Below are 57,671 nucleotides of genomic sequence, written 5' to 3'. Positions count from 1 at the left end.
TAAGCTGAAAACGCTTTCCAATCTTTTGCGTTGTACTCACCTTTACCTAAAAAGTCTTGTAACGCTTTATGTGCTGTTTCGATGTATTCTTTACGTTTGCTTTCTTCACGTACCGTAGGAAGGATACGAGAACCTTGAGGAAGGTTGCCCTCTTGATAAGCGCGATACATTGCAGGAAGTAACTTACGTAACGCAAGATCACCGCCGCCCCCAAAAATTACGATATCAAATGGATTTAACATATATCACTCTCTACATTGGCAATGCCATGTTCATCCAATTCATGCAATATGGCAGTGCGTGTTGTTATCTGGTTGATGTGGCCTGTTAGACAATATCCTTTAACAAAGCCTGTTGAATTTGTTTGTAAGTAGCTTACTCATTCTTTTTATGTTGGCTGAAGTAAATGAGTCTTAGGGGCTCTGTAAATCCTCTCACAAAAATACAGGCCCTAAGAACTCCAGCGCTACCCGTTCAAAGGTATTCGGTTTGCAGCTAATACTGCGAATCTTTTACTGCTTACGATGTGTCTTATAGTAAGCGATCAGTCCATTGGTTGAACTATCATGTGGATGACTGACTGCATCATCAAATAATTCAGCTTCAATTTTAGAGGCAAGTCCCTTACCTAGCTCTACACCCCATTGGTCAAATGAACAGATTTCTAAAATAATGCCTTGGCAGAAGATCTTGTGCTCATAAAGCGCAATTAATCGTCCTACCGTTTTCGCATCAACTTTATCTAATAACATTGACGTTGTTGGGCGATTGCCTTGGTGAATCTTGTGATTCAATAATTCTGAGATTTCTGCTTCAGATTTACCTTTCGCGGTTAAATCTGCAGTTACTTGCTCTGCATCAACACCGGCCATCATCGCTTCGGTTTGTGCAAAGAAGTTTGATAATAAAATATCATGATGCTTGCCTACATTGACTTGCGGCTCAATTGAAGCAATAAAGTCAGCAGGTACAATTACATTACCTTGGTGTAGACATTGGTAAAAAGCATGTTGACCATTGATACCTGTCATACCCCAAATAATTGGAACCGTCGTGTAAGGAACCGTTTCACCTGCAAAAGTAACATGCTTACCGTTACTTTCCATCTCACCTTGCTGTAAATACGCGGGTAACATGTGTAGTGCTTGATCATACGGTAAAATAGCTTGCGCTGTATAACCTAAAAAGCTAGTGTTCCAAACACTTAAAAGCGCCATTAATAATGGTACGTTATTTTCAAATTCAGCATTTTTAAAATGCTCATCAATTTCAAACGCACCTTCTAGGATCTCTTCGAACGCGTCGAAGCCTAGGTACAGGGCGATTGGTAATCCTATCGCACTCCATAAAGAAAAGCGACCGCCTACCCAATCCCACATTGTGAATACGTTTTCATCAGCGATACCAAAGGCCGCTGTTTTTTCTAAATTGGTGCTTACAGCTACAAAGTGCTTAGCTATGTGCTCTTGCGCTTGTGCCGTTTGTAAAAACCACTCAACAGCCGATTTAGCGTTAGTCATGGTTTCTGAGGTGGTAAACGTTTTTGACGAGATAACAAATAACGTTGTCTCAACGTCTAAACCTTGTAAAACAGATGCAATCTGAACACCATCAACATTTGATACATAGTGAACATTTAATGTGCCATCAGCATAAGCAGCAAGCGCTTCTGTTGCCATTTGTGGGCCTAGATTTGAACCACCGACACCAATTGCAACCACATCTTTTACTGCTTTTCCTGTGTAGCCTAACCACTCACCACTGCGTACCTTACCAACAAAGGCTTTCATTTTAGCAAGCTCAGCGTTAACAGCATCTGTTACGTTTTCGCCATCAACCATTACAGCTGTGTTAGCGCGGTTCCGTAAAGCAGTGTGAAGTACAGCACGGTCTTCAGTAATGTTAATTTTCTCACCACTGAACATTTTTTCGCGCCATGCGCTAATATCACACTCTTTCGCTAAAGCAATTAATTGTTCAAAAACAGTTTTATCAATTTGTTGTTTCGAGTAATCGAATAATACACCCGGGATCTGAGCAGAGAATTGCTCGAAACGCGTGCTATTTTTGGCAAATAAATCTTTAAGATGAATTTGTTTCATCTTCTTGGCACTTTCAGATAGTGCTTGCCAACTAGCTAATTGCGAACGGCTGCTCATATATTTAATCCCCTTCAAAACTTGCAACAAACTGATTCTTAACTATCTTTTTATTATATTGAATAAAGACAGCAATTAAAAACACGGTGTGAAATCAACACTAAGTTAAAATGACAACGCTGTCAATGTTCTACTTTTACATTTTATAGTCGAGATAATAGCGCAATTTTTCTCTTTTGACACCGGTATCATAAAAATTATCTCAATTATTTTACTGCTAATTTGGTAGAACATTAGATACACTAACTAACTTATATTAAATATAGATGTACATATAAGAAAAAGCGTCTGGTGAATACCCGACCGATAATATTATAATACAAATATAACCAACTATAAAGCAACAGTATGAAAGTAACCATTAATGATGTAGCCAAGCTCGCAGGTGTTTCAATGAAAACCGTTTCACGAGTGATTAATAAAGAGCCATCGGTCAGAAAAAAAACGTACGATATAGTGATGGACGCTGTTAACACGTTAAACTATCAACCAAACCTTGCTGCTCGTAACCTAGCAGGCACATCGTCTTTTACTGTTGGTTTAGTTTATGACAACCCGAATGCTTATTATGTCATCGACATGCAAAACGGTGTGTTGTCGCGTTGTAAAGAAGAAGGCTATGAGCTGGTTATTCATCCATGTAACTATCTGGATGGCAACATGGAAGAAGACTTTAAAACCATGATCAAGCGCTCTCGCTTAGCTGGCCTTGTATTAACGCCACCGCTGTCAGAGCAAAATAGCATTATTGATATGCTAGATGAGATGGGCATTCATTATGTTCGCGTACTCTCTGGCCGCCCTACTGAAGAAGACCAAGACACTTGTATCTATGTGAACGATTACGCAGCTGCGTACGAAATCACCGCTCACCTACTGTCGCTTGGCCATAAAAATATTGGTTTTTTATGCGGTGACAAAGAGCATAAATCAACAACTGAACGTTTAGAGGGTTATCAGGCCGCGTTAAAAGATCACAGCATTCCATTGCATGACGCGCTCATCTACGAAGGCCAGTATTCTTTTGAATCAGGTGTAGAAGGCGCAAAAGCATTGTTAGGTGAGAATAACCCGAAAAACATCACAGCCCTACTTGGCGGTAACGATGAAATGGCAGCGGGCGCGTTATTCGCCTCACGCTTAATGGGTATCGAAATTCCACAGCAGCTATCAATTACGGGCTTCGAAGATTCACCGTTCTCGCGTCAGACTTGGCCTAAACTAACCACAGCACATCAGGCGAATGATGTAATTTCGCAGCATGCAGCCCGTTTACTGTTTAGAAAAACCCGTGGTGCACGTAATCAAGATAAAGACATCATCACGACCTTTACCCCTTCATTAGTAGTACGGGAAAGCTCAGGCCCTACAACGGCCTAATTTATACAAGTTACGAAAAAGCCGCTCTATAGCGGCTTTTTTTAATTAAGCGAATTGGTATTGCTTGTTAAAGTAATGCTAAACCACCTTTTAAGTTATAAACATTTTCAAACCCTAACTGCGACAAGTTGTTTGCCGCTTGCTTAGAACGATTACCACTTCGGCAAACCAAAATATAACTATGGTCTTTCTCAAGCTGTCCTTGCACGATAGCGTTTGCCATACGACTGAGTGGAATGTTAATCACTTTGCTCTCAGCAACAGTGAATAACTCTGCTAAATTATTCGCTCCATGCTCATACGGTTCACGTGTATCAATTAGGTAAGTTGCCTTATCATCTAACATTGATTTCGCATCGGTTGCGACTAGCTGTTTCATCGGCGCACTTTCAAGTGTTTCAACATAGCCACATAGAGAATGACTTACAGTATGCTTTTGCTCATCAGCTTGTTGCTTTAATTCAACAAACTCATCATCTGATACTAGCTCACTTAATAGTTGCGCAAGTAACGGCGTCGTTGCTTTTTGCGCATGCCAATCCATAGCAAAACACTGCTGATAATCATGACCAGAACAAATCACCGTTGAATCTTGTATTATCATAGCAAGCTGCTTTAAAGACTGAGCCATTTTCACAGCATCACCACCGCTAATTGCAGTGTTACCTAAGCCGCCTGGTAAGATTAAATCACCACAGAAGCAATAGCTGATGTCACCGCTTTGCGTATCTGATAATAAATAGCTAACACTATCGTCACTGTGACCTGGTGTTGCTACTTTAGTTAAGCGCGCATCGCTTAATTCGATGGTTGCTGAATCTTTTGGCCAGCCAAGTTCGTCTATCTCATTAGCAACATAACGTTCTGCGAGCTCTTTTGATAATAAACAACGGGCCGATAAACGTTCTTGGTGGTTATGGGTATCGATAATCGCTTTTACTGTTAGGCCTTGTGTCGCGACAATTTTCGCCATACGTGGAATAAGCTCAATGATAGGATCAATCACCACAGCGCTTTTATCACTGTCGACATAAAGCCAGCAGCACGCTGCTTGATGGCGAAGTTGTGTTAAGCCAATCGCACACACTTCGTGTTGCGGCGATGTACTATCAGATACCACTAAGCAGTTTGCTTCTAGAATCGGTTTTAAAGAACGTATTTTGTCGCAAGCAAAATCAATCTCTTGTTGGTTAACAGCTGGGCCAAACGACATACGTATCGCGTTTTCACTTTGCCAATCACTGGCTCCCATCGCGTCTAAAACAAAACTACGATTTGCACCTGAGCTGCATGCCGAGCCGCCACTTACACGGATACCCGCAGCATCAAATAAGTCCATCACTTCTTTACTGGTTAATTCGTTCACCGCAAAGTTCAACGTTGTTGGCACCGAATGCTCAAAACTGTGATTGAACGTAATGCTACCAAAGGTGTCTGTTAATGCAGCTAATAATTGCTCGCGAAAAGCATGTAGCTGCTCAATTGGCTTAAAAGTCTGGTTTTGTTTATCAAGCAATAACGAGAACAGCTTATTCAAACCGGCAATGCCCGGTAAATTTTCGGTACCAGATCGCATACCGCTTTCTTGGCCGCCACCAGCAATAAATGGCGTATATGCACTGCCTTTACGAATATAAAGTACACCAATGCCTTTAGGCGCATACAATTTATGGCCAGAAAATGGGGCGTAATCAATGGTTGTTTGGCTTAGTGCTAAGTTGGTTTTGCCTAATGCTTGTACACAGTCAACCATCCAAGCCACATTATTGTTTTCACTACGAATAACTTGCTCAATAGCGCTTAAATCTTGGAATATACCGGTTTCGTTGTTTACTGCCATAGTACAAATCATCAGTGCATTCGCAGCATGTTTACGAATAAACTCATGATCTAAAATACCGTTTTTATCTACTGGAATAGCTAATACCTGCGCGTTGATATCAAGTACACTGTTCCAATGTTTTAGGGTATTTGGCACCGCTTTATGCTCTGTTGCCCCATAAAGTAATACCGGATTCTCGATTTGATGATTTTTTGCAGCAATAAGCGTTGAAACAACCGCCGTTTGAATACCTTCTGTTGCACCCGAGGTAAATAAAATATCGCCGTCGGTAGCGCCAATGACTTCACGTGCTTTGTTACGTGTTTGTTCTAATAAGTGTTTTGCTTGAATACCCGTAATATGAGAGCTTGATGGATTACCAAAACAGACTTGCATCGTGTGCGAAACCACATCGGCAATTTCAGGAAGTACAGGAGTCGTTGCATTCGCATCTAAATAAATTTGCTGATTAGCATCGTCAGGAAGGTAAAAATTTGCCATGAAAAACGCACCATATTACTAAAAGATATATCTTATAACCTATTTTACATTTTTCACGGCTAAATTATAATAATCAATTAGTCAGTAAAGTGCGTTTTCTATACTTTTTAAGACTAAGCTAATTTTCTATTAGCTCAACCTGCTTAGAAGACCAGGCATTGATAAGCGCTTTTACTAAAGAAGCCAGCGGTATTGCGAAAAACACGCCCCAAAAGCCCCATAAACCGCCAAAAAACAATACTGCAACGATGATGAACACTGGGTTTAAATCTACCGCTTCAGAGAACAATAACGGCACTAACACATTGCCATCAAGTGCTTGGATCACGCCATAGATGATTAAAATAGTCCAAAATTGTGTTTCTAAACCAAACTGGAATAACGCCACTGCAGCGACAGGAATGGTTACCAATGCCGCCCCTACAAATGGAATAAGCACAGACAAGCCAACTAATACGCCGAGTAAAGCCGCATAGCGAAGGTCAAGCACTGCAAAAGCGATAAAAGATGCAGTACCAACAATTAAAATTTCAAATACCTTACCGCGAATATAATTCATGATTTGTTGATTCATTTCTTGCCAAACTTGAATGATCAAGCGACGTTGCTTAGGCAATAAACGCTCAGCACTTTGCGTGAGCTCTAATTTATCTTTAAGCATAAAGAATACTAAGAGCGGCACTAAAATAAGATAAATCAGCCAAGCTGCAACGTCTTTTATCGAAGTTAATGACACCGATAGCACCAACTGACCAAACTCAATAGCTTTGGTCTCAACACTGGTAACAATTGATTTAACCTGATCTTCAGTAATCAAACTTGGGTAATCTTCAGGAAGATGTAACAGCAGTGCTTTACCTTTTTCGATCATATAAGGCGTTTCTTGAACTAGATTGCTGGTTTGCTGCCAAAGCACATATCCCATGCCGACAATAATCATAATCATCAAACCACTGAATACCAGCATAACTAGAATCGTTGCGGTAAACCGTTTCAAACCCAGCTTTTCTAAGTGAGCAACAGGCCAATCTAGTAAATAGGCAATCACCAAGGCAACTAAAACTGGAACGATTAACGAACCAAAAAAGTAGAAAAATGCAAAGGTTGCAATAAGCAATAACAACAAGGTTACTGAATGGGGATCAGAAAATTTATTTTCGTACCAGGCTTTTACATACTCAAACACGAATGGGCTCCACTGTTAGCATACCTAATTCTAGGTCAATTTTAAAATGGTAATGATGTTTTTCTAAAAATCGCTGCATATCGTCCGTTGCCTCAGCAGCATTAAATGTAAAAGTCACGGCTTGTTGAGCCGATACTGCCTTATTCAACCCTAATTTAAACTGAATAAATTGTTGAGGGCACTTATAGTCCCTTAAATCAACCGTTAACATAGCGAATCAACTGCGTTATTAATATGAATAATAAGTATAAGATGTAGGCACCTTGCTAAAATAAGTCTTTATAATGAGAAACAACTCATTTTTTTCTTAAAACACGCAAAACAATAGTTTATCCTTATTCAATAACTGGTAGTAAAGGAAACCTGATGCCTGGCTCGCATAATAAAGCGCAATTACCTGCGAATCCAACTCTTAAAGAGATAAACTGGTATAAAAAACAAATAAACTGGGGCGAGCTGCCGCCTTTTTATCATATGGTCGCATCATCGGTTAGCGAATCTGAAGGGATTTTAGACCACGGTTTTGATAATGCCGTTAAACAATTAATTGACCCACGCAACTGGAACCTTGATTTATTAGGTGACCATGAAACCGACATGGGCGAAATTGTCTGTGAGCAAAAACCGCGCATTGCTTTGCATCAAAGCTTTACGGACCGAGGTTTCGAATTATGGGCCTACCCTTATGCAAAAGATGTGACGGTAGACCAATACATCAAAGACAACCGCTTTATGGAATTTAAGGTGTGGGATCCGCACACCATGAAAAACCTTATTCGTTTTAACCAGCTTCATAAATTCATCGCTTTTTACTTTGAAAGAGGTGACAAAGCTGACAAAGCCTTAATTCTGCATGCTCATAAAGTAGCGCATAAAATCATAACTTTTTTACAACGGGAGTTGAACGTTGTTAAGCTAGATGGAGTCACAATAAAAGATTTCTATCAATTGTGCGAAAAAGACAGCCGAGCATGCAGCGACGAAATAGATTTAGCAAAAGTCATGTTAGGTGAGCAAATCAACAAGGAATAAGATGCGACTAAAATTAGCCTTTATTACACTGTGTAGTGCATTACTGACATTTTCGATATTGCACAGTGAGCCGTTGAAGGCACAAACTAACTTTAAGCTGCCCGATTTAGGGACCTCGGCATTACAAGCCTTACCGATTGAAAAAGAACAAGCAATCGGTGAAGTGATGATGATGCAAATTCGTGGCTCATCACCCGTTGTCAATGACCCTGTTCTTGATGAGTATCTGACCACTTTGGGCCGCCGTTTAGTCGCAAACGCCAACGATGTTCGTTTTCCATTTTCTTTTTTCTGGGTTAATAACCCTGAAATCAACGCTTTTGCGTTCTATGGTGGTCATGTAGGTGTGCATACAGGGCTCATGGCACAAGCCGATAACGAAAGTCAATTTGCCTCAGTACTTGGGCACGAAATTGCCCACGTAACACAGCGCCATTTAGCGCGTCGTATTCAACAACAGCAAGATAACAGCGCGTTAACCATCGCTGGTATGATTGCTGGTATTTTAGCTACCGTTGTTGCACCTGATGCTGGTATTGCAATTATCTCAGCAAACCAGACACAAGCGGCGTTTAGTCAATTAACTCATAGTCGTGCTGCTGAACAAGAGGCAGACCGTATTGGTATGCAGACCTTAAATAATGCTGGGTTTGATCCTCGCCAATCGAGCGAGTTTTTAACTAAACTTGCTGCACAAATTCGCTACAAATATAAGCCGCCCGCATTTTTGCTGACTCACCCATTGCCAGAAAGCCGTGTCTCTGATGTGCGCTTACGTGCCGAGCAGTATCCAAAAAGGCACTACTCCGATAGCCTAGAGTTTAACTTAGCTAAGAGCCGTGTTATTGCTCGTTATCATCAAAAAGCCAAAGCAGCTGAAGATTTGTTTCGTAAATTAATGCGTGAAAATACCGTTCATAACGACACTGCACTTAAATATGGTTTGGGTATTAGCTTGTTGGATCAAAAAAAGCTTGATGAAGCAGCCAGCATTTTGAACCCATTACTAGAGCAAGATCCAAAGAACTTATTTTATATAGACACACACACCGACTTACTCATTGCGCAAGGTAAAGCGAATGAAGCGGTGGAATTTTTAGCTAAATTAGATATCGATAGACCTAACAATCAGGTAATTGCCTTAAACTATGCAAATGCTGCGATGGAAGCAAAACAATTTGACCTTGCTGAACGTATTTTAAAATCTTACTTGTTAGCAAAACCTGAGAACAACCTTGCCAAAGAGCTGATTGCTGATGTCTACAAAAAGCAAGAGAATATGGCTTCTTATCATGAAGCGCATGCCAATGTACTGGCCCAATATGGTGCTTATTTAAAGGCAGCTGATGAAATTCAAAAAGCACTAAACTTTGTTGAGCCTGAAGAATTAGTTAAACAACAACGTTTAAAAGCCCTACTCACGCAATACCGTCAATTACAAAAAGAGCTTGCGAGACTTTAAGTCTCGCGGCGCTTGCCCTAAAATAAGCCAAATTATTAAATGTGAGAACACACCATGTCTGTGACTATTTATCATAATCCACGTTGTTCAAAATCGCGTGAAACACTTGCCCTACTAGAAAACAATAACGTACAACCAAGTGTTGTTGAATACCTAAAAACACCACTTAATGAGCAGCAAATTGCGACCTTAATTAGCCAATTGGGCTTTACTTCAGCGCGTGAATTAATGCGTACTAAAGAAGACATCTACAAAGAGCTTGAGCTTAAAAACGAGCAAAACGAAGACAAATTAATTGCTGCAATGGCTGCCAATCCAAAGCTAATCGAGCGCCCAATTGTTGAAAATAATGGCAAAGCTGCTCTAGGTCGTCCACCAGAAAACGTATTAAGCGTACTTTAATGACTATAAACATTGTTGTGCTTTACCACTCAAGCCATGGCTCTGTAGAAGCAATGGCACATGAGATAGCCGAGTCGATTGAGCAACAAGGAGCAACTGCTTTATTGCGCACGTTTGTAAAGCGTCAGCCACACGATATTGTGATCAGCAAAGATGATCTAATTAATTGTGATGGCTTGGCCTTTGGCACCCCTACTCGATTTGGCATGATGGCCTCACAAGCAAAAAGCTTTTGGGAAACCACCAGTGATCTATGGCTTAAAGGTCAGCTAATAGATAAACCTGCTTGTGTATTTTCGTCATCGAGCAGTATGCACGGTGGTAACGAAGCTACCTTGTTGAATCTATCACTGCCGTTGTTACATCACGGTATGATGTTACTCGGTGTGCCTTATGAGGTACCTGAATTATTAGCAACAGAAACTGGTGGTACGCCATACGGTGCGACTCATGTGGCCGGTAGCAATAACAGCAATGTGTTAAGTAAAGACGAAATTAAAATTTGCCAAAGTGTTGGAAAACGCTTGGCACTGATTACGAGTAAATTACAATGAGCTTGGAACCAAAGCTAAATCAGCCTGTTGCCAAAAAGCCAATTACTAAACGATTCCAACGTTTTGCACTGATTGGTTATATCGGCTTATTAATTTTAATGCCAGTTTGGTTGTTTTTAATTGCCCCAAGAGAAGGCCACAGTAACGGCTTTATCTTTGTTGTTTATATACTCCCTCTTCTATTACCACTAAAAGGGATTATTCAAGATAAGCCTTATACCTACGCGTGGGCAAACTTTATCGTGATGTTCTATTTTATCCATGGTTTTACATTACTATGGGTCGCACAAGAACAGCTGATTTGGGTATTACTTGAGTTAATCTTTGCCAGTCTGATGTTTATTGGTTGCACTTATTATGCTCGCCATCGCGGACAAGAGCTTGGCCTTAAGATACGTAAATTAAAAGAAGAGCTGGCCGAAGAAAAAGCGGCACATGAGCACGATAAATAAGCACTTTCGTTTAGCTTAAGTAAAACAAAAAACGGCAACCAAGGTTGCCGTTTTTTTATGTCACTTTATTTAGTTTTTATGCGTTCACACCAACTCTGCTAAGGTGGCTAGCGCGACAATACTTGCCAGACCCACTTGGCCAATTAAGCTAAATAGTGAAAACAGTCTTAAAATAAACAGCCCCCATGGATGACGAATATGCGGGTACAGCGCACAGCGTTTTAAACTTGTAGCAAAGAAAAAGCATAAGATAGAAACTAATGTAAAGCCCAGCGTTAACTCACTTTTAATAGCAATGCTATTGTCAAAAAAGAAGAACAACTGCACAGGTAGTAACACAGTTACAATCGCGTGGAGTAAGTGCACTTTTTTAACGCGATCAAACTGCCCTTCTGGCGAAAGCTCTTTAATACCAAAGTCATGCTCAAGGCATTTAACTAAGTTATCTGCTTTAATGCTTACAGCTAATCGGTAGCAACTTAGACCATCGTTGTTACGAACTCTAAAGTCATAGCCCGCTTTTAAAAGCAACACCAGTAAAGGTCCATTCTCGGCTAATACGGCGTAATGTAATGCTGTATTCCCTTTGTTGTCTTGAATTTTCTTATCTTGATGTTCAAGTATTGTCTCAACCACATTCACATAGCCTTTTTCGGTTGCCCACATAAAGGCTGTTTTACCGTTTTCGTCAGCTAATGCACCTGTTGCGCCTTGCTCAATAAAACGCTTTGCCATGGTTTGTTTTGCATTTTCGTGGCTTAAATGAGCAAGTAAAGCTTGTTCAAGTAACGATGCGGAATCAACATCAGGTGATACAAGTTTTAGTAAGGTGAAGTAATCTTCACCGTGAGCAACTTTTTCAGCTGCAAGCGCCGTTAATGATTCAAGATCAGCCACTGAATCAGGGATAAAACCACTAAAGCGCTCTCTAAAGTCAACTTCGGTCCACAGTTCTAATACATCGTCCGCAGACATTTTTGCACCGTGATTAAGCACATGTTCTATCACAGTGAAATAGCGCCGATTAAATAACTGGTGAATCAAAGTTATAGGTGTTTTAACAGCCGATTGAGCAAATGCGCTAGCGTATTTCTCTAAGCGCTGGCATAACATTAAAACAAGACTCTCAGGGGTGTAGTCGTTTTCTAAAAAGTGCGCTTTCATAGCATTAATGTAATGCAGCGCAGCTTCATCAAATTCAGAGATGTGTTGGAAATAACACTCTTCAAACGGTTCAAGAGGAGTCAACCAAGTAAGGTAATAAATAGGCGGAAGAACCGTCGTACACACACCGTCATCTTCATTAGTAGAACGACATGCCGGCCAAGCTTCTAAAGCGTCTAAAATATAAGCCCCGTTTTGCTCAGCTAATCCTTTGATCAGTAACGGGTATTCCTTTGGCCAAATCAGTACATTTTCCATTAAAAAAACACAACTCCGCTGCACATTATTCGATGTCTTATTAAGCAATTAGTTATAGCAAAATTTAACTGACAGTTTGCTTAATATTGCGACCAATAACACAGTATCTGATAGATACTTTGGTAAACAAGAAAAGTAGTATGATTCTACCACAGAGGGTTACAGGTGCTAGCGCAAAGTAGGTGATTTTTAAAGAAAATAGAAAAGCAGCGGCACATGGACGGTACTCACTGCTTGGTTGGAGACTGAAAGTAACTAAAAAGCCCGATGAGGTGAAGGTAATCGCGCTTTTTAGCTGACTTACTTACTTGCTAATTCGTGTGTCACTTCATCAATGCCAACTTGGCTAATGCGCTGCAGCACTTCTTTTTGCTTTGCGCTTAACAGTGAGATACCTTCAGCAACAATATCGTATACTTTCCACTGCTTGTCTTTGCCTTGGCGTAATTTAAAGTGCAAATCTATAGCTGGCGCATTGTCATCAACAATTTGTGTCTTAACAGTTGCATAACCATCGTCGATTAGTTGTGATTGATCAAAAATTACTTTTTGGTTTGTGTATTTCATTAGCGCGCCAGCATAAGTCACTGTTAAGTAATGCTCAACCGCAGCAATAAAATCAACGGCTTGTTCACGGCGCAGACCTTTAATGTGCTTACCTAAAAGCTTATACGATACAAACTTAATATCCATATGTGGTAATAAGCGTTTTTCAACAATATTCGCCATTGCTTCTGAGCTTGCATCACCTTTCGCATTTACATTTGCGATATCAACAAATAAATCAGCAGTGACTGATTCTAATAATTGCTTAGGCGAGCGGTCTTCACTGGCAAAAGCAGATGCAGCAAAAAATGCTGCAATTAGCAAAAATGAGTTAACTAGTTTGGTCATCGTGTTCACCTCTAAACGAAAATTTTCGCTAATATACCGATATTAAATCCACAAAAAAAGAAACAATCTGACATTGTTTTAATGCCAATTAAGCACCAATCGATTTTTTCCATAGTTTTCAGCTAATTGCTAAAAAATATGAGAATGTGCACAGCTTCTGTGTTTTTTTGCACATTGAAAAGCCCCTAACACCGCCTTATTTACTTGCTCATCGACATAATGAGAAGTACCGAAATGAAATTTAAAAAGCCATTAAAAGCACTTATTTTGAGTGCAGCTGCTCTTTTAGCAGCACCAAGTTATTCAGCTTCAAATCATGGTTATGCCATTGATTACATTCAAGGTGAAGGTGATGTAAAAGGTCTAAAGCTGGCCTATCAGTACCATGTACCCAATGAAAAGTTGCCCTTACAACACGCCCGCTTGTACTTCGAATCTAGTTTTAATATTTGGCAGTATGGCAAAGACAACAAACATCAAACTAATATCGTGTTAGCTATGTCTCCGGTGATCCAATACCCTGTGTTTAATGTGAAAAACATGCCTGTTTATGTGGAGTTTGGGATTGGCGTTTCACTGTTGGACGACACCCGTTTTGCAGGCAAAAACGTTAGTACTCACTATCAGTTTGAAGATAGATTGGGTCTAGTTGCAGATTTAGGTGACGACTCAACCTTAGCACTTAGATATTTACATTACTCAAATGCGGGTTTCAAGAGCCCTAACCCTGGCCTTGATTTTATTTCACTGTCTTATGCAAGACGATTTTAAGTGCTACTATATCGCTGTGTATATCGGCAGGATTTCAAGATGGAAACTTGGCAAATTATAGCCATTGTTGTTGCTGTGTTTGGTGTAGTAATTGGTAACCTTATGTTGCTAAAACATGCAGCAAAAATGGACTTCAAAGTGCCTAAAAGCGATGATAATGAAGATAAGAAAAGCCCTGATGAATAATCAGGGCTTTTCTATTTAATGCTTTAGCTAAGATTAAACTAACCAATGTGCCATTAAGACAATCACCGGTAATGTCACTAAAGTTCTTAAAATAAAGATGAAGAACAATTCGATAATATTAACCGGAATTTTACTACCTAAAAGCAGTGCTCCCACTTCCGACATATAAATCAATTGCGTCACACTCATTGCTGCGATAATAAACCGTGTTACATCACTTTCAATACTACCCGCTGCAAGAATTGACGGAATAAACATATCAGCAAATCCAACCATAATTGTTTGTGCTGCGATTATCAGCTTCAGGTACTTGTAATAGCTCTAAAAATGGCACAAACGGCTTGCCCATATATTCAAAAATTGGCGTATATTCAGCAATAATCAAGGCAAATGTGCCCACAGCCATAACGACAGGTAACACAGCGAATACCATATCAAAGGCGTTATGTAGACCTTCTTTCACTGTACCAGCAAAACCCGGTGCAGTGCGCGCTTTAGCAAGCGCCACATCAAGTGAATGAGAGACTAATGTTTTACCTTCAGGCACTGATTCTGCGTCTTTATCAGGCTCTGAGCCATCAAAATAAAGGTCTTTTTTGAAGCGTAATGGTGGTAAGCGAGGCACAATTAATGCCGCAACAAAACCCGCCAAACACACTGTTAAATAAAACGGTGCAAACAAGTGTTCAAGCTTTACTTGGCCAATAACAACTAAACAAAAGGTAATTGATACTGCAGAGAAAGTAGTACCAATAATGGCAGCTTCGCGTTGTGTATAGTGTTTATCTTCATACTGTCGAGCGGTCATCAAAATACCCACACTACCATCACCTAACCAAGATGCTACACAGTTAACCGCACTGCGACCTGGCACACCAAAAAGTGGACGCATCACTTTAGTTAATAAGGTACCGACTAGCTCTAACAAGCCGAAGTTTAATAATAACGGTAATAGTAAGCCCGCTAAAACAAACACAGAAAACAACACTGGCAACAAGTCGTTTAAAACCAGTGCACCGGTATTACCGGAAATAATCATTTCTGGCCCTTGTTTTGTGTAGGTCAAAACGATAAAAACCATGCCTAATAAACGAACACTCAACCACAACCAACTAACATCAAATAAATGTTTAATTATAAAGAACTTAAGTAATGGCTGGGGTTTAAACAACTTTATCACTAAAGATAAAATACCGGTAATGCAAACAATGCTCGTAATTAAACCAAGCGCGAAAGGAGCTATCCACGCCTGCACAGCTTTTGCCATAACAGCAATCGGAATGGTCATTGCCTCACCTATGGGTACCGGCGTCATAAACAAGAAGACACCTATAAGTGAGGGAACGAAAAAGGTAAACAAGGTTCGCAAGTCACTGCGATGGGCTGTGTTTAAGTTAGACATATTTTCAACCTGTAAAAACCACAAAAAGAGCGGCTAAGCTCTTTTTGTGGTGGTTTTAACTATTATAATTATTAAATATTAATACCGCGCTGACGTAGTGCATTCTCTAATGCTTGCTGGAGATCATTCATTGTTCCTGGCTCAAGAATTGTGCCTGCAGAATCCATCCACGTTAAGCTTGTGCCACCTTCTTTAGTGCGACTAACAAGAATTTGATATTGGTCATCTTCAATTGGTAGCTCAGCTAACTCTTCACCCCAAATTGAGTCCCATACGCTTGATTCTGGCTTTTTATAATCAGCCGTGATCAAACCACGATCTTGGTCAATTTCTACAATAGTGAAAGATAAGCGCTCTAAGAAACCTGAAAAACGCTCAAACACAGCAAAGTAGTCCTGCTCAGTCACTAAAGCTGCATTCCCTTTGTCATCAAACCCCATCTCTAACGAGATAACACCTTGCTTTTTGCGCATTTCAACTTCAAGTTGACGATAGCGATAATCAAATTCAGCGACAACTTGGTTTAACGCACGCACTTCTAACTGTTGCTGTAAAAGCGGTGTAAGTGGTTGACTATCGCTTTTATAATCTACTAACTTAGCATTTAATGACGCAGTACGTTGGTGCGATTTTTCTTCAATAGTAAATAAGAAACGTTGTTGTGATACTTCGGTTTCGCTTTCCCAAAACCAACCATCTTCTGGTTTTATAATTGTGTACCAATCTGTTTCAACACTTCCTAAAAGCTTATCTTCTTTTATTGCAGAAGTATTTTTTTCGTTCAACACGGCGTGGATCGAGTCCCAAATGAACTCGTCTAAATCAACAATACCGTCGTTTTTATCAAAATAAACACGCGCATCTTTGTCACCCTCTTCTACCCAACTACCTTGAGCAATGGTAATAACCTGTGCTGGCGGACGGTAGTTTTTCGCTTCAGGGTTATTGTCGTATTGCGCAACGTCCATTTTATATGTCGGATCTTGAGCCGGTTGCGCTAAACCTTCAGGTGCTTTGACTGGTTGATTAGCACGATAATTGCGTTTGTGGTGCGCTTCGTCGGTAAATACACCGCACCCAGTTAAACTTACCACTACGCTTACAGCAAGCGCCTTTGAGATCCAATACTGCACAGATATTTCTCCTTAGCAAACCCTTAATTCTTTTAACAAATATATGAGTGGGTAATACCGATTTGGTTCACTGTAAAATCACTTTTAACTTTACATTTCTTGTTTTTATGCAAAAAACCCGAATAGATTGGGCTAGCGTAACGTGTTTGAATGCTTATCGCCTTGCAAAATTTTAACTATGGTACTTTCTGATGCCCCTAAAAACAAGAAAGAGCGCACTTTATTCACGGCTTAATTAATCGTCGCTATCGTTAACTAAGCAAATTATGTTAAACTTCGCCGCCGTGCGGTATTAAACTCACGTGAAATTAAAGCTTAATCAAGCTTATATCCATTGGTATTGTTAATTACTAGGTATTTAAAATTCCATGACTGCATTTACAAATCATCAGATAGTACTCACTGCGATTGGCGAAGATAGACCCGGTATCGTCAGCGAATTAACTCAGTTAGTGAGTGATTGCCATTGCAATATAATTGACAGTCGCATTGCTATTTTGGGCAACGAGTTCACCTTTATCATGCTACTAGCAGGTGATATGTCGGCAATTAGCCGCATTGAACATACTTTGCCAACTAAAGGAATGGAACTAGGCCTTTTAACCATGATGAAACGCACTGCAAGTCATGTTGCATGTGAATTTTGTGCCGGTTACACCCTCGAATACACAGGTATTGATACACCAGGAACATTAAGTAAAGTTACGCGCTTTTTTGCTGATAACAACATCAGCATTTGTTCTCTTAAATCAGACACTTATAATGAAGATAACGAGCTTAAAATGCGCTGTGAACTTGAGTTTAATATTCCTGTTGAAGTCGATATTGATAACTTTAAAGTGAGCTTTGAAGATCTTTCTCGTAGTTTGAACGTAGATTATATTTTCAGACGCATTCGCTAAGGAGCAAAGCATGAAAACAATTAATCCATTACAAGCAGGCGACACAGCCCCAGCTTTTAGTTTACAAAATCAAAATGACGAAACTATCGTACTCGCTGATTCTTTTAAAAGAGCAGCAAGTACTGGTTTATTTCTACCCTAAAGCATCAACACCAGGTTGCACTGTACAAGCAGAGAACTTACGTGATGAAAAAGCTGAGCTAGCTAAATTAAATACACGTGTTGTAGGTATCAGCCCTGATCCAATCAAGCGTTTAAAGAATTTTGAAACCAAAAAAGAGCTTAACTTTGATTTATTAGCCGACGAAGATCACGCGATTGCTGATGCCTTTGGTATTTGGGGTTACAAGAAGTTTATGGGTAAAGAATACGAAGGAATTCATCGTATTAGCTTCCTTGTAAACCAAGACGGTAAAATCAAACATGTGTTTGATAAGTTCAAAACCAAAGACCATCATCAGGTGGTGTTGGACTATTTAGCGCAGAATTGATAGTTACAAGAACATAGTATAAAAGCGTTGCCATGGTGCAACGCTTTTTTGTTTTTAACTGGAAATATTAAACCCCGTGTCTACTTTATCGGGGTCAGATCAGACGGCTAACGGCTAAACCCTAACTAATTCCTAAATACTTATGTACTTGAACCGATAAACGCCAGTTCTTTGCAATACAGGTTTCAATAGCAAGTTTAGTTGCTGAGATCTTTTGGCTAATTGGTTGTAGATACACTAAACGTGGATTCACACCTGTTTTTAAGAATAAGTCTTCGAGCTCTTCCACATGCTTTTGCATTGCCACTGGGTGTTTAATCTCATCAGCGCGCTGCATTGCACTGCGTAGTACTTTATAGCCACCACGCATATTAATTTTTGGGGATACAGTCACCCATGTCTGCTCAGGGACTAAAATTTCAAATGTACCGCTGGTTTCAATTTGAGTCGAATAGCCATTTGCGTGTAATAATTCACACACTGGATTTAGGTCGTACATGCAAGGCTCACCACCGGTGATCACCACATGTTTTGCGTTGTAGCCACGTTCTTTAAATAGCGCTAACACTTGCTCCGCTGTTGCTTCTGCCCAATGATCTGAGTCTGCTTTTTTCTCAACGGTGTCATCAAGTGACACTTTATACACATTATCAACGTCCCATGTTTGTTTTGTATCACACCAAGCACAACCCACAGGGCAGCCTTGTAAACGTAAAAAGATTGAAGGTGTACCCGTAAAACTCGCTTCACCTTGAATTGTTTCAAACACTTCGTTAATTTTGTACAAAAGACATCTCACTTACGACGCAAGGGTATAAAATACATACCATCAAAAAAACCAAAAACACGCGCAAAAATTGTTATTTAGGCCCGAGCCGTGTAGTATATCGCGCCCTGAAGTAAACCTCTATCAAAAGTAAGAGCAAAACAGATATGACGCAAAAAGTAGTTGTGATTTATTCCGGCGGTATGGACTCATTTACCGTATTAAATAAAGCCCTGCAACAAGGCCACGAAGTGTATGCCCTGTCTTTCGACTACGGCCAGCGTCATGTTAAAGAGCTTAAAGTAGCTGCTCAAGTATGTGAAAAGTTAAGTGTTTCTCACAAGATTGTTGATATTTCAGCGATCAACCAATTAATTGGTGGCTCATCACTAACTGATGATATCGAAGTACCAGAAGGTCACTACGAAGAAGAAAGCATGAAGAGCACAATTGTGCCTAACCGCAACATGATTTTACTCTCACTGGCTGTGGGTTATGCGGTGTCTTTAAAAGCTAGTAAAGTTTATTACGGTGCCCATTCAGGCGATCATGCAATTTATCCAGACTGTCGCCCTGAGTTCGTACAAAAAATGGATGATGTTTGCCGTATTGCCAACTACGACGCTGTTGAAATTTTCAGCCCATACTTAAACAATACCAAAATCGACATTTTGACAGACGGTTTAAAAATGGGTCTTGACTACAGCCAAACGTGGACCTGTTACAACGGCCGCGACAAGGCCTGTGGTAAATGTGGTGCTTGCCAAGAGCGCTTAGAAGCCTTTGCATTAAACAAGGTTACCGACCCTATCGAATACGAATAACGACATAGCTAAGTGATAAGGCGAGTTTAACTCGCCTTTTTTGATTGTGTTTGTTGAATCAGATTTAACAACTCTGCTGTGGCAGTTGCATCAGCTAACGCTCTATGGTGATTCGTTAAATTCAATTCAAAATGTGCCGCTAAGTTACCAAGCGAATATGACTTAAGCTTTGGAAATGCCTTTCGTGATTCAACTACAGTACATAGCTTTGGCATTTTAAAGCCTTGCCCAAGTGCAGCATATTCTTTGCGAATGAAGCCGAAGTCAAAATTCACATTATGAGCAACAAATACACTGCCTTTTAATAGTGAGCGCAGTGTATCGGCAATCTCTTCAAAGCATGGCGCATCACGAACCATAGCAGCGTTTATCCCCGTTAACTTGGTGATAAAAGCAGGAATACTGCGCTCAGGATTGATTAAACTCGCCCATTGATTGATTACTTCACCCGCTTGTAACTGCACAACCGCTATTTCGGTAATTTTATTATTACCTTGTACGCCGCCGGTGGTTTCTATATCCACCACACTGTAAATACGATTCGGATCATTAAACCAATTTACCGCAACGATATTTACTGCAAAGCCTTGTTGTTTTAACACCTCAATACTGACAAGTTGGTTGCGTCTTAATTTGTCGCCAGGGGCTTTCACTTCTTCAAAGGTGAGTGTATCCCCCTTTAACACCATCAAGTCTGGATAGCCATCTTTGAGCTGTTTAAAGGTTTTTGTCATTTGCAATAAATGCGCTTTTAAATTTGTAAGCGGGCTGTGTTTTATTAATACCTCTAGCGGCTCTAACATATCGCTGTGCCACATGAAAACACCATTGGGGGCTTCATAAAACTGCCCTGCGTTTTTGCAAACATATTTATATAAAGCTTCATTACTAGTGAATTTTGCCAGCTTTAGCTCAATTTGTGTTTGTTGCACTGTGTAAAAACAATCAGCCAGCAACACCTTTGGATAAAGATCAAATTCATTACACGGCGGGTGCGGGGTCTCTATAAAGAGCTCTTGCCAGAACGTTAAGGTAAAGAAGCTCAGCCAAAGATTATTCTCGGTAAAAAATACCGTATTACCCAGCTGTTGATAATGCTCACACACTCCTTGCTCTACATCGCCACGGTAAATATCATCAACCTCTAATTGATGCTCGGTATCGATGAGCATTTGTGTTAGGCGTGAGCGATGTTGCTTATTATATTTACGCTGTAAAAAGTCCTCTGCAAAATACAAAATGCCATCATCAAGTGGGTCTTGAATAATTTGCTCAAGCTTTTGTTCAACCCAGTTTTTATCACCTTGTTTATAACGCTGACGAATTGCCAGCTCTTGCGCTTCACTACTGCCTTCACAGTGCTCAAGTAATTCAAATGCAAATGCTAAGTCATGCTCTTTAAGCTGCTTATTCAAGCGGATCAGTAACTTGTTTTTGATACTCTGGGCTAATTCATCTTCACAGCTAATGGCTAAAAGCGCTTGGGCTAAATTTTGATACTGTGATTCTGAGTCACTTTCTTTGAACTGCATTCGCAGCTTATTTAATTGATAATGCGTTTGTGCTTCGGCTAGCGTTTGAAAACGAGAGATGCTCTCATTCACATCAGCTCGCACTTTTGCAATCCCTAAATCACGCATCACAAAACGATTTTGATGATTGATATCGCCGCCACTTAGTCGATCGCTATGTAAAAACTCAAAGTATTCATAATACTGGCAACGGCTATTGACCACGAACTGACTAAACAACGCCTCTAATTCACTGTGGTTGCGATCAATATGCTCTTTACACAGTTGGGTCAAGCGCTGTTTACTGGCTGACTTTTTGTAATCAGGTTTAGTCGCCATTAACTCATCATTCGCTAATAAGGTTAACAGGGTTGGTTTGGTTAAATGCTCAAGCAATAGGTCTAATTCATCGCTGCTAGGATGTGCCACCAGCCCTTGCTGCTTTAGCTTAAAAATAGCACCGTGCAGATTGGGGATCTCTTCATAATTTAATGATGACAACGCAACGATTTTTGGCTTTCGAGAATATATACGCAGCAAAGTACATAAGCTTTGCTCATCAAGCTGAAGGAGTTTTTCAAGAAATAACTGCTGCTCTGCTAGAAGCAGATGCTTGCACTGAGATTGAATAAATTCAGCAAGCTCAAAGAAATGACTTAAATAATATTTTGCTGGTAATTGTGTTTTCATAGCCAAACCCGACACTGTATATAAACACAGTATCAGGTATTAGCTAATTGATTTCAATGTTTGCGGTTATTTAACTTTTAAAATACCCACAATTGCGCAAATTGCGCCCCCGACCATACCGAGCCAAGCTTCAATTGGTGTATCACCACTAAAAGTACGGCTAATTTGCGCACTTGCAGAATCATAAACGTTATATCCCCATACGGCTAGCGCCACACCAATAACGATTAAAGCAATACCTATAATTTTTCCCATCGTGTTGTTCCTTATTGTTATTAATTTCTTTTTGATAACCTCAGTGTTGCACACATATTAAACGCCTGCAAAGCCTTAAGAAATAATCAAACTAAAGGTTATGTTTTGCCCACTTAACGACACCTGAAGTTCAGCATCAATTGCTTTACTTAACGATTTGGCAATAGATAAGCCTAACCCAAAGTTATCATTAGAGGTTCTGGCACTGTCTTTTTGCCAGAGTGGATCAAATAACTGGCTCAAATCGTCTTCTGTTAATGGGACTTTTAATTCATTTGTAACAGAGAGATACAACTTATCATCTTTACTCAATAGCGTGCTTACAGTCACGATGCTCTCATCGGGGCTGTATTGTTTTGCGTTATTTACAAGATTGGTGATAATTGATTCAAGGGCAAATAAGTTACTGACAACGGCAGGAATATCATCTTGAAACTCAAACTTAACCCGCTCTAAATCACACTTTTCTAAGGTGCGCAAAATAACCTGATTTAAATCACATGCATCTTGCTTTGGGAGTGCTTCATCACTGTACTTATGCAGTAGTAATAAGTTCGACACAATACTCTTTAAGCGCTGGCTAATTTTTAGCACTTCGGGTTTGAAGTCTTCCTCAAGCTCTTTTTCATTTGGAAAACGAATGGCCACTTCAGCCATATTTATAAGCTCAGCAATCGGCGTTTTTAACTCATGAGCAATATCTGAGGTTAAGCGTTTTTCTCGAAAATAAAGCTGGCGGTTTTCTTGGATAAAAGCATTTAAGCTATCAACAATGGGTTGCAACTCTTTGACAGGTTCTTCTATTGCGATTACAGCATTTTTATCAGCAATACTCAGCTGGCTAATATCCCGGTTTAGTTTATTCAGCGGCGCTAGAGAACTGTCGACTGATTTACGCACAAATAGACGAATGAATACAATTACCGACACAGTAGAAACAACAAAAATAACGTCGATTAGCCATAAAACAAAATCAACTTCTTCTGATGAAGCCGCATAAGCTAACGTGATGGGTTGTTGCAAAGAGGTGTTAACACCTTCAGTGAGGTCATCATCATCATCTAGGTCTAAAGGCGGTATAAAGCGAGTATAAATAACCCGGTCATTTCGACCATCAGGTAACTCGATATTGATGATTTTTGTCTCGCCCAGTTTAATTTTTTCTAAAGGTAAGCTCTTTTGTGAGAAAAGATCCAAACTTTCTGAACGCGCGAACACGCCAGACTGCGACCAAAGTTGAAAATACTCAGTTTCTGTATTTCCAGAAAACTCAGGCATAAACAGCCCTGAAAAATCAAAATCAATTCCTTCTTCGTCAATATCAATCAATGACATAAGCATACCGGCTTTGGATTTCATACCACGATTAAATTCGTTATCAATCCAACTATCAACGGCGATATCAGTAGCAACTAAAATACTTAGTACCAGTCCAGTTATAGTAATCGATAATGTGGTTACTAACCTACTGCGAATTGACTTCATTATTTTCCTTGAATGATATAACCAAAACCACGCTTAGTTTGAATAGGTAGTTCACTACCTGCTGCCCTCACCTTTTTGCGCGCTGAGGATAAATGCGCTTCAATAGAGTTTTTTGAAACTAGGTCATATTGCCCTGCAATATAAGTACTTAACTTTTCAGCAGTGATCACTTTATTTTGGTTGCTAAATAAACACTCGACTATTTTATATTCGTTGGGGGTTAAATCGATTACAGTCTCATCAACTTGCAAGAGTTTTAATTGTAAATTTAAAGCCAAGTTATCGATGCGGATCACATCACTGATTGTTTTCAGGCCGCCTCGACGCATTAAATTTAATAACCTTGCGTGCAGCTCATCAAACGAAAATGGCTTGGTCAGGTAATCATCGGCCCCAGTGAGTAACCCTTTCACTCTGTCTTCTGGTTCTTGCTTGGCAGATAAAATTAGCACACGCACATCAAGCTGTTTTGCTCTTATGGTTTGTAATAACGTAATACCATCAATACTGGGTAACATAATATCGAGTATGATTAATTCGTACTCACCTGTCATTGCCATACTCAAACCTTCAGCACCATCGCCGGTTTCATCAATAGTAAAACCTAGGTTCTCAAGGCCAATTCGTAGACTACGTCTTAATGACACCGAGTCTTCTATAATCAACAATTTCATAAGTTACTCATTTAGGTAAAAACCGCTTTAGCGTCATCAGGTTACGCTTTTAATCTTAAGGTTCACTTAAGATTTACTGAAGTTTTTCTAGTTTAGAAAATATTAAGATTACCATCAGGGTTTCTTAAGTTTCGACTCCTAGTATTGCCGTAGTTTCGATTAAGTAAGTACGACTATGACAGCAAAACTCTCTGTTTTAAAACCTTTGTTCCGTTTTTCATTAATTTTAATGTCAGTTTTTATACTGTCGAGAATAGCCTTGCTTGTATGGCAACACCAAAGGTTAGCTGATGGCGATTGCCTTGCCGTTTTATTTGGCGGCTTAAGAGTCGACTTAAGTAGTTTAGGCTACTTGTCAGCCTTGGCTGTTTTGATGTTACTCGCTGATTTACTTGTGCGCAGAAAAACCGCTTTTTTTCAGCATGTTTTTACTCTTTATAGCAGCATAGTTGTGACTTTAATCGTGGTTGTAGAGGCTTCGACTCCCGCGTTTATTACCCAATACGATGTACGACCAAATCGTTTATTTGTTGAATACCTAGACTATCCTCAAGAAGTCTTTTCTATGCTATTACATGGCCACCTGTTTGCCATGATAAGCACTTTAATGATTGCAACGCTTAGCTGTGTGTTTGCGTATCGTTATATTAATGCTGCATTTAGCAAACAGCAAAATGCTAAAACGGTTAGCCAAGTGGTGATACTCGTTACGACTTTATTAGTTTGCTTAATTAGCGCAAGGGGCACAGTAAGCCATCGCCCGTTAAACCCTGCATTAGTGTACTTTTCAAGTGACTCACTAGTTAACTCCTTAGCCCTTAATTCAACTTACAGTGTCGCCTTTGCTATTAAGAATATGGGCAATGAAAAAAATGCCAGTAGTTTATACGGTACTATGCCACGTGATGAGATTTTACAAACAGTAAAGCAAGCAGCCTATAAACAGCAGTTTATCACTGAGAGTATTCCTACCCTTGCCAACAACACACCTTTTAGCACAGGCAAACAAAAGAATTTAGTGATCATTTTAGAAGAAAGCTTAGGCGCACGCTTTGTCGGCGAACTAGGTGGCATTGGTGTGACTCCTGAACTAGATAAGCTTTATCAACAAGGCTGGGGGTTTGATAACTTATATGCCACTGGCACACGCTCAGTGCGCGGTATCGAAGCGGTAACAACTGGGTTTACCCCATCACCTTCGCGCTCGGTGGTCAAACTTTCTAAATCTCAGCGTAACTTTTTCTCACTTGCTGATGTATTAAGCCGCACCGGCTATACCACCCAGTTTATTTACGGCGGTGAAAGCCATTTCGATAATATGAAAAGCTTTTTCTTAGGCAATGGCTTTAGCGATATTGTCGATATTAATGACATGCAAAGCCCAGAGTTTATTTCTTCATGGGGAGCAAGCGACGAAGACTTGTTTAATCAAGCTGATATAGAGCTAAGTGAGCTAAATAAATCAGGCAAACCATTTTTCAGCCTTGTGTTTACGTCAAGTAACCACGATCCATTCGATATTCCAGAGAGTAAAGTAACACTGCCTGAAGGCCACGACCCAGAAAACTACAAACGCGATCTAGCAATCAAATATGCTGACTATGCACTAGGTAAATTCATCGCAAAAGCAAAAACGCAAGATTACTGGCAAGACACGGTATTTTTAGTGGTTGCTGATCATGATGTGCGCGTGTTTGGTTCAGAGCCTGTGCCGCTTAAATCTTTCCATATCCCTGCTGTGATCTTAAATAGTGAAATGGATGCAAAGCGCGATACTCGCTTAGTCAGCCAAATTGATTTACCTGTTACTTTGTTGTCGTTATTAGGCGTTGAGCAAGCAACCCCTATGCTTGGTTATGATTTAACGAAACAATACCCTGTAGAGCGCGCCATGATGCAGTACTACGACAACTTTGCTTACGTAGAAAATGGTGAGGCCGTGATCCTGATGCCAAACCAAAAAGTGAGCTATTGGCGCTATGACCCTACAAGTAAAACCCAAGTTGCCATCGATAACACAGGTAGCAGCGTTGGGCTTGCCAAAAAAGCCTTAGCGCACGTCTTATTTAGCAATTTAGCTTATACCGAACAGTTGTATCGCTTACCAAATAAATCGTAGCGATGAGGAATCATTATGATCATGCAAATTAAACAACTCTTTACTCAAAAATGGCACGTTAGCTACAGCCAATTTGTCTGGTTGGTGTCGTTGTACTTGGTGATTGCATTTAATGGTCCGTTTTTATTTAACACGCTTGAAGCAGCCAGCAAACCTGAACATGTCAATTGGTTATTTATAGCAAGCGTACCGTTTTTCTTATTAGCACTGACGGCAATGGTGTTAAGTTGGTTATCGTTAATCACCTTCGTAAAACCCGTGCTTTTAACAAGCATCGTGGTTTCATCATTGTTGTTTTATGCAACCTTAAATTACGGTGTTATCTTTGATAAAAGCATGCTGCAAAATATCTTAGAAACAAATTCAGGCGAAGCATTTTCATATCTTAATGTACAAGTTATCGCTTTTATTACTGTGCTAGGCGTACTGCCTGCTTACTTGTTTTGTCGCTTTAAAATTGTCGGAAACTTTCGTGTTCGCCTTAAAAGCTTTACGCTTCTTAACGTTACAGCGTTTATTGCTGTAGCTGTTATTGCCGTCCCATTTTATAAAGATTACGCCTCTGTAGGGCGTAATAATCGCCAATTAACCAGCTACATTACCCCTTTTGCATTTTACACTGCTGGCTATAAGTACCTACGCGATAATTATTTTTACCCACCTTTACCATTTAAAGTCTTAGATAAAACACCGCACCTATTAGCTAAGCAACAAAGTTCACTGATGATTATGGTGGTAGGTGAAACAGCCCGTGCAGCAAACTTTTCACTGCAAGGTTACAACAAGCAAACTAATCAATATACCCCTAAACTTGGCGTTAAATATTTCAGTGATGTAAGTTCATGTGGCACCGCAACGGCCATTTCAGTACCTTGCATGTTCTCGCGCTTAGATTGCAATCACTATGATTCGCGCATCGCGCAAAGCCAAGAAAATGCCCTAGATATCATTCAACGAAGTGGTGTAGAAGTAACATGGATTGATAACAATAGCAGCTGTAAAGGGGTTTGTGTGCGGGTAAACTCAAAAACAATAGAACCAACAAAGAGCAATCCACTTTGTGACGGACGTTATTGTTTTGATGAAGTATTGGTTGAAGCATTAGCTGCAAAGCTTGCCAAGAGTCATGCAAAGCACCAACTAATAGTGTTACATATGATAGGTTCACACGGCCGCCTACTATCGTCGCTATCCAGAAAAAGACAGTAAATTTTTGCCGGACTGCCCACGTAGCGATATTCAAAATTGTAGCACTGAGCAACTGACAAACACGTATGACAATACCATTGCTTATACCGACCTAGTGCTGAGTAAGCTTATTAAATTACTGCAAAACAGTCCGGCGGATGACAAAGCTCTGCTGTATGTTTCTGATCATGGTGAATCACTGGGTGAAAAAGGCTTGTACTTACATGGCTTCCCATATGCATTAGCGCCTAAAGAGCAAACCCATGTGCCTATGCTATTTTGGAGTAATAAACTGGCCAATACCCGCTTTAATCAATGTATCGAACAATTGCGTAACCATGCTTTTTCACACGATAACATTTTTGACACCCTACTTGGCTTAACTCATATACAAAGCACTGAATATCGCCCAGAGCAAGATATTTTTAATACTTGCTCAACACAAAGCTAACGAAATAGAGATTTCAAACTATGCAATTTGATAGCACTAACAAACCCATTGGCATTAAACGTATCCGCCTCGCATTCAAAAACTCCCAACGAGCATTCACGTGGTTAGCAAAGCATGAGTCTGCTTTTAAACAAGAGCTGATAATGTTGGTCCTTGCCATAGCAGTGGTTTTTGTCTGGCAGATCAGCCTGTATGAGAAAATGATGCTGCTTGTATCAGTGCTATTTGTGATGTTTGCTGAAGTCGTCAATACGGCAATTGAAGCCGCTATAGACCGAATAGGCCTTGAAATTCATCCATTATCAGGCCTAGCTAAAGACTTAGGATCCGCAGCCGTACTGATTGCTCTAACGATTTGTGTGTTGGTCTGGGGCGGCGTGTTTATTAATAACCTAAGTTAGCTTACTTTTTTATCATCAGGGGTGTCATTACAAAGTGCACAGTGGCGCCCTTTTGATGAATGATATAAACGGGTTGCAATAAAAATGGCCGTGGCAATAAAAGACCAAAGTAGCGCAAAACCTAACGCACTGAGTGTCTCGTGACCTTTTAGAATTTCTATCATAAATAATAAAATAGACACCAGCGTAAAAACTTTAGCGGCTCTGATCACCCAGAATTTTGTACCCATAACTTACTCCTTTAGAAAAACTCCTTTGGAAGAATAAGTGTAGTGCAAAATAAGAAGAACATACTAATAACTTGAAACAGGCTCAGACAATATCTGTACATTATTTTTAAACACCTCTAACAGCCCTGATGGCGAGTGTTCAGTACCAAGCGCAGTAACATGACAGACATAACGATAACCGTTGTTAGTAAAGGTATAAAAATGATTCCCTCCACTGCCATCAAAGCTTAATGTGCCCCCTGTGATCACCAGGCTTGGCTCATCTTGCATAGATTGATCCCTATTCCATGCCGCATAGCGGTATTGATGATCAGCCAATTCATCAATACGAATTAAATGCTTTTTTGTTTGCCACGTTAATATCGGCTTTGTGAATTCACGGAGGCTTTTGTGCAATGCTTGTTTTTGCTCGTCAATCAGTGCTTCGCGTCGTGCTTTTTCAGCCTCTGATTCATAAGGCACAGCCCAAATAGAGCCATCAAAATCCAGCCACAGTTTACCTGAATCAAACATAATGCCGCGCCAGCCCATCATTTCCCAATCATGGCGAATGTTGGAGTTAGCTATTTCTTCAACAAACTGTTTATCGAAAATTTGCTCAAACTTTTCTATAAACATTTGCTCATTTTCAATAATTTGCAACGGCGCTTTGCGCTTTAGCGGGTAATGGACTCTTTTAGCAATGGTCGCTTTATCACCCGCCTTAAACGCAGCAACCACAGGTTTGACAATACTTATGTGCTTTGTTGCGGCAGCTGTTGAAAATGAGATAAAGCAACCTAAGAAAATGACCGCAAAATACTTCATTGTATTCACTTTTATGGTTAAAAATTTGATTATCCAAAGCGTAACAAATTTTTGTATTTGCAGTACAGGTGCTATTGGAATAACAACTCAATCTCATCACTTTGGTTACCGAGCCTATCAATAGCAATTACCTTAATTACCTCTAATGGTCGTTGTCCTTCATAGGTCGCAACAGAAATTACACTCTCCTCACTTGAGTAGATATGATATTGCCACTGCTGTGCATATTTTAGATAGACAAGTAACTGTGATACTTGCTCAGAATTAGAATGACTCCAAGTAAGATGGATGTCTTCGCCAACATAATTCATATCAACATTAACAGCCGCTAAGTGCGGCGCAGCTATCCACGGAGTTTCTGGTATTAATGCTTGATGCTGATAAACGCCTTGTGCAATCACATCACTCATCAATTGGCTGCCATCAAGTGCTGCTACATTCCAAAACACTGTACCGGGTGATGTTGATAAAAAACCACGATTAATCATGATTTGATTCACGACTTCATCAACGCCGGCCTCATCAAATGAGCGTAACGCATTAATACCAGGCCACAGATGTCGTTCATGCGTATTCTGAGATTGCCACCAACTTAATAAGAGCGGGTAACTTTGTGCATACTGGTTTATTGGCCAATAAAGTTGCGGCGAAAAATAGTCAAGCCATCCTTCATTAAGCCAAAGCTTAGCATCAGCAAACAGCTTGTCATATTGATCCATCCCGCGAATAGTTTCAGGTTCACCAGGTCTATAGATACCAAATGGGCTTATGCCAACAAGTACATGAGGCTTCGATTGCTTTACTCGTTGATATAAGCGTTTAACGAACTGATTTACAGCTTCACGACGCCAATCACCTATCGAAAGTGCCCCGCCTTCAGCCACATATTGCCTGTATTGTTCAGCATCAGGAAAATCTTCATCGTTGTTGTAAGAAGGGTAAGGGTAAAAATAGTCATCGTAATGAATACCATCTAAATCATAGCTATCTACAAGTTCGGTTAATACATTTAGTGTATGTGAAACCACGGCTTGATTGGTTGGTAAAAACCAATAGGTCTCATTTTTGAGTTTTACTACCTTATCATTCATTTTTTCAACAACTGAGTGTTCTGAAATTGGGCCCCCTATATGATGATGAGCACGATAAGGGTTTATCCATGCATGCAACTTTAAACCTCGTTTATGTGCTTGCTCTATCCAAAATTTTAATGGGTCATAAAACGGCTCAGGCGCTTTACCTTGCTCACCAGAAAGGTAATAAGACCAAGGTTCGTAAGAGCTTTGATACAAACTATCGGCTTGCGGTCGAACCTGAAAAATAACCGTATTAAAGTTATGTTTTTGAAGTGAATTAAGAATTTGAATAGCTTGTTCTTTTTGCTCTATCACTGACAGCCCGGGCTCATTAGGCCAGTTAATATTGGCAACAGTAGCAACCCATGCCGCACGAAACTCCCTTGCAACATGATCTTGATGGATGTTACCTAACAACTGCTTTTCAGTATTAGACATCTCCTTTATTTGTACGAAACTGCACGCACTCAAAACAAAGCACATTATCAAAGAGAAAACGTTTTTAAAGTACATTGTATACCCCACAAAAAAGGCACAACAAAGACTTGCTGTGCCTACATGTATCAGATTCAAAAGGAAAAATTAAAACTTCATTTGTGCGCCAAGTAAGAAACGACGACCATAATCATGTATCGCTAATGGGCGATTAGCATCTGACATGCCAGTGCTATTGCCCGACGTTGCTTCTTGCTCTTCATCCGTGAGGTTAATTGCTTGGAATACAAGGTTTAAATCTTCAGTAACATTGTAACTAATATTAAGATCATACTGGCCAAAACCATCTTTATATTGGTTCAAACCAAGATAGTTAGTGTAGAAATACTCTGAACGATAAGTATAAGAAACACGGGCACTAAAGGTTGTGTTTTCATAATATACTGTCGCGTTAAAGGTATCTTCTGAATTATTAGGTAAAACGGCTTCTTCACCCGCCTCTTTTTGCTCCGCAGTTTGTTTTAACTGTGCATCTGAATAGGTGTAGTTTGTCTGTACTCCAAAGCCGTAAGGGAGTTTCTGCGTGTAGTTAACTTCAAAACCTGAGTTCTCACCGCCTAAACCGTTCAGAGGCTGGGTCACTAAAAAGTCACGAACTTCTTCCACGCCTGTATCTGGATCTGTCCATGTTCATTGTTTTTCTATAGTGGCATTGGTTATGTATGAGTCGATATCTTTATAAAAATAAGCAAACGATAAAATAGATGATTCATTAAAGTACCACTCAGCAGATAAGTCATATTGAGTTGCACGGTAAGGCTTCAGGTTCGGGTTACCCTCAGAGCCTTTACAGCCTGTAGCTGCAGCACAATAACCACTTTTGCGGGCAGATAAGAAGTCATAATCCGGGCGAGACATGACTTTTGCCGCAGCAAAACGCACAACCACATCACCTGTAAAGTCGTAGTTGATATTCACACTCGGCAAGATATCATCGTAGCTATTAGAGCTATTGATATCTTGAATATTTTCAGGTGCAAAGCTGCGCCCTGTGTATTCAACAGAACGAGAATCTAGCTCTGTTTTCACAGCTCGAACCCCAAAATTACCGCGCCACTTATTATGATCGAACACCGCTTTTACATACCCTGCGGTGACGGTTTCTTCTAAATCGAATGTGTAATCAAGGTGTTCATATGGCGCTGTAGAAGGTGTTGTTGATGATATCCAATCAGCATATTTTGAATTATCAAACTGCCATAAAATTGCATTATCTGTCGAATCGCTTGCGAACATGCCTAAGTTAAATTGTTCACCATCTGATGATACTTTTGGATAATTCGCTTTTATTAAACTTGCAGCTTTTGAATGCTCTCGGTACTTAACCCCAGCCTTGATTGCTTTGAAGAAGTCACCATCTAATAGATACTCAAAATCTAGCTGCCCGTAAACTTCCTTTGAGTCGTTGTATATGTCATTTTTATGGTTGTAGTCTAAGCGATAATCATCAGCGCTTAAATCAGCGTCTAATGTTACATCTGGCGTTCCATTGTCTAATGTAAATGATGCGCTTGTATTTGCGTAATATTCTGAGTAAACATCACTTACTTCACCATCAGCCTTGCTATAACCTAGCTGACCTGTAACAGTGTAATTGTCTGCTTTATATGTCACTTTTAAATCGTGCGCTTGAGTTTTAAACTCCCCCTCATAACCTGCATTGCCATAATATCCTAAATTATTATGGTCGGTATATTGCCCGAAATCAAAGTGCCATCAACAATGACTGGGATTTTCTACATTTGCAATGTTTTGCAAAATAAAGCCGCTTGAGTATGTTCCGTATGACTCATGCTCAGATTTTGAATATAAGTTATTAAAAACAAAATCTACGTTGTCATTAGCTGCATATTGAAACGTCAAAGTTGCGGTATCTAAATCACTATCACTTGCGTATCGGTTATAGCCTACCGCGCCAGGGTAAAACTCTGCGTTGCCATCTTGATCTGCATCGGTACTGCGATAGCCGAATCGAACTTCTTTGCTATCACGTTGGGTCGCAGTTTCTTTATGAACAAATCCTAGATTAAAACCAAAATCTTGTGCTTCATTTTTCCACGAATACAAACCAGAAAGGTACGGTTTAGTTTCTTCAGCATTTTCAAAATGATAAGCCTTAACAGAGAGCGCTGCGTAATTCGCTTCACTATCGAGCGGTTTACGAGTTTTTACAACAACGGTACCACCTATAGAACCCTCATCAATGTCTGCTTCTGCCGACTTATATACTTCAAGAGTATCTACTAATTCAGCTGGTAGCAGCGAGTAGTTAAACCCTCGTGAAGGACGCGTAATTGAAGCTGAAGCAGTTGCTGAAGCAACGTTTTGCCCGTTTAACAAGGTAATATTTAAATGCGGTGCAGTACCACGAATACTAACTCGGTCGCTTTCACCACCTAGGTCTTTTTCAACTTGTACACCCGGAATACGCTGTAGTGCATCAGCGACAGTTTGATCTGGAAATTTACCAATATCTTCAGCAGAAACGGCATCAACTACACTGTTTGAAAAGCGCTTCATATTAATGCTTTTCTCAACTGATGCAGCATAACTTCTTACTTCAATCTGCTCGATATCTTCTTTAGTTGCTTTTTTCTTTTCTGGCAGTTGATCAGCTGCATAAACAGATACTGATGTACTTAAAACTAAAGTAGGAATAAGTGCTTTTTTAACACCAGCCGCTAGCGCTGAGAATTTTTTATTCATGGAACTGTAACCTTATAGTTTTTGTAAAGTGAGAGATTTTGTGACTACAAACTACATAAATGCTCTTAAGAACAACAATTGGTAACAACTTTATTGTTACAATGCGGCTACAATATTAGTAATAAATTATAAAATCAAGATATTTTATTCTAAACAGCATACTCAAGTTAAAATATTTAATTCCCAACTTTTAAGGACTCACCACCTGTAAAGAGATAAACTAAATACAATCAATACCTTGTTAGCAATGAAAAGAGAAGAAACAAAATCAAAGCTGCTTTTAAAGATTCATAGGCTGCCTTGATGTTTTAAAAACAGGGAATTAATTATTCCAAAACTAAATCAAACACAACATTGACACTTGCTCTGAAGGTAATCGATTCTTGTAAATACTTACCTTCTGGGACTGTATTAATACGTGAGCCCGTTACCATGATTCGTTCAATATTTGTGTTGCTGCCATAGCCAAAGTGACTACCTACTTCTTGTGATTGAATACTATACACCCGACCAAGTTTCGCTTCGAATGCGCTAGCAAGGCTACTTCCCTGCTGTTTGGCATTCGCTACTGCTTTATCAAGAGCGGCTTGCTCGTAATCTGAGGCTTTGCTTGATAAAAGTTGAATTTGCTCGATTTGATTGACACCCACTTTAAGCGCAAAGTTTAAAAAGCCATCCAAAAGGGAGAGTTGTTTAAGGCTGACTTTGACCTTGCGGGTAGCGCGAAAACCATCTTTAACTTGGTTATCGTTTTCGTCATAGCGCATGTTCGGCTCTACGAAAATTCGACCCGCAGAGATACTTTTTTCGTCTATTGAGAAATTATTTAAGCCCGCAAGGAGTTTATTTACTTGTTCATCGACTTGCTGCTTAGCCTGCACACTTTCAGCTTTAACAGTTTCAAACTCTAACGTGATGTCAGCCCTGTCGGGGGCTGTACGCACAACAGCCTCACCTTTAACAACAATATGGCGATTATCCGGCAGATTTGTTGCAGCTATTGCAGAACTGGTACATAAAACCAGTGGTAACAAAGATTTAAGCATCATAACCTCTCCTTAGAAAAAGTTATGATGCCTTGCTAGGGTGTGAATGTATAGCAATGTATGCTGTTTTTAAGTGTAAATAGTTGCGAAGAAAGGAAATTAATTAATGAAAAGCTAACACGGCATATTATGACAAGTTGCTAAAATATGCCGTCTTTTTGAAGATTTGCTTAGTGAGCTAGTACGCTTAGCCACTCATCTGGGTTTGCTAAAATGAACTCAAATATATCGTTATTATTTAAAGTTATGCGAATTCCATCTGCTGTGATTGGCAAAATACCCGCGCCTTTACCTGAACACTTACCAACGTTATTGATTTGCGCTCGGGAAAATGTGTATGGTAATTTAAGCCTAGCTCTTTATTAAACGGTTCAAAAACAATGTCTTGTTCAGTAACTACAAGCTTACCATCCGCTTTTGCGACACCCGATTGAATAGTTGCTGCTGACTCTATAACTGTGTGTGCGTGCATATCCTTTACTCCACTTAACATATGAGTGTTAGTCTACACTCAATGAAACCTTAAAATTGCGTACCAACTTAAGATACAGCAAGTACAAAAAAAGTACAGTAAAGTTAGTTAATTTAAAGCATTATCTTTTGAAATAGTTATTGATTGCTTATCTGTAGTGTATTGTTAAATCGCACATAAACGATTGCTCCACCCTCAGTCTTTAGCTGATGTTTAAAACCGGCGACTGACGAGAAGTAACTACCAGCCTCAAGTTGTTTTGCTTCACTATGTTCAACAGATTCGATAGTTAAGCTCGCCGCTGATCAAAACTGCGCGTAATGAACCTCTTTCACTTGTTAATTGCCCATTAAAACCTGCATCAAGTTTAACTAAAACACCTTGTTGATTTTGTTTTTGCCAAAGAGGGGTAAGGGTAACCTTTTTAGAGTCTAATGACGTTAACTCATCACTATTGAACCATACCATGTTGTCTGAATGAAGATTGAGTGAGTGCTCGCCATTATTAAACTGCGCCTTAGAAGGCTTAACCAAATAAGGCCCTTCATCGATTTCAAGGTATATGAGATTGGTCTCAGCCTTAGCAGCTGTTATGTGATTTTGCCCTGCAGGTTGCGTCCAAAATGACCCTGTTGCCATCCAATCCAATTCTGCATTTGGGTCATCATTATGCATCAGTCCTTTAATGACAATGCCACGGTATGAAATATTATGAATATGCGCAGGAGATGAAAAGCCCGGTTTAAAGCGCACTAGCATACCGGTTGCAGAATCTATTGTTCTGTCGCCCCATAAGTTTGCTGCGCCAGGGCTTTTGTCACCACGTAGAGGGTTTAAATATCCCCAGTTTACGGACTCTACGGGGACAAGTTCAGACTGGGGATTATCCAACCTTTTTTCATCAGCAGCGGCTGAAAATGCAGCAATAAGTACTACACTTGTTGTTAGTGATAATAGCTTTAACATATTAAATTTCCTCTAATAGCAAACCCAAGAGAAGTCTCTTGGGGTTACAAATCTTGTTGTTAGCACAGTACTAATTTATTTCTTGTACCTTCATCACTAACTCCGGCCAATTACGCTGATTTTCTATGTCATGCTCAAGGCGTTCTGCTCATCGGCAATAGTGAAGCGCTTAATTGCAGGTGTTTTACTGGTTGCTTGATATAACCAATATGCTTCTGCTTTTAATGCCTCCGCAATTGGCTTATCAATTGATTCATATACCATTTGTTTGCATGCATTAATTGATTCAGCAGGAAACTGAGCAATTCGGTTTGCTAGCGTATCAACGTATTCATCAATCTCATCGGGGTTAAGCGCTTTATTAATGGTACCCATGCGCTCAGCCTCATCTGCATCAAAATCACGGGCACTCAAAATAATTTCTAAAGCACGACCTAAACCTGTCTGGCGAGCCATTCTTGAAGCACCGCCACCACAAGGTAAAATACCCATACCAACTTCCATTTGCATAAATTTAAACTTACCACGAGCTGCAAATCGCATATCAAGCGCTAGCGCTAGTTCATGGCCACCACCGCGTGCAAAACCTTCTAGTTTTGCTATTGTTGCCTGCGGCACTTTACTTAAGCGCTCACAAATTAATTGTAAGTCCAGCAGCTTCGCTTCATCGCGTGAAACAACTTCAACTGACATATCTTTCAATAGTTCAGTATCATAGTGGCAAACCCAAATTTCAGGGTTTGCTGATTGAAAAATAACAACTTTAGTGTTTTTATCTCGCTCTAAACGCATTGCTAAACTATTTAAATCAGCAAGCATTTCTTGGCCCTGAACATTAACTGGCCCAAAATCAAACGTAACAGTTAATACACCACCAGACTGAGTGGTCGTGAATGTTGTAAATCCTTCGTATTTCATAATTATCCCTAGTGTTTTTATTGGTTGCGGCTGTAAAAAAGCTATCGTAAAAATAAACTCTAAATTTTTACATCTAGACGAGTTAAAACTTCGTCCATCGCCATAATCAAAGTAGTATTTTTTGCTGTATCAAACGCATCTGGATGTGGGTTCGAAAATGCACCAATATCATTATCAAAATAACGGCCAGTCATACCTGTAAATTGGTCACTTAACGCAGCCTTAACTAAAATATCAGCCCCGATAGCCAAATTTTTTCCTTGTGAACCATATGCTTCTTTAACCATTTTGCTTCCTAAAAAAGAGGCTGGATTAACTGCCACTAAAGAAGGAGTATTGTCTGCCCATTGTTTTGCCAATTGTAGCGTCCACATAGTTAGCGCTAATTTACTTTGCGCATAAGCACTGCTATCAGACAATGCTTGCAAGCCTTTAAGTGCTGCAATACTAACCGGTGCTTGCGCCGCTGAAGATAGGTTCACTATGCGACTATTTTCATTCATAAGAGCAGATAAAGTTTTGGTCAAAATATAAGGCGCGATCGTGTTCACTAAAAAGCGTACATCTAGACCACCCTCGCCTAGGTTATTTGCTATTTTAAAAACGCCAGCATTATTGATCAGTACATCAATATGTGAATATTTAGCTTTGATCTGATTGGTTAATTCAACCACCTGTTTTAGCTCTGATAAGTCTGCTAAAAACGTATCAATTTTTGCACCGCTATAAAGCGCCTCTATCAACTCTTTTGCTTGTAAAAGCTTTTGCTGGCTACGACCATGAAGTAAAAGCGTATGACCTAATGAAGCAAGTTTTTTTGCCGTCTCTAGGCCAATGCCATCTGTAGCGCCTGTTAATAGAATTGTTTTAGGCATACATAATGATTCCTTTTAATAAGGGGTCAGTGAAGTTAGTCAAAGAAATAAATTCATCACTGCTATGCAGTTGATAAATACGGCTTACTTTCACATATGAAACTCTCCCCTTTAGTTGCATTTGTCATGTTTAGTTTTACAAATAAAGCTTAAGGCTTTGGATAAAACGAATAAATAACGTATAAAAAGAATCAGAATTCTGATTTTCGAGATAATTGATGGACACTAATTGCATTAAACTATTTGTGTTAGCGGCTGAGACACTCAACATTAGTGCTGCAGGCGAGCAGCTGGACCTTACTCCATCTGTAGCAAGTGCCTGGTTAGCCAAATTAGAAATGCAAGTTGGAGCAGACCTATTCCACAGAACGACAAGGAAAGTAACTTTATCACTTGCTGGCATGGAGTTTTTACCTTATGCCAAAGAGATCCTTGCTCAACAAGAAGCCGCGCTTGCAACCTTAGGACAAGGTAACCTTAATATTAGCGGAACATTGAGGTTTGCTGCATCAAGTACGTTTGCGCAGCGCTTTATCATGCCTATTTTGCCAGAATTCCTAGACCGCTACCCAGATATAAACCTTGAACTCATGCTCTCAGATGGCCAAGTTAAATTAATTGAAGGAGGGTTTGATCTAGCACTGAGAAACCTCGCTGTGGAAGATAGTAGCTTGATTTGCAGACGCCTTGCCAAAGACACTCGGATATTGTGTGCCTCACCAGACTACTTGGCTCGTAATGGCACTCCGAGGAATCCTGAGGAGCTTATCCGACATCAATTATTAGTGTTTTTAAATACCAAACCCCGCAAGTTAATTACCCCTAATTGCAGCGATCATTTTAGTTTTCCACCTGAAAAAAGTAAGCCACGCATTTTGTGTGATGATGGCGCAAGTATGCGTATAGCAGCAAAAGCTGGCGTGGGTATCTGTATGAGTTCATTGTGGAATATTCATACTGAGCTAGAAGCAGGTTCTTTAATTCGAGTTTTACCTGATTATCAAATAAGTGATAACAGCGCTATCTGGCTTGTATACCCGAAATCAAATGTACTTACGGCTAAAGTAAGAGTTCTTATAGATTTCTTAGTCGAAAAAATAGGTAACTCGCCAGAGTGGGAAACGATAAATAAAAAATGATTACTCTATTATGAGCACCCTACACGATTTAATAGCAAAAACTAATACCTATGCGCTTAATTAGGTAGACTATTTTGAGACAATAAAACCTCGTTGATAACAAAGCAAAAATTTCATTATTTAGTTATTTTCGGCAATTGCTCCCGCATTGCTCTCCCTTCTGTATCCATGCAGTCGAAAATCAGAAACTCTTAACATAGGTAGCAATAGCCTTACATAAAACATAATTAAGTGTTATTAAATAATGATATAGGTAAAACTTAAGTAATAAAAGTCACGGATTGTCTTTTTAAATGCTATGCTTAGAGTTACTAATTAGTAGGTACAAGACTCATGACTCAATCGCTAAAGAAAACTCAAACAAGGCTGAGAGTAAACGCGGTAATTGTTATTATATTAGTCATTCTGCTAACAGTGACTTCATTATTCTTTTACAAGCATGTTGATAACCAATGGCGTGATTATTCCAATACTGCAAGCAACGTTTATGTTTTACATGACACCTTGGTGCAAAGGTTAGGATATGGTGGCTTTATACACCACTTTAAAAATCTAATTTTAAGAAAAAATGTTGATCTTTACCTCCCTAGTATAAAAAAAGAAATTTACGAAATAAAAGTAATACTAGAAAAGCTAGAAGCTGTAGAAAATTACGACAAGCAAGCTCTCGGCGGTGTAAGAACGACCCTAGCTAATTATGAGGAAAAGCTTGATTTAGCGCTCAAAATGATTGAACAAGGCGCTTCTAGTGAAGCTATTGACGACATTGTAAAAGTTGATGATGCGAAAGCCCTTGCAGCCCTATCTGACTTTGAAAGCCACGTAAACACCATGCTTAAGAAAAAGAGTGTGGCGATAAATGAAAACTTTAAATTTGCATATACAGTTCATATTCTGACGATTGTACTTTTGGCTGGTATTTTGCTCTTTTACTTTAAAAAGCTATCTACCTCATATAAAGAGCAACAAGCTTTAACTGATCGAGCATTAGAAGGGGCAAGAATTAAATCAGAATTTCTTGCTAATATGAGTCATGAAATTAGAACCCCCTTAAATGGCATTATGGGTTTACTACAAATCCTGCAACCTAATGTTCAAAAGCCCCAAAACATAGAAATTGTCTCAAAAGCTCTTTTTTCATGCCGATCATTACTTACTATTATTAATGATATTTTAGACTTTTCTAAAATGGAAGCAAACGAGCTTACAATCGAAAATGTTAACTTTTCTTTGATAAAAATAGTTGAATCTATAAATTCTGATTTTTTACCTATCTGTAACGAAAAGTCTATCGAGCTAAACATTGATATAGACAAAAATGTCGAAAATATATGGATTGGTGATCCTGTTCGTATTAGGCAAATAATTTTAAACCTAGTTTCTAACGCTGTGAAATTCACAGAGCAAGGTGGTATACAAGTTATTGTAAAGAAAAAAGTAAAAAACTTAATCCCAGGTATCGAGTTACAAGTATTAGACACAGGAATAGGTATGAGTGAAGAAGGTTTGGCAAATCTTTTTCAACGCTTTCAACAGGCTGATAATAGTATTACACGCCGCTTTGGCGGCACAAACGTCTTGGCATGTCAATAACAACAAACTTAATTAAACGGATGGGAGGTACTATAGACGTTGATAGTAAATTAGGTGAAGGCACACGCTTTACCATATTTTTACCGCTAGAAATAGCAGAGCAGCAGCAAATCATAGAAAGCTCCCATATAACTGATGTTCCCAATCTTGAAGGTAAAACAGTTCTAATTGCTGAAGATAACCCACTTAATACTATGGTCATTCAATCCTTAATGGCCGAAACAAATGCCAATGTTCAGTTTGCCAAAGATGGTCTAGAGGCTATAGATTTATTTAAAAAAATAAACCCTATGCTCGTCCTGATGGATATCCAAATGCCAAAAATGGGGGGGATTGAAGCCTGTGCACACATTCGAGCATTAAACCCTACGACTCCGGTAATCGCGTTAACAGCAAATGTCATGAAAGAAAATATTATTGAATACAAGAACTGTGGCTTTTACTGCCATGTTGGTAAGCCCGTTGAAAAACATCTGCTCTTTGAAGCCTTAAATAATGCCATTTCACAGCACAGCCAAAACTTATCTGATTAATAAAAACGGCCCCATAATTAGAGCACATGACTCCAGCACTAACAGTTTAAATCCCAACAGCTAGTACCCTTTCACATATATTTTGATCAGTTGCCCTTACTTAAATTCAGGTAACTGATTCTTTTCCAATCAATAATTCAATACTCCTGCTTTTTCCAGTAACTGATGTTATAAATTTCTTCTTCTTAAGAACTGAAATCATTGAATGAACACTTGAAGATGCGGTTCCAAAGTAGCGCTCAAAATCACTTTCAGCAGGCGCAATCCCATTCACTTTTGTGTAGTAATAAATAAATGCTAAATACTGACCTTGCTTTGCTGTAAACCGTGGCGACTCTTCTTTATTCATAATGAACTTTTACCCTAATCAACGATCCTTTAACTCATATAAACTTACTTAATATTGTTATGAACCGAAAGTATATTGTTGAATTATCAGAAGAAGAAAAACAAGAATTAGTAGACTATTGCAAAAAAGGCATGGTCAATGTTCGAAAGTACAAGCGGGCTGCTATTTTGTTAAAAGCTGACTGTTGTAGATATACAACAGAGCAAATATGTGAAGCTGTTCAAGTGAGTTCTTCAACCGTATTTCGAGTCAAACGCCAGTTCGTTGAAGAGAATCTAGCGGCAGCTATGAATGAAGGTGCACGAAGTGGTGCTATGAGAAAAACCTCTGCGAAAGATGAAGCAACGTTAATCGCCACAGCTTGCACTAAGCCACCAACAGGTCACGCTAGATGGACATTATCTTTACTTGGAGAGCGATTAGTTACGTTAACCGATTTAGATAGTATCTCGTATGAAACAATACGGAGGCGCCTTAAAGAGAATGCACTAAAACCATGGCAAAAAAAGATGTGGTGTGTGGCGACAATGGATGCTGAATATATAGCGCGGATGGAACATGTGCTCGAGTTGTATGCTGAGCCAGCAGACGAGTTAAACCCTATAATTAACTTTGATGAGGCGATGAAACAACTTGTAGATGATACTCGACCGGCACAACCAATGAAGCCGGGGCAGACTAAGCGGTTAGATTATGAATATAAACGTGTAGGTGTGGCCAACTTATTTGTATTCTTCGATCGCCATCGAGGGTGGCGGCATGTTAAAGCAACAGAAAGAAAGACGAAAATTGACTTTGCTAATTGTATGAGGGATTTAGTTGATCTTCATTATCCACATGCGAACAAAATAAAAGTTGTGTTAGATAACTTATCAACTCATACAGAAGGAGCGTTGTATAAAGCATTTTCTCCACAGGAAGCACGGCGGATTTTAAATAAACTAGAATTACATTACACACCAAAACACGCAAGTTGGTTGAATATGGTCGAGATAGAGATTGGCAATATGAATAAGCAATGTTTAGATAGACGTATAGCAAGTATGGAAGAACTAAAGACAGAACTCGCGACATGGGAATGGAGCCGGAATAAAGAAAGAACAAGTATAAACTGGATGTTTAATGTTGAATTAGCTCGTGAAAAACTTCAGAGGGCTTATGGTGCCCTCAACTAGTCAGAACTTGTGTGATGAAGTACTAGTGTCTGAGAAATGATAAAAAGACACCCATGTTTAAAGATAATTAATCACCTACTTTAGAGAGGACTAGAGACATCACGTAATTAGACACCCACTTTTGGTAAAATTAGCATATCAATTGCATTTGACTTAGCGAAAAAGATCGCTCATAGTCGAAAAAATCATCAATACACATAAAATCTAATAATAAACACATCTAATTTGCTTGTAATGAAACTATATAGAGGAAGCTTGCAATGCCTTTCCTCAACAAAACCAAGCTTTAATAAATTAGAGAGTAGCAATTTATTATAAAATGCTATGCAAATGTGGGGAGTGCATTATGAATCGCAAGTTAAAATTAATTTATCGTATTATGTTAGCCTCAAAAGTTAACAACTCTAATAAAGAAATTTCTATTGATAACCTAAAACAGAACTGCTGTCTTTCTGAAACCGAACTACTCAACATACTAAAAGAGCTAGAAATAAAGAAACTTATATGTTGGGATTCTGGCAAGTCAACATTTATGATTTCGAGTTAACTTACTAGTTTTTAAAGTATAATCAACCTAAGATTACTTGCGAAACAAATTGTCAATTGTTTAACGAAAAAGTGAATAAACTACTTTCTGTTTCTCACTCTTTAGAATTACAGCTAAGCTTATAGTGTTCAACTCATGGAGGAGAAGAGCATGGCAACCCATCGTAGAAACTTAATTAGCGTTTCAAACACGCCTTACTATCACTGTATTTCACGCTGCGTTCGTCGCGCTTATTTGTGCGGGCAAGACCCACTAACAGGTCGTTCGTATGAACACCGGCGCGATTGGGTTGAAAAGAAACTACTTCAACTTGGTCGTATATTTTGTATTGATATTTGCGCCTACGCGGTTATGAGTAACCATACTCATCTAGTACTTCATATTGATATAGCAAAAGCAAAGCGTTTGAATAATAAAGCGATTCTGATTAGATGGCACAAGTTATTTAAAAGTACATTCCTTTGCCAACGATTCTTAAATGGCGAATTGCTAACACAAACCGAGCTCGCTGCGGTTAATGCCAGAGTAAATTTATATCGAGAACGGCTCAGCAGTATTAGTTGGTTTATGCGCGTTCTTAATGAGAGTATTGCACGACAAGCAAATCAAGAAGATGAGTGCAAAGGACGCTTTTGGGAAGGTCGCTTTAAGTCACAAGCATTACTTGATGAAGCAGCTCTTGCAGCTTGTCTTGCGTATGTTGACCTAAACCCTGTAAGAGCGAAAGCGGCTGATTTACCTGAGCAATCTGACTACACCAGTATTAAATCTAGAATTAATGCAGCTCAAAATAATAAGCAACCGAAATCACTTATGCGCTTTGCAGGTAAACCACGTAAACATATGCCTAAGGGACTACCATTTGAGCTCAAGACATATCTGCAACTTGTAGATTGGACAAACGTTCAATACGAGAAGATAAGCCAGGGAACATCCCAGAAAATGCGTTACCAATACTTGAAAGACTAGATATTTGTACTGACAACTGGCTTACACTCACCACTTCCTTTACTCGCTCGTTTAAAAATACGGCTGGTAAAGAGCAAGCAATCACAGCTTACACAAATCACATGAAACGAAAACGAAGAAGCTCTATTAGCACTAGTCGTGCACTATTTACCTAAACCGAAACTCGAAAATGTTTAAAGTAGCCTGCCTTTGAGCTAAGCTTGCCCAAATCAGGCGCTAATCAGACAATGTCTACAGAATCACCTAAACATTACATTTATCTGTAAATTAATTTAGAACGACTAAGCAAGCCGGCTTTAAAATTAGTTATTAAAATACCTACAAAAGTGGGTGTCCGAATAACTTTATTACCTGTACCTAACCAGCTGTGTCATCTTCAATCAAATCATCAACATTGAGCCGGAATTTATATTGTTTAACTTGGGTGTCTAGATAACCTTAAAGTGGATGTCTTGATAACTTAAGAAATAAAAATCTCAAAGAAAGTTAGATTAATACAAGAATAAAAGATTGGTTCTAAAAAAATTTAAAAGGAATTTAAATGAAATAAGTCACCCAAATAGAATTTTGGGTGGCAGTCTTACCAGCCGCATCTCGGCACACACGTCACACGCTGTGGCTGCTCCCTTCCGGGCCTGACCAGGTTCACCTGCTAGTGTTGCGAGAGGACCAATAAGACTACCATTGCGGGCCTTGTTTGGCGCGGGAGGGATTATCTCTACTTTTAGCCAGTTATTCAAGGGGTATTCGAAAAAGAAAGTGCGATTGCATACTTGGTATACAATCGCACTGTCATTAAGGGGGTTATCGCTTACTTTTCAAGTTCAGCTTTAATGTTGCGCAGCGCAGCTTTCACTTTTTTCATATTTTCTGGACCCATACGCAACAATTGTTTTTGCGCATCGGGTAAGTTTTCCCACTCAGAGTAAGCATATTGATAAGTAACTGAGTTACGAACGAGTGGCATATCACCTTTTGGCTCTGGCGTATCAAGCAGTACATCAATCGCCTCTTCTAACGTGCCTGTGAATGCATCACCTTCGTAACCAATTTCTGCATAAGCTTCACTGATAAGGGGTTTATATTCATCATACATACGAATAACTTGAGCAGCGCTTAAGCTTGTAAATAGTTTTACGTAAGGTGTATAGCGCTCATAGCTATTTGGGTCGATTGTTAAAATATCGCCCTCAATAACTTTAAACGACTCTTTAGGGCGTTCTACAGGTGCATGGCTAACTGCCACTTTACCTTTTGCGATGTTATCAACGTACACAACACCACGGCGAATAAGATCATCAGTCACCATTAAGCTCATCACTTGGTCGCTTAGTAACTCATCCATGCGAGCAACAACCACTTCATCGCTTTCATTTAACGTTGGTAGTGGCTCAACTTCTGGAACTGGCTCTGGAGTGCGTTCTGGTGCAGTATCTACAACAACGGGCTCTGGCTCAGGCTCTGTCACTTCAGGTTCTGGGTCAGGCTCTGGCTCTTGATACTCAACAACTGGCGCTTGTTCGCTAACAATGTCTTCAACAACTTGCACTGGTTTATCTTCAGGCTTCAATAAAATAAACGCTGCCACACCAGCAACAAGGATAAGCACAACCACCGCAAAAATCAGGTTGTTATTTGATGAACCCTTTTGTACTTCAGGCTCTGACGAATGCTCTGACATAGACACTCCCTTAAAAATAAAACAGATAAAAATACGAAAAAACCATTTAGCCTTGAGCTAATCTTTGCTTCTTCTAGCTTAAAGACTTACAGTTGATAAATAAAGTAAAGACGCACAACTATTTAAATGCAACCATGAGCAGTAAGTTAAAAAAAACACAACACTCTAAAATCGCTTTATTACTAACAGGTGGTGGCGCGCGAGCGGCTTATCAAGTTGGTGTGCTTAAAGCGATAACGCAAAGCATGCCTCGTACAGCACCGCTGCCCTTTACTATTATTAATGGGACATCAGCTGGGGCAATTAATTCCGCTGCATTAGCATGTTATGCATCGTGTGCACATTTAGCATGCAAAAAACTTGAATGGGTTTGGAAGAATTTTTCGACCTCTCAGGTTTATAAAAGCGACTTTTTAAGTGTGTTTTTGCATATTACCCGCAACATGCTTACAAGTTTTCAATCTGAACATATAAATCACCCACCAGCGAGTTTGCTGAACAATAAGCCGCTGCGAAAACTGTTGCACGAAATACTCGATTTATCGCGTATCGAACGAAACCTGCATAAAAACTACCTAGATGCAGTGTCGATTACTGCTTCGAGCTATACCACAGGTGACTCTGTGGCATTTTTTCAGTCACTTACACAAAAACCGTGGCGCAGAGCAAAGCGTGAAGGGCAAGCAACCCGCATAAATGTTGAGCACTTAATGGCGTCGAGTGCCATACCTATGGTGTTCCCAAGTGTGAATGTGTATAACCACTATTTCGGCGACGGCTCTATTCACCAACTTTCGCCACTGAGTCCGTCGGTTCATTTAGGTGCTGAAAAAATCTTTATTATTGGTGTTGATGAACCAAAAGAATTGCATCCGCCGGGTTATCAGCCTCATTACCCTGACCTTCGAATATTGCAGGCCACTTACTCGATAGCGTCTTTACCGACACGCTACAGTCTGATTTAGAGCGTTTACAACGTATCAATCGCACGCTGAGCTTATTACCTGCCCGTGACAAACACCAAGAGCTTAAACAAATTGAAACTTGCGTGATCAATCCATCGCAAAACTTTAATGCAATCGCAGCTCAGTTTTATGATGACATGCCCATGGCAATTAAGGTGTTACTACGTATGATTGGTGTTAAGAAACGTTCGCAATCGAGTTTAACGAGCTACTTACTGTTTGAAAAACGTTATACCCAAAAGCTCATAGAAATTGGCTACCAAGATGGCCTTAAAAAGCTACCTGAAATTCGTAAATTTTTAGAGTTGGAGTAGCTAATCGCTACTCCATACCGTCGAGTAAAAACCTCTCTACCCGCTCTACTCGGCGTGGCTTGCCTTGCAGCACTAAAATATCGCCTGCTAATAAAATTGTTTGTGATGAAGGCGCGTCAATTTCACGGTCTTGTCGGCGCAGCGCTCTAACCGACACACGGCGCTGCTCAAGCTTAAGCTCACTAATTTTCTGATTAACCGCATAAGCATGCTCTGGCAGAGCTATAACATGTAAATACTCAAGCCTATCTGAACTTGCCTCTTCGCCATCAAGTTTATCACCCGTGAAAAAGCCATTTAAAAATTTATAACGGTTGCGCCGCTCTTTACTGACTCGGCGTATGATCCGTGTCATCGGCACACCAGACATATAAAGTACATGCGAAACTAACATAAGGCTTGCTTCAAGGGTTTCTGGCACCACTTCAGTAACACCAAGCTCTTTAAGCGTTTCCATTTCGGTATCATCGCGCATTCTTACCAATATCTTTACATCAGGTGCTATTTGTTTGATGGCATCAACAACTATTTGCGTTTGCTCAAAATCGGTAAAGGTAATAATGACTAGCCTTGCCCGCTCTACACCCGCTGATTTTAAAATATCTTTTTGATTCACATGGCCAAATATAACCGGTTCACCAGCCGCTTTCGCTTCTTGCAATAAGATAGGGTTACTTTCGACCGCGACGTATTCAATTGCTTCTGGCTTTAAAAAGCGCGCAACAGTTTGCCCTACACGGGAGAAACCACAAATAACGACATGATTTTGATACAAAGGGCTACTTGTCGCGGGCTGTTGCCAGTACTGTCCTGCATGGCTTAAAAGGCCAAGTTTTTTGAGAATAAGCGGTGTTTTTTCAATTAAGTAAGGCGTTAGCGCCATCGAAAGTACGCCAACTGCAATTAAAAACGAAGCTTGCTCTGAGCTTATCAGCAAATGCTGCGAAGCAAGTGCAATTAATACAAAGCCAAATTCTCCCATTTGCCAAAGCATAATACCCGCTGATACCGCATCTTGCTTTCGCTCCCCCATCACTTGCGCAGAAATAGCAAGCACCGCAATTTTAAATAGCAATAAGCCAATTAATACCGCGATGATCCAGTACCAACTATTAAGTACATAAAGCACATCTAACTGCATACCAACAGTCACAAAGAATAGCCCCATTAATATATCGCGAAATGGTCTAATATCGGCTTCTAGTTGGTGACGATAATGGCTTTCTCCTAACATCATGCCGGCTAAAAAGGCGCCTAACGCCATCGATAAACCAAATAGGTAAGTCAAGCCTGCGGCAAACAAGGCAACCAATAAAGTCGTTAGCATAAATAGCTCATCGGTTCTTACCAGCGCTATTTCGCTAAACACTTTAGGCAAAATCCATTTACCTATGCCGAACAATAAAATACACACTAAAGCACCTTTAGTAAGTGCAAAAGCCAATGCACCGGCAATTTCTTCAGAGCCACTTTGGGCTAGCAAGGGGTAAACAATGAGCAGAGGGACAACAGCAATATCTTGAAACAGCAACACCCCTATTGCCAACTGGTCGCGGCGCTGGTTTAAATCTCCAGATTCTTTAAGTAGCTTCACCACCACCGCCGTTGAAGACAGCGCCATTAAACTAGCAATAGTAAAACTGTTTAAAAGGCTGTGCTCTAGCAGCAGTAAAATTAGCATAAACACTATACTGGTCACCACGACCTGTAAGGAGCCAAGGCCAAATACAATATTGCGCATTGCCATTAAACGCGGCAATGAAAACTCAAGCCCTAAGCTAAACAGTAAAAACACAATGCCGAGCTCAGCAACAAAGTGCATTTCATGGCTTTGCGCCATCCAGCCAATACCATGACTCCCTGCCAATACGCCTGTCGCAAGATAAGCAAGAATGGGTGGTAAACCAATTCGCTTGAAAAACCAAACAAATAATACGGCAGCGACAAGCAAGCCAAACACTTGGATCAGCACATTTTGCAAGCAATCAACTCCCTAGACTTAGTGACAAAACTGGTTTCTCTTTTAAATATAGCAACCTTCTGTTTTTCGGCCAGTTTAAAAATATGGCACAAATCTCGCTACATGGGAGTATCTAAACACTCCGGGGGGAGAATTATCATGGAAAATGTCCATATTTTGACGCAGCGGGTGTCTGCGCGAGGCGAGTTTCTGCCGTTTTCGGCAGAGCATTACCGAATAAATGAAACAAATAGTCCACACGATTTGGTCGCAAAGTTACAAACCACGTTATCAATCGAAGAAATTTTGACTATTTTTGCCGAGCACGCAAAGCAACTAATCAATTTATCTGGCTTACAGTTCCAATCTGCACTCGGAGTGTCACAAAGCGCAGGCAGCGATACCAGCCAAACACCGTACTCTTTTGATTTAGATATCGAAAGTGAACGCTTAGGGCAGCTAATTTACTTTAGTCAGTTCCCTATGGGTAAAGCGATTGAAGCAAAATTAAAGCAGCTCCATACAGCCCTCGTTTACCCATTACGTAATGCGCTTATGTACACCCGCGTATTACGTTTAGCGACTAAAGATGCGCTAACAGGCTTAAATAACCGTAGTCAATTTAATGACAGCTTGGCACAAAAGCTAGAACGTTGCCGCCGTCAACATCGCCCATTTAGCTTAATGTTGCTTGATTTAGATAACTTTAAACAAGTAAACGATAACTTTGGTCATAAAATTGGCGATGATGTGTTACAAGAATTTGCTAACGTACTGCGCAGTAGTGTGCGCGGCACTGACTCGATTTTCCGCTTTGGTGGAGATGAGTTTGCATTATTAATCGATGACCCTGAGTTTACCACCAATAAGGTGATAGCTGATCGCATTATGAGCTTAGTTGCTAACTCAGGGTTGATGGCTCAATATGATGTAACATCAAGCATTGGTTATACGCTAGCCAACAACCAAGACTGCGAAAACGAAGTGTTTGCCCGTGCTGACAAGGGCCTCTATAAGGCAAAAGCAGCAGGAAGAAACTGCGCAAGAGCTTACTAATTGAGTAAAAGCCTAGCATCCCCCGCTAGGCTTTTTTGCTTATAAATTTATAACCAAGTAATACTAACCAAAAACCAGCGAAGAAGCCGCTTAATAAGTAAAGCAAGGCAGCCATGGTGGTAAGGGGCGATACCATCACTAATGCCAGCGGCGTAAGCACGCCCAATATAAAGAAAATACCGCCTTTGCCTGACCAGTAACCTAGCAGCAATAATGAGCATACTAGGCCGCCAGCTAGTGCATAAAAAAGTGTATTTATTGTCAGCTCTGTATAAGCAAAACCAGCAATTACAGCCACTAGCACCGACAACGCAAAGCCAAGTGGTGCTTTATTAACTAGTGATAAACCTACATGAGGTTGTTCACTCATAGAGTGTCTCCCAAAGAATTCCATCTTCAACACTGTGCTGTTCACTAACAAAGTAGCCAACAACTTGCACAAGTTGATCGTTATAAAAAATTAGTGGTGTCTGCGCACGTAACCAAGGAGCTACTTTGGCATCTTTAAACCAGTGTTTTAAAGTGTTTGAACCGGGTTTATGTAAAGGTTTGATACGTGCTTGTGGCTTATTAAACTCAACCCTTACTTGCTCATCCTGCTTTGGTTTTCTAATGCCCTTGCCCAGTTTCACTATTAGTTTTCGGCCATCTGTCAGTTCAATGCCCTGCAAAGTTATATCCATCGCCTCAGGTATTGCCTGCTCCTTCACAAAGTACCAATGCTGCTGATGCCGACGAACATCACCGCTTTGCAAACAAATTTTTAGCTGGGCATCGGCTTTTGCCGTTAAACCTTGCTCAATAATTTGCTGTAGCTGATTCTCAGAAGGTAGTTGATGGGTAAACTGATTCAGCCACGCACGGACAAGGTTTGCTTGTCTGGGCTGGCTAAAGGGCGAAATTGCCTGACAACTTAAGCCACCCTGTGAATTTTGGCAGTGTGTAAGGTCGCTTTGCGTATATTCATCGAGCAGTGATTGCTGCTTTTGTAACAGCCGAATACTGCGCGCTGCACTTTTTTCAAACCCTTGAAAACGCTCCGTTAAAATAGGCAGAACCTGATGACGTAAAAAATTACGGTCAAAGCGCTCATCAACATTTGAATCATCGGTGATATGGGTAATAGCAAATTCATCGGCAAATTGTTCAATTTGCTCACGCGAGATATTAATCAAGGGTCTAAAACACACACGCCCAGACGCTAATAATCGTGTTTGTGGCATTGATGCTAAGCCCTGTAAGCCAGAACCACGCTTTAGGCGAAGTAAGAAGGTCTCAAGTTGATCATTTAAGTGCTGACCAAGCAGTATTACACTACCTAACATACAGTTTTCGTCGAGTGCTTGGTACCGAGCCTCTCTTGCTTGTGCCTCAAGTGATGTACGCGAGCGCTGATGAATTTCAACCTGCACAGCTTTAAATGAGACATCGAGCTCTTCACATAGCGATTGACAAAACCCTTGCCAGTCCTCAGCATACTTGCTCAAACCATGATTAACATACACAGCTTCAATTTTAAGTTCTGAGTGCTGCTGTTGAGCTTGCTTCATTAAATGTAACAATACAACCGAATCAACACCGCCAGATAAGGCAACGCTAAAGCAAGTTTGCTGAGCGTTCAGCAAAGGCAGCAATTGTGCTAAAAAATGGTGGTATAAATCTGATGTTTGCATTAAAAACCAATGAGTATACAAGCGTCTTTGTTATCGGCATTATAAAACAAAAAAAGCCGCAAAAGCGGCTTTTTTCAATTTTAAGCTGTGTTTAGCAATAGCCAAACGACATTAAACGTTTGTAACGCTGATCAAGCATTTCATCTAGTGAAAGGCCTTGTAAATCAGCTAGGTCACGTTTAAGTTGGTTTTTAAGGTTACGCGCCATCGCATCGTAATTCCGATGTGCGCCACCAAGTGGCTCATCAATTACGTTGTTGATTAAATCAAGCTCTTTAACACGTGCAGCTGTTACACCCATGGCTTCTGCAGCTAATGGTGCCTTGTCTGCGCTTTTCCATAAGATTGATGCACAACCTTCTGGCGAAATTACAGAGTAAGTGCTGTATTGCAACATGTTAACGCGGTCGCCCACACCAATAGCTAATGCACCACCAGAACCACCTTCACCGATAACAGTACAAATAGTGGGTACTTTTAACGCAGCCATTACTTTAAGATTACGCGCAATTGCTTCACTTTGACCACGCTCTTCAGCGCCAACACCTGGGTATGCACCAGGGGTGTCGATAAAAGTCATGATTGGCATTTTGAAACGCTCAGCCATTTCCATTAAGCGTAATGCTTTACGGTAACCTTCTGGCTTTGGCATACCAAAGTTGCGTTTAATTTTTTCAGCCGTGTCACGCCCTTTTTGTTGGCCAATAACCATCACTGGTTGACCTTCAAAACGTGCAACACCACCTAAAATAGCTGGGTCGTTAGCAAAAGTACGGTCGCCTGCTAGTTCGTCAAATTCCGTGAAAATGCGCTCGATGTAATCACGAGTATAAGGACGCAACGGATGACGGGCTAACTGAGAAACCTGCCAAGCACCTAATTCAGAGAAAATTTTCTCTTTCATTTCAGCACTTTTCTCTTTTAATCGACTGACTTCCTCTTCTAATCCAAGGTCTAATTCGCCAGCGCGGCTTACATTTTGTAATTCTTCAATTTTTGCTTCTAATTCAGCGATTGGAAGCTCAAAATCAAGATAATTGAGGCTCATGCTCTAAACTACCTAATTAGTTAAATTCTAGTTCTACATCTTGCGCCGCCATCAGCGATAACTTGTGAATTAAGTCATCACTCGGCGTAACACACCATTCGGTTCCTAAAGTAATCTCAGCCAACGCATCCGGACGTTGATAGAATACTTTAATAGGACAAGTACCAAACTTATAAGGTTCCAGCACTTTTTGTAAATTATCGAAGAAGTTCGCCTCGATCTGCACCATATTCAAGGTCATTTTAATCGCTTTTATACGTTTTTCTCGCGCCTGTGCGATGGTGCATATGTCTCTAGCGGTCATTGTAATGCCACCAGAGAAGTTATCAAAGCTGACCTGTCCAGATATTACCAAGATATTGTTTACTTGCAGCAAATCTTGGTACATTTCAAACTGTTCTGGGAATAAGCGTACATCAATACGGGCACTCTTGTCATCTAAAGTTACAAGACCCCATCGATTTCCCTTTTTGTTTATCAAGGTACGAGCTGAGATCACTAAGCCTGCAGCCGTTGACTGGACATCGCGGTTAGTGGGTTGTAAATCGACCAGCCTTCCTGATGTATAATGCTTTAACTCTTTACGATACTGATTAATTGGGTGACCAGTTAAATACAGACCTAAAGTTTCTTTCTCACCGTCTAGCCACTCATTGTCGGTTAAATCTGTGGCTTTAATAAATGCTTGTTCAACTTCATCTGGCTCTGTAGCAAGTAATCCAAATAAATCTGCCTGCCCAAGTGACTCAGCCTTATGATGCTGATCGGCCGCTCGCATGGCATCTTTTAAGCTTGCGAGTAAGGTTGCACGGCCAGGCTGGGTTTTATCTGGGCCAAGTTGGTCGAGCGCTCCGGCATAAATAAGCTTTTCAACAACACGCTTGTTTAAACGCTTTAAGTCAACACGGGCACAAAAATCAAATAAGTCCTTAAACGGACACCTTCGCTACGAGCTTCTAAAATAGCTTCAACAGGCGCCTCACCAACCCCTTTAATGGCACCAATACCGTAAACAATTTCACCTTGTAGATTAACCGTAAACTTGTACTCACCGGCATTAACATCCGGCGGTAACAAGGTCAGTTTCATGTTTTCACATTCATCTACCAAGGTAACAATTTTATCGGTGTTATCCATATCTGCCGACATTACCGCAGCCATAAACTCTGCTGGGTAGTGGGTTTTCATCCATAGCGTTTGGTACGATACTAAGGCATAAGCAGCAGAGTGAGATTTATTAAAACCATAACCTGCGAACTTCTCTACCAAGTCGAAGATTTTCATTGCAAGTTCGCCGTCAACTCCGTTATTAACAGCGCCTTCTTCGAAGGTTGAACGTTGCTTTGCCATCTCCTCTGGCTTTTTCTTACCCATCGCACGACGCAGCATATCAGCGCCACCTAGCGTATAACCAGCCAGTACCTGGGCAATTTGCATTACTTGTTCTTGATAAAGAATGATACCGTAGGTTGGCTCAAGGATTGGCTGCAAGCTATCGTGTTGCCACTGCGCATCTGGGTAAGATAACTCTTCACGGCCATGCTTACGGTCGATAAAGTTATCTACCATGCCTGATTGCAGTGGACCTGGGCGAAATAGTGCTACCAGTGCGATCATATCCTCGAAGCAGTCGGGCTTTAGACGACGAATAAGGTCTTTCATACCACGAGATTCGAGCTGGAATACCGCGGTGGTTTCGGCGCGTAGCAGTAACTCAATACTTGGCTTATCATCAAGTGGAATAGCGTTGATATCAACGGGCTTTTTACCCTCACGAGCTAAGCGCTCGTTAGTCATATCAAGTGCCCACTGCAAGATGGTAAGTGTTCTAAGACCTAAGAAGTCAAACTTTACTAAACCTGCTGTCTCAACGTCATTTTTATCAAATTGCGTTACCGGGAATTTACCCTCATCATCACAATAAAGAGCGGCAAAGTCAGTGATTGTGGTGGGTGATATTACAACACCACCAGCGTGCTTACCCGCGTTACGTGTACAGCCTTCAAGGATGCGACACATATCAATAAGCTCTTTGACCTCTTCATCACCGTCGTAGGCTTCTTGTAAACGAGGCTCAACATCAAACGCTTTAGCCAAGGTCATGCCCGGATCGCCCGGTACTAGTTTAGAAATACGATCAACAAAGCCGTAAGGGTGGCCAAGTACACGATTACGTCACGGATAACCGCTTTTGCAGCCATGGTACCAAAGGTAATGATCTGAGATACCGCATCACGGCCATAAAGCGCCGCTACGTGATCAATTACCTCATCACGCCTATCCATACAGAAATCGACGTCGAAATCGGGCATTGAGATACGTTCTGGGTTCAAGAAACGTTCGAATAGTAAGTCAAATTCGAGTGGATCGAGGTCGGTGATCTTCAGTGCATAAGCAACCAATGAACCCGCACCAGAACCACGCCCTGGACCTACCGGAATATTGTTATCTTTACTCCACTGAATGAACTCCATTACGATCAAGAAGTAACCTGGGAAACCCATTTGGTTGATTACGTCGAGCTCTATTTTCAGACGCTCATCATACTCGCCACGTTTTTCTTTTCGTTCTTGCTCATCTGGGAATAAAAACTGTAAACGCTCTTCAAGACCATCTTCAGAGACCTTAACCAAGAAGTCTTCAATTTTTAGCGAACCGGTTGGGTAATCTGGTAAGAAGTAAGTCCCGAGCTGCACGGTCACATTACAGCGCTTAGCAATTTCAACAGTGTTTTCTAGCGCTTCAGGAATATCGCTAAATAGCTCAGCCATTTGCTCAGCCGTTTTAAGGTATTGCTGCTCAGAAAAACGTTTTGGTCTACGTTTATCTTCTAAGGTGTAACCGTCATGGATTGCTACGCGGATTTCATGGGCTTCAAAGTTTTCTGGCTTTAAAAATACTACTTCGTTAGTTGCCACTACAGGTAACTGCTCTTTTGCAGCAAGCTCAACAGCTAGGTGTAAATAGTCTTCTTCTAAAGCACGTTCCGTACGAATAAGCTCAATGTAATAATGATCGCTAAAATGTTGCTTATAAAAGCTAACGACCGATTCTATAAGCCCAGGGTTACCTTTTAATAGGGCTTTACCTAAGTCGCCATCTTTAGCGCCAGATAATAAAATTAGGCCACTTTTGTGCTCCACCAGCCATTCACGGTCAACCACAGGCCGATGAAATAAATGTCCGCGTTGATACGCTTTAGAGATCAACAAGGTGAGGTTTTTATAGCCTTCGTTATCTTTCGCTAAGATGGTAATTCGGCTAGGTTCATCTTCAAATTCAGGGCTTCTGAGCCAAAAATCTGCGCCGACAATAGGCTTAATCCCCGCGCCATGGGCAGCACCATAAAAACGCACCAAACCACATAAGTTCATCTGATCTGTGATAGCCAACGCAGGCATTTGCAGCTCTTCTGCTTTAGCGACAATTGGCTTAGTTTTAGCGAGGCCATCCACCATTGAGAAATCTGAGTGAACACGTAAGTGAACAAATTGCGGCGCAGGCATTACAGTTGCTCTCCTTTTAACGCCAAAATGCGCTGAACCGGTTTAAAGCTCTTACGATGCTCTGCAATTGCCCCGTATTGTTCGAGTGCCGCAAAGTGCGCTTTAGTTGGATAGCCCTTATGACCTGCAAAGCCATAGTCAGGATAACGCTTATCAAGCTCAATCATTTCTTCGTCACGGGCAACTTTCGCTAAAATAGAAGCCGCTGAAATCTCTTCGACTAGGCTATCGCCTTTTACTACCGCCTGTGCTGGCACAGTTAATTGACTAGGCACACGGTTACCATCAATAAAAACAAACTCTGGCTTTACACTTAAGCCTTCAACCGCGCGACTCATCGCGAGCATGGTGGCATGTAAAATATTTAGCTCATCAATCTCAGTTGGGCTACAACGCCCAATGGCATAGCACAGGGCTTTTTCTTTTATTTCTGACGCTAATAATTGACGTTTTTTGTCTGATAACTTTTTAGAATCGGCTAACCCGGCAATTGGCTGATTTGGGTCCAGTATTACCGCAGCAGTAACAACATCACCGACCAATGGACCACGATCAACTTCATCTACACCAGCAATATAATTAACATTCGGTCGTTCAATTTGCATTTAGTAACTCCGCGACTGCTGCTGCAGCTTGTTCATTGGCATTTAATCTAATGTTTTTATGTATGGCTAAAAAGCGCGCCTTTAGTTCGCTGTTATCGGTATTAAGCATAGGAGTTAGCGCAGCCGATAGGTTTTCAACATTACACTCAGTTTGTAGGTACTCTGGGACGAGTTCTTCATCGGCTAATAAATTAGGCAACGAGAAATACTTAATGTTAAACGTGAATAAGGTTTTGAAAATCCAGTAACTCAATGGCTTAATTTTATAACCCACAACCATCGGCTTTTTATACAGCATACCTTCAAGTGTTGCGGTTCCTGAGGCAAGCAAAATGGCATCAGCGGCTTGCATTGCAAGATTTGACTGACCATCCAATAATTGCAGTTTTAGATCAGGGGCTGTTTTTTCTAAAATCTCACAAAACTGTGCTTTTCGTTTTTCATTGACTAAC

The 57,671-nt window shown here is 40.3% G+C and carries 46 protein-coding genes, 1 other RNA gene and 9 pseudogenes (2 of these 56 only partly in view); 21 read left to right on the top strand and 35 right to left on the bottom strand.

Going from position 1 to position 57,671, the window contains the following annotated elements; all coding sequences use genetic code 11:
• Window positions 1-242, bottom strand: a pseudogene (gene zwf, locus ACRWSG_RS14870) (glucose-6-phosphate dehydrogenase) (it extends 1,230 nt beyond the left edge of the window).
• 270 nt (window positions 243-512) lie between these two features.
• Window positions 513-2,159 (bottom strand): glucose-6-phosphate isomerase, encoded by a 1,647-nt coding sequence (pgi, locus tag ACRWSG_RS14865; RefSeq protein WP_138600001.1) that lies wholly within the window; start codon window positions 2,157-2,159, stop codon window positions 513-515.
• Between the two features lie 348 nt (window positions 2,160-2,507).
• On the opposite strand from pgi, the gene ACRWSG_RS14860 reads away from it, so the two are divergent.
• Window positions 2,508-3,539: a LacI family DNA-binding transcriptional regulator gene (locus ACRWSG_RS14860; RefSeq protein ID WP_138600002.1), complete on the top strand. Its 1,032-nt coding sequence runs from the start codon at window positions 2,508-2,510 to the stop codon at window positions 3,537-3,539.
• Window positions 3,540-3,606: 67 nt separating this feature from the next.
• On the opposite strand, the gene ACRWSG_RS14855 is transcribed toward ACRWSG_RS14860, so the two are convergent.
• The 3 genes from ACRWSG_RS14855 to ACRWSG_RS14845 form a co-directional block, all read right to left on the bottom strand.
• The gene (locus ACRWSG_RS14855; protein ID WP_462166613.1) at window positions 3,607-5,862 is read right to left on the bottom strand and encodes an aminotransferase class V-fold PLP-dependent enzyme; all 2,256 of its coding nucleotides are present in this window, start codon (window positions 5,860-5,862) and stop codon (window positions 3,607-3,609) included.
• A gap of 118 nt (window positions 5,863-5,980) precedes the next feature.
• A complete protein-coding gene (locus tag ACRWSG_RS14850; protein ID WP_462166612.1) occupies window positions 5,981-7,048 on the bottom strand; it encodes an AI-2E family transporter in 1,068 nt (355 codons plus the stop codon).
• Complete coding sequence (locus ACRWSG_RS14845) at window positions 7,041-7,259, bottom strand: sulfurtransferase TusA family protein (protein WP_462166611.1); 219 nt, start codon at window positions 7,257-7,259, stop codon at window positions 7,041-7,043. Before ACRWSG_RS14845 ends, ACRWSG_RS14850 begins: the two co-directional genes overlap by 8 nt.
• Before the next feature lie 155 nt (window positions 7,260-7,414).
• Between ACRWSG_RS14845 and ACRWSG_RS14840 the strand changes: the two genes are divergently transcribed.
• Genes ACRWSG_RS14840 through ACRWSG_RS14820 form a run of 5 tightly spaced genes read left to right on the top strand, consistent with a single transcriptional unit; the run spans window position 7,415 to window position 10,950 of the window.
• Window positions 7,415-8,080, top strand: coding sequence for a hypothetical protein (locus ACRWSG_RS14840; protein ID WP_462166610.1), 666 nt, complete (start codon window positions 7,415-7,417; stop codon window positions 8,078-8,080).
• Between the two features lies 1 nt (window position 8,081).
• Window positions 8,082-9,542, top strand: a complete 1,461-nt coding sequence (bepA, locus tag ACRWSG_RS14835) for a beta-barrel assembly-enhancing protease (protein ID WP_054553737.1) — start codon at window positions 8,082-8,084, stop codon at window positions 9,540-9,542.
• Between the two features lie 54 nt (window positions 9,543-9,596).
• Entirely contained in the window at window positions 9,597-9,944 is a 348-nt protein-coding gene (gene arsC, locus ACRWSG_RS14830; protein ID WP_054553738.1) for an arsenate reductase (glutaredoxin), read from the top strand.
• Entirely contained in the window at window positions 9,944-10,498 is a 555-nt protein-coding gene (gene wrbA / locus ACRWSG_RS14825) for an NAD(P)H:quinone oxidoreductase (protein WP_166341510.1), read from the top strand. Before arsC ends, wrbA begins: the two co-directional genes overlap by 1 nt.
• Entirely contained in the window at window positions 10,495-10,950 is a 456-nt protein-coding gene (locus tag ACRWSG_RS14820) for a DUF2069 domain-containing protein (protein WP_054553740.1), read from the top strand. The genes wrbA and ACRWSG_RS14820 overlap by 4 nt, the downstream gene beginning before the upstream one ends.
• 84 nt (window positions 10,951-11,034) lie before the next feature.
• Here ACRWSG_RS14820 and ACRWSG_RS14815 read toward each other — a convergent pair whose 3' ends face one another.
• The gene (locus ACRWSG_RS14815) at window positions 11,035-12,372 is read right to left on the bottom strand and encodes an ankyrin repeat domain-containing protein (RefSeq protein ID WP_462166609.1); all 1,338 of its coding nucleotides are present in this window, start codon (window positions 12,370-12,372) and stop codon (window positions 11,035-11,037) included.
• A gap of 300 nt (window positions 12,373-12,672) precedes the next feature.
• Window positions 12,673-13,266 carry an MlaC/ttg2D family ABC transporter substrate-binding protein gene (locus ACRWSG_RS14810; RefSeq protein WP_462166608.1) on the bottom strand — a complete coding sequence of 198 codons (594 nt, stop codon included), beginning with the start codon at window positions 13,264-13,266 and terminating at the stop codon, window positions 12,673-12,675.
• 234 nt (window positions 13,267-13,500) lie between these two features.
• On the opposite strand from ACRWSG_RS14810, the gene ACRWSG_RS14805 reads away from it, so the two are divergent.
• Window positions 13,501-14,037 carry an acyloxyacyl hydrolase gene (locus ACRWSG_RS14805; protein ID WP_054553743.1) on the top strand — a complete coding sequence of 179 codons (537 nt, stop codon included), beginning with the start codon at window positions 13,501-13,503 and terminating at the stop codon, window positions 14,035-14,037.
• Window positions 14,038-14,076: 39 nt separating this feature from the next.
• Window positions 14,077-14,223, top strand: coding sequence for a DUF2897 family protein (locus ACRWSG_RS14800; protein ID WP_082389286.1), 147 nt, complete (start codon window positions 14,077-14,079; stop codon window positions 14,221-14,223).
• 33 nt (window positions 14,224-14,256) lie between these two features.
• Here the strand turns inward: ACRWSG_RS14800 and ACRWSG_RS14795 are convergent.
• Together ACRWSG_RS14795 and bamC are read right to left on the bottom strand one after the other, a co-directional pair.
• Window positions 14,257-15,625 (bottom strand): annotated as a pseudogene (locus ACRWSG_RS14795) (YjiH family protein).
• Between the two features lie 71 nt (window positions 15,626-15,696).
• The gene (bamC, locus tag ACRWSG_RS14790; protein ID WP_462166606.1) at window positions 15,697-16,758 is read right to left on the bottom strand and encodes an outer membrane protein assembly factor BamC; all 1,062 of its coding nucleotides are present in this window, start codon (window positions 16,756-16,758) and stop codon (window positions 15,697-15,699) included.
• 368 nt (window positions 16,759-17,126) lie between these two features.
• On the opposite strand from bamC, the gene ACRWSG_RS14785 reads away from it, so the two are divergent.
• Together ACRWSG_RS14785 and bcp are read left to right on the top strand one after the other, a co-directional pair.
• Entirely contained in the window at window positions 17,127-17,660 is a 534-nt protein-coding gene (locus ACRWSG_RS14785; RefSeq protein WP_339981126.1) for a glycine cleavage system transcriptional repressor, read from the top strand.
• A 10-nt stretch (window positions 17,661-17,670) separates the two neighbouring features.
• A pseudogene (gene bcp, locus ACRWSG_RS14780) lies at window positions 17,671-18,151 on the top strand (thioredoxin-dependent thiol peroxidase).
• Window positions 18,152-18,272: 121 nt separating this feature from the next.
• On the opposite strand, the gene queE reads toward bcp, so the two are convergent.
• Window positions 18,273-18,938 carry a 7-carboxy-7-deazaguanine synthase QueE gene (gene queE / locus ACRWSG_RS14775; RefSeq protein WP_138619883.1) on the bottom strand — a complete coding sequence of 222 codons (666 nt, stop codon included), beginning with the start codon at window positions 18,936-18,938 and terminating at the stop codon, window positions 18,273-18,275.
• Between the two features lie 122 nt (window positions 18,939-19,060).
• On the opposite strand from queE, the gene queC reads away from it, so the two are divergent.
• A complete protein-coding gene (gene queC, locus ACRWSG_RS14770; RefSeq protein ID WP_294410187.1) occupies window positions 19,061-19,741 on the top strand; it encodes a 7-cyano-7-deazaguanine synthase QueC in 681 nt (226 codons plus the stop codon).
• Window positions 19,742-19,767: 26 nt separating this feature from the next.
• Here the strand turns inward: queC and ACRWSG_RS14765 are convergent, their stop codons facing one another.
• The 4 genes from ACRWSG_RS14765 to ACRWSG_RS14750 all read right to left on the bottom strand — a co-directional run bounded on the left by ACRWSG_RS14765 (window position 19,768) and on the right by ACRWSG_RS14750 (window position 24,356).
• Window positions 19,768-21,942, bottom strand: a complete 2,175-nt coding sequence (locus tag ACRWSG_RS14765; RefSeq protein ID WP_462166604.1) for an exonuclease domain-containing protein — start codon at window positions 21,940-21,942, stop codon at window positions 19,768-19,770.
• A 66-nt stretch (window positions 21,943-22,008) separates the two neighbouring features.
• Window positions 22,009-22,197 carry a DUF3185 family protein gene (locus tag ACRWSG_RS14760; RefSeq protein WP_054553751.1) on the bottom strand — a complete coding sequence of 63 codons (189 nt, stop codon included), beginning with the start codon at window positions 22,195-22,197 and terminating at the stop codon, window positions 22,009-22,011.
• A 75-nt stretch (window positions 22,198-22,272) separates the two neighbouring features.
• On the bottom strand, window positions 22,273-23,682 hold the full coding sequence (locus ACRWSG_RS14755) for a sensor histidine kinase (RefSeq protein ID WP_462166603.1): 1,410 nt from the start codon (window positions 23,680-23,682) through the stop codon (window positions 22,273-22,275).
• The gene (locus ACRWSG_RS14750) at window positions 23,682-24,356 is read right to left on the bottom strand and encodes a response regulator transcription factor (protein ID WP_138600015.1); all 675 of its coding nucleotides are present in this window, start codon (window positions 24,354-24,356) and stop codon (window positions 23,682-23,684) included. The genes ACRWSG_RS14755 and ACRWSG_RS14750 overlap by 1 nt, the downstream gene beginning before the upstream one ends.
• A 175-nt stretch (window positions 24,357-24,531) precedes the next feature.
• Here ACRWSG_RS14750 and ACRWSG_RS14745 point away from each other — a divergent pair, with 175 nt between their 5' ends.
• The 3 genes and pseudogenes from ACRWSG_RS14745 to ACRWSG_RS14735 all read left to right on the top strand — a co-directional run bounded on the left by ACRWSG_RS14745 (window position 24,532) and on the right by ACRWSG_RS14735 (window position 28,515).
• Complete coding sequence (locus tag ACRWSG_RS14745) at window positions 24,532-26,475, top strand: LTA synthase family protein (RefSeq protein ID WP_235373989.1); 1,944 nt, start codon at window positions 24,532-24,534, stop codon at window positions 26,473-26,475.
• Between the two features lie 15 nt (window positions 26,476-26,490).
• Window positions 26,491-28,114 (top strand): annotated as a pseudogene (locus ACRWSG_RS14740) (phosphoethanolamine transferase).
• Window positions 28,115-28,134: 20 nt separating this feature from the next.
• Complete coding sequence (locus tag ACRWSG_RS14735) at window positions 28,135-28,515, top strand: diacylglycerol kinase (RefSeq protein ID WP_235373987.1); 381 nt, start codon at window positions 28,135-28,137, stop codon at window positions 28,513-28,515.
• On the opposite strand, the gene ACRWSG_RS14730 is transcribed toward ACRWSG_RS14735, so the two are convergent.
• The 11 genes and pseudogenes from ACRWSG_RS14730 to ACRWSG_RS14680 all read right to left on the bottom strand — a co-directional run bounded on the left by ACRWSG_RS14730 (window position 28,512) and on the right by ACRWSG_RS14680 (window position 38,106).
• The gene (locus ACRWSG_RS14730) at window positions 28,512-28,745 is read right to left on the bottom strand and encodes a hypothetical protein (RefSeq protein ID WP_054553756.1); all 234 of its coding nucleotides are present in this window, start codon (window positions 28,743-28,745) and stop codon (window positions 28,512-28,514) included. The genes ACRWSG_RS14735 and ACRWSG_RS14730 overlap by 4 nt on opposite strands.
• A gap of 63 nt (window positions 28,746-28,808) precedes the next feature.
• Window positions 28,809-29,552 carry a hypothetical protein gene (locus ACRWSG_RS14725; protein WP_235373986.1) on the bottom strand — a complete coding sequence of 248 codons (744 nt, stop codon included), beginning with the start codon at window positions 29,550-29,552 and terminating at the stop codon, window positions 28,809-28,811.
• A 71-nt stretch (window positions 29,553-29,623) separates the two neighbouring features.
• The gene (locus tag ACRWSG_RS14720) at window positions 29,624-31,066 is read right to left on the bottom strand and encodes a glycoside hydrolase family 10 protein (RefSeq protein ID WP_462166602.1); all 1,443 of its coding nucleotides are present in this window, start codon (window positions 31,064-31,066) and stop codon (window positions 29,624-29,626) included.
• A 144-nt stretch (window positions 31,067-31,210) separates the two neighbouring features.
• Window positions 31,211-32,818 (bottom strand): annotated as a pseudogene (locus ACRWSG_RS14715) (TonB-dependent receptor); the annotation flags it as partial.
• 21 nt (window positions 32,819-32,839) lie between these two features.
• Complete coding sequence (locus ACRWSG_RS14710; protein WP_462166601.1) at window positions 32,840-33,829, bottom strand: TonB-dependent receptor plug domain-containing protein; 990 nt, start codon at window positions 33,827-33,829, stop codon at window positions 32,840-32,842.
• A gap of 326 nt (window positions 33,830-34,155) precedes the next feature.
• Entirely contained in the window at window positions 34,156-34,878 is a 723-nt protein-coding gene (locus tag ACRWSG_RS14705; RefSeq protein ID WP_462166600.1) for an SIMPL domain-containing protein, read from the bottom strand.
• Between the two features lie 241 nt (window positions 34,879-35,119).
• Window positions 35,120-35,347, bottom strand: coding sequence for a hypothetical protein (locus ACRWSG_RS14700; RefSeq protein ID WP_462166599.1), 228 nt, complete (start codon window positions 35,345-35,347; stop codon window positions 35,120-35,122).
• 137 nt (window positions 35,348-35,484) lie between these two features.
• Window positions 35,485-35,634 (bottom strand): DUF4437 domain-containing protein, encoded by a 150-nt coding sequence (locus ACRWSG_RS14695; protein ID WP_462166954.1) that lies wholly within the window; start codon window positions 35,632-35,634, stop codon window positions 35,485-35,487.
• Window positions 35,621-36,313, bottom strand: coding sequence for a DUF4437 domain-containing protein (locus tag ACRWSG_RS14690; RefSeq protein WP_462166598.1), 693 nt, complete (start codon window positions 36,311-36,313; stop codon window positions 35,621-35,623). Before ACRWSG_RS14690 ends, ACRWSG_RS14695 begins: the two co-directional genes overlap by 14 nt.
• 70 nt (window positions 36,314-36,383) lie before the next feature.
• A pseudogene (locus ACRWSG_RS14685) lies at window positions 36,384-37,231 on the bottom strand (enoyl-CoA hydratase/isomerase family protein).
• 59 nt (window positions 37,232-37,290) lie between these two features.
• Window positions 37,291-38,106 carry an SDR family NAD(P)-dependent oxidoreductase gene (locus ACRWSG_RS14680; RefSeq protein WP_054553764.1) on the bottom strand — a complete coding sequence of 272 codons (816 nt, stop codon included), beginning with the start codon at window positions 38,104-38,106 and terminating at the stop codon, window positions 37,291-37,293.
• A 218-nt stretch (window positions 38,107-38,324) separates the two neighbouring features.
• On the opposite strand from ACRWSG_RS14680, the gene ACRWSG_RS14675 reads away from it, so the two are divergent.
• The 3 genes from ACRWSG_RS14675 to ACRWSG_RS14665 all read left to right on the top strand — a co-directional run bounded on the left by ACRWSG_RS14675 (window position 38,325) and on the right by ACRWSG_RS14665 (window position 41,371).
• Window positions 38,325-39,245 carry a LysR family transcriptional regulator gene (locus ACRWSG_RS14675; RefSeq protein WP_462166596.1) on the top strand — a complete coding sequence of 307 codons (921 nt, stop codon included), beginning with the start codon at window positions 38,325-38,327 and terminating at the stop codon, window positions 39,243-39,245.
• Between the two features lie 333 nt (window positions 39,246-39,578).
• A complete protein-coding gene (locus ACRWSG_RS14670; RefSeq protein ID WP_462166595.1) occupies window positions 39,579-40,838 on the top strand; it encodes a histidine kinase dimerization/phospho-acceptor domain-containing protein in 1,260 nt (419 codons plus the stop codon).
• Window positions 40,829-41,371 carry a response regulator gene (locus tag ACRWSG_RS14665; protein ID WP_462166594.1) on the top strand — a complete coding sequence of 181 codons (543 nt, stop codon included), beginning with the start codon at window positions 40,829-40,831 and terminating at the stop codon, window positions 41,369-41,371. Before ACRWSG_RS14670 ends, ACRWSG_RS14665 begins: the two co-directional genes overlap by 10 nt.
• Before the next feature lie 106 nt (window positions 41,372-41,477).
• Here ACRWSG_RS14665 and ACRWSG_RS14660 read toward each other — a convergent pair whose 3' ends face one another.
• Entirely contained in the window at window positions 41,478-41,720 is a 243-nt protein-coding gene (locus tag ACRWSG_RS14660) for a LexA family protein (protein WP_462166593.1), read from the bottom strand.
• A gap of 59 nt (window positions 41,721-41,779) precedes the next feature.
• Here ACRWSG_RS14660 and ACRWSG_RS14655 point away from each other — a divergent pair, with 59 nt between their 5' ends.
• Together ACRWSG_RS14655 and ACRWSG_RS14650 are read left to right on the top strand one after the other, a co-directional pair.
• A complete protein-coding gene (locus ACRWSG_RS14655; RefSeq protein WP_462165727.1) occupies window positions 41,780-42,895 on the top strand; it encodes an IS630 family transposase in 1,116 nt (371 codons plus the stop codon).
• A gap of 697 nt (window positions 42,896-43,592) precedes the next feature.
• Window positions 43,593-44,566 (top strand): annotated as a pseudogene (locus ACRWSG_RS14650) (transposase).
• Between the two features lie 423 nt (window positions 44,567-44,989).
• Here ACRWSG_RS14650 and ffs read toward each other — a convergent pair.
• Together ffs and ACRWSG_RS14640 are read right to left on the bottom strand one after the other, a co-directional pair.
• An RNA gene (gene ffs / locus ACRWSG_RS14645) (signal recognition particle sRNA small type) lies at window positions 44,990-45,086 on the bottom strand.
• Window positions 45,087-45,222: 136 nt separating this feature from the next.
• Window positions 45,223-46,092: a DUF3014 domain-containing protein gene (locus tag ACRWSG_RS14640; RefSeq protein WP_138599330.1), complete on the bottom strand. Its 870-nt coding sequence runs from the start codon at window positions 46,090-46,092 to the stop codon at window positions 45,223-45,225.
• Window positions 46,093-46,226: 134 nt separating this feature from the next.
• Between ACRWSG_RS14640 and ACRWSG_RS14635 the strand changes: the two are divergent.
• A pseudogene (locus ACRWSG_RS14635) lies at window positions 46,227-47,371 on the top strand (patatin-like phospholipase family protein).
• A gap of 7 nt (window positions 47,372-47,378) precedes the next feature.
• On the opposite strand, the gene ACRWSG_RS14630 reads toward ACRWSG_RS14635, so the two are convergent.
• Window positions 47,379-49,352: a cation:proton antiporter domain-containing protein gene (locus tag ACRWSG_RS14630; protein WP_462166592.1), complete on the bottom strand. Its 1,974-nt coding sequence runs from the start codon at window positions 49,350-49,352 to the stop codon at window positions 47,379-47,381.
• 138 nt (window positions 49,353-49,490) lie between these two features.
• Here ACRWSG_RS14630 and ACRWSG_RS14625 point away from each other — a divergent pair, with 138 nt between their 5' ends.
• The gene (locus ACRWSG_RS14625; protein WP_054553099.1) at window positions 49,491-50,387 is read left to right on the top strand and encodes a GGDEF domain-containing protein; all 897 of its coding nucleotides are present in this window, start codon (window positions 49,491-49,493) and stop codon (window positions 50,385-50,387) included.
• Window positions 50,388-50,412: 25 nt separating this feature from the next.
• Here ACRWSG_RS14625 and ACRWSG_RS14620 read toward each other — a convergent pair whose 3' ends face one another.
• The 6 genes and pseudogenes from ACRWSG_RS14620 to lpxB all read right to left on the bottom strand — a co-directional run.
• On the bottom strand, window positions 50,413-50,757 hold the full coding sequence (locus ACRWSG_RS14620) for a hypothetical protein (RefSeq protein ID WP_054553100.1): 345 nt from the start codon (window positions 50,755-50,757) through the stop codon (window positions 50,413-50,415).
• The gene (gene tilS / locus ACRWSG_RS14615; protein ID WP_462166591.1) at window positions 50,750-52,060 is read right to left on the bottom strand and encodes a tRNA lysidine(34) synthetase TilS; all 1,311 of its coding nucleotides are present in this window, start codon (window positions 52,058-52,060) and stop codon (window positions 50,750-50,752) included. Before tilS ends, ACRWSG_RS14620 begins: the two co-directional genes overlap by 8 nt.
• Window positions 52,061-52,151: 91 nt before the next feature.
• On the bottom strand, window positions 52,152-53,108 hold the full coding sequence (gene accA, locus ACRWSG_RS14610; RefSeq protein WP_054553102.1) for an acetyl-CoA carboxylase carboxyl transferase subunit alpha: 957 nt from the start codon (window positions 53,106-53,108) through the stop codon (window positions 52,152-52,154).
• Between the two features lie 16 nt (window positions 53,109-53,124).
• Window positions 53,125-56,614 (bottom strand): annotated as a pseudogene (gene dnaE, locus ACRWSG_RS14605) (DNA polymerase III subunit alpha).
• Window positions 56,614-57,219, bottom strand: a complete 606-nt coding sequence (gene rnhB / locus ACRWSG_RS14600; protein WP_462166590.1) for a ribonuclease HII — start codon at window positions 57,217-57,219, stop codon at window positions 56,614-56,616. Before rnhB ends, dnaE begins: the two are co-directional and overlap by 1 nt.
• Window positions 57,209-57,671, bottom strand: partial view of a lipid-A-disaccharide synthase gene (gene lpxB / locus ACRWSG_RS14595; protein WP_054553105.1) — the 3' portion only. Its footprint extends 695 nt past the window's final position; only the last 463 of its 1,158 coding nucleotides appear in the window; its start codon lies off the right edge, out of view; the stop codon is at window positions 57,209-57,211. Before lpxB ends, rnhB begins: the two co-directional genes overlap by 11 nt.

The sequence above is a fragment of the Pseudoalteromonas sp. GB43 genome (genome assembly GCF_054923805.1).
This window is presented reverse-complemented; position numbering and strand designations above follow the sequence as displayed.

Coding starts and splice junctions, on each gene's coding strand:
- pgi (WP_138600001.1), bottom strand. CDS start 2,159: ATGAGCAGCCGTTCGCAATTAGCTAGTTGGCAAGCACTATCTGAAAGT.
- ACRWSG_RS14860 (WP_138600002.1), top strand. CDS start 2,508: ATGAAAGTAACCATTAATGATGTAGCCAAGCTCGCAGGTGTTTCAATG.
- ACRWSG_RS14855 (WP_462166613.1), bottom strand. CDS start 5,862: ATGGCAAATTTTTACCTTCCTGACGATGCTAATCAGCAAATTTATTTA.
- ACRWSG_RS14845 (WP_462166611.1), bottom strand. CDS start 7,259: ATGTTAACGGTTGATTTAAGGGACTATAAGTGCCCTCAACAATTTATT.
- ACRWSG_RS14840 (WP_462166610.1), top strand. CDS start 7,415: ATGCCTGGCTCGCATAATAAAGCGCAATTACCTGCGAATCCAACTCTT.
- bepA (WP_054553737.1), top strand. CDS start 8,082: ATGCGACTAAAATTAGCCTTTATTACACTGTGTAGTGCATTACTGACA.
- arsC (WP_054553738.1), top strand. CDS start 9,597: ATGTCTGTGACTATTTATCATAATCCACGTTGTTCAAAATCGCGTGAA.
- wrbA (WP_166341510.1), top strand. CDS start 9,944: ATGACTATAAACATTGTTGTGCTTTACCACTCAAGCCATGGCTCTGTA.
- ACRWSG_RS14820 (WP_054553740.1), top strand. CDS start 10,495: ATGAGCTTGGAACCAAAGCTAAATCAGCCTGTTGCCAAAAAGCCAATT.
- ACRWSG_RS14815 (WP_462166609.1), bottom strand. CDS start 12,372: ATGGAAAATGTACTGATTTGGCCAAAGGAATACCCGTTACTGATCAAA.
- ACRWSG_RS14810 (WP_462166608.1), bottom strand. CDS start 13,266: ATGACCAAACTAGTTAACTCATTTTTGCTAATTGCAGCATTTTTTGCT.
- ACRWSG_RS14805 (WP_054553743.1), top strand. CDS start 13,501: ATGAAATTTAAAAAGCCATTAAAAGCACTTATTTTGAGTGCAGCTGCT.
- ACRWSG_RS14800 (WP_082389286.1), top strand. CDS start 14,077: ATGGAAACTTGGCAAATTATAGCCATTGTTGTTGCTGTGTTTGGTGTA.
- ACRWSG_RS14785 (WP_339981126.1), top strand. CDS start 17,127: ATGACTGCATTTACAAATCATCAGATAGTACTCACTGCGATTGGCGAA.
- ACRWSG_RS14765 (WP_462166604.1), bottom strand. CDS start 21,942: ATGAAAACACAATTACCAGCAAAATATTATTTAAGTCATTTCTTTGAG.
- ACRWSG_RS14760 (WP_054553751.1), bottom strand. CDS start 22,197: ATGGGAAAAATTATAGGTATTGCTTTAATCGTTATTGGTGTGGCGCTA.
- ACRWSG_RS14755 (WP_462166603.1), bottom strand. CDS start 23,682: ATGAAGTCAATTCGCAGTAGGTTAGTAACCACATTATCGATTACTATA.
- ACRWSG_RS14750 (WP_138600015.1), bottom strand. CDS start 24,356: ATGAAATTGTTGATTATAGAAGACTCGGTGTCATTAAGACGTAGTCTA.
- ACRWSG_RS14745 (WP_235373989.1), top strand. CDS start 24,532: ATGACAGCAAAACTCTCTGTTTTAAAACCTTTGTTCCGTTTTTCATTA.
- ACRWSG_RS14735 (WP_235373987.1), top strand. CDS start 28,135: ATGCAATTTGATAGCACTAACAAACCCATTGGCATTAAACGTATCCGC.
- ACRWSG_RS14730 (WP_054553756.1), bottom strand. CDS start 28,745: ATGGGTACAAAATTCTGGGTGATCAGAGCCGCTAAAGTTTTTACGCTG.
- ACRWSG_RS14725 (WP_235373986.1), bottom strand. CDS start 29,552: ATGAAGTATTTTGCGGTCATTTTCTTAGGTTGCTTTATCTCATTTTCA.
- ACRWSG_RS14720 (WP_462166602.1), bottom strand. CDS start 31,066: ATGTCTAATACTGAAAAGCAGTTGTTAGGTAACATCCATCAAGATCAT.
- ACRWSG_RS14710 (WP_462166601.1), bottom strand. CDS start 33,829: ATGAATAAAAAATTCTCAGCGCTAGCGGCTGGTGTTAAAAAAGCACTT.
- ACRWSG_RS14705 (WP_462166600.1), bottom strand. CDS start 34,878: ATGATGCTTAAATCTTTGTTACCACTGGTTTTATGTACCAGTTCTGCA.
- ACRWSG_RS14700 (WP_462166599.1), bottom strand. CDS start 35,347: ATGCACGCACACACAGTTATAGAGTCAGCAGCAACTATTCAATCGGGT.
- ACRWSG_RS14690 (WP_462166598.1), bottom strand. CDS start 36,313: ATGTTAAAGCTATTATCACTAACAACAAGTGTAGTACTTATTGCTGCA.
- ACRWSG_RS14680 (WP_054553764.1), bottom strand. CDS start 38,106: ATGCCTAAAACAATTCTATTAACAGGCGCTACAGATGGCATTGGCCTA.
- ACRWSG_RS14675 (WP_462166596.1), top strand. CDS start 38,325: ATGGACACTAATTGCATTAAACTATTTGTGTTAGCGGCTGAGACACTC.
- ACRWSG_RS14670 (WP_462166595.1), top strand. CDS start 39,579: ATGACTCAATCGCTAAAGAAAACTCAAACAAGGCTGAGAGTAAACGCG.
- ACRWSG_RS14665 (WP_462166594.1), top strand. CDS start 40,829: ATGTCAATAACAACAAACTTAATTAAACGGATGGGAGGTACTATAGAC.
- ACRWSG_RS14660 (WP_462166593.1), bottom strand. CDS start 41,720: ATGAATAAAGAAGAGTCGCCACGGTTTACAGCAAAGCAAGGTCAGTAT.
- ACRWSG_RS14655 (WP_462165727.1), top strand. CDS start 41,780: ATGAACCGAAAGTATATTGTTGAATTATCAGAAGAAGAAAAACAAGAA.
- ACRWSG_RS14640 (WP_138599330.1), bottom strand. CDS start 46,092: ATGTCAGAGCATTCGTCAGAGCCTGAAGTACAAAAGGGTTCATCAAAT.
- ACRWSG_RS14625 (WP_054553099.1), top strand. CDS start 49,491: ATGGAAAATGTCCATATTTTGACGCAGCGGGTGTCTGCGCGAGGCGAG.
- ACRWSG_RS14620 (WP_054553100.1), bottom strand. CDS start 50,757: ATGAGTGAACAACCTCATGTAGGTTTATCACTAGTTAATAAAGCACCA.
- tilS (WP_462166591.1), bottom strand. CDS start 52,060: ATGCAAACATCAGATTTATACCACCATTTTTTAGCACAATTGCTGCCT.
- accA (WP_054553102.1), bottom strand. CDS start 53,108: ATGAGCCTCAATTATCTTGATTTTGAGCTTCCAATCGCTGAATTAGAA.
- rnhB (WP_462166590.1), bottom strand. CDS start 57,219: ATGCAAATTGAACGACCGAATGTTAATTATATTGCTGGTGTAGATGAA.